Source organism: Mesorhizobium sp. CO1-1-11 (assembly GCF_020164995.1).
In the GTDB taxonomy this organism is placed as follows: domain Bacteria; phylum Pseudomonadota; class Alphaproteobacteria; order Rhizobiales; family Rhizobiaceae; genus Mesorhizobium; species Mesorhizobium australicum.
In genome coordinates this window covers 166,287-215,049 of sequence record NZ_JAIUHE010000013.1, presented here as the reverse complement: position 1 = coordinate 215,049, position 48,763 = coordinate 166,287, and the positions used below count along the sequence as shown (strand labels likewise).

The window sequence follows — 48,763 nt, the reverse complement described above, 5'->3', positions numbered from 1 at the left end:
CCCCCCCTGCCACCGAATTTGCCGGCCATATGCATGAACATGCGCTCGCCGAAATGATGACGGTCGGAATGATTGTGCCCAAAATTGTGCTTGTGCATTGATTGCTCCTTGAGTTCTATCTCACGATATATCTTAATTAGGCACACCCTATCGATGAGTCAAGATATATCTTACGATGTATCTTAGCCAACGGTGGCGTCCACGCGTCAGCGGCAGGAATGGATGGTGTGTGAGTGGGCTACCAGCGGCCCTTGCGCCGATTCCAGCCGTAGAGCAGATCGGCGAAGCGATCGTAGGCAATGCGGGTCGGCGGCAGCATGAGCCGATAGCCGAACAGGCGCGCCAGCCATCCCTCGCCAGGCGTTGTCAGCCAGACCGCGATCGCCACGTCTGCACCGACCAGCAGCCTGCCCTGGGCGTCGGTCGCATGCAGCCGGCGGCGGATGTCCTCCAGCGAGACGCCATGCGACGACAGCGCATCCGGCTCCAGGTTGATGTCGCGGAATTCGATCCGACCGGCCTTGACCGCCTCGACCAGCCGCCGCTTCTGCCGGCCGATGCCGGTATCGCAGACGGGACAGCGCGTGTTGTACCAGACGGTCAGCACGGGCCTGGACATGTGTCAGCCGTGATCGTGCCGGTGGTGCAGATCGGGATAATGCGGATGCTTGTGGCGCAGCGGCGCATGCCGGTGCAAGTGCGAATGCGGCTCCGTCACCGGCCCGTCATGATGATGCTGGTGGTGCTCGTCATGCACATGGCTGTGCTCATGCTCCAGCGCCTCGTGCTCATGCTCGTGATCGTGGCGTTCCGACAGATGCAACCAGAGCCCGACGCCCATCAGCAACCCTGCAATCGCCAGCTTCAGCGTCACGGCATCGCCGAGCATGACGATGGCCAGCAAGGCACCGATGAACGGCGCCAGCGAATAATAGGCTCCGGTGCGCGCCGTTCCGAGATGGCGCAGCGCCAGGATGAACATCACCAGGCTGACGCCGATGCCGAAGAAACCGACAGCCGCCGCCGAGGCGACAATCGGCGCGGCGAGAAGCGAGGCGCCGCCGATCAATGCCAGGCCGACATTGACGGTACCGGCCACGAGCCCCTTCAGCATGGCGATCACCACCGGGTCTGTGGCCGATATCCGGCGCGTGAAATTGTTGTCGAGTCCCCATGCCAGGCACGCCCCCGCGACCAGCAACGCGCCAAGGTTGAAAGTGACGCCATTACCTTGCCACGAAAGCAAAACAGCGCCAGTGAGAATGGCGAAGGCACCGAAAAGCAGGTGCCGGTCGACATTTTCGCGATAGACGAGCCAGGCGATCGCCATCGTTGCCAGCCCTTCGAGGTTGAGCAGCAATGCAGAACTGGATGCCGTGTTGAGGATGAGGCCGAACATCAGCAGGACCGGTCCAACAATGCCGCCCATGCCGATGGCCAGTGCCAGCCATGGAATATCCCCGGCGGCCAGTCGCGCCTCGCCGGCATTGGCTTGCCTGCCGCGCAACAGGCGATAGAGGGCAAGGCCAAGGCCCGCGCCGAGATATAGCAGGCCCGCAAGCATGAACGGATTGACGCTGTCGAGCAGCAGCTTGGACAGGGGCGGCGTCGCGCCGAACAAGACGGCAGAGCCGAGGGCAAGCGGTACGCCGGGCCAAAGATGCGAATGGGAATGGGTCATGGCTCACCCTATCATGGTGGCGCGCCATGTCATCGACCACACCGCCAGGCACGGTTTGCGAGATCGCCCAAGGGAAGTCCGCGCCTCAGTTCCGATGCATGACGGCCCGACGCGTCTGTTGTCGCGAAACAGCGCCCACTCTTCACAGAGGCGCCCGTTGGGCAGGTGGCAAAACCCGTTGCCGGCCTTGTCCTTCTTGATTGTCAGGCGTCCGTCAATCGCCGCGCAATGGACCGATGCGGGATTGACCGTGCCGACCTGTTTGCGCAAGGCGGATACCGTCATCCAAGCGACGAGATGATCTCGCGGTAAGCGAGCTCCGGGAAAGCCTTCATCGTCTGCGACCTGATATTGCCGCCCGCGGCCAGCATCAGCGCGAAACGCGCCAGCACCGCATCGTCGGGCGCCTCGACCACCGCCACCATGTCGAATTCGCCCATGGTCAGGTAGAACGACTTGAACGATCCTCCCATCTCGCCCAGTTGCTTCCTGGCGGCGTCGAGGCGCTTGGGCGAGTCGCGCACGTTCTTAGCGCCGTGCTCGGTCCAGTTCATCAGCATGATGTAGGTCGTCATGGTAGGCCTCTCTCCGGGGCCACGGAGCACGGCACTCAGGCCATGGGCTTGTCGACACGGCCTCGGCCGGGGCTGGCTTCCGGGGTTGTCGCCCGAAAATGCATCCGACGCCGGAGTATCCTCCCACTGCCGACATCCTGCAAGCGCTACCGCGCGGGAACCCAATGCCGAGTGAGCGCGACCTCCCGCCAGCCGACACAACAAAGGCGCTGGCAGGCATCAACCGCAAATCAGCCGGCGGCGTTCAGGTAAAGCCGGTTTAAAAACCCGCCGGATTGCGGCAATCTCCGTCGTGGCCCCCAGGCCGGCAATACCCCATCCGGGCCAACCCAGCCGCAGGAGAGCTTCATGCGCGAGACATCAGAGCTGCCGCCGGAACAGATCGAAATTCCCGCCGCCTGGATCGGCGAGGACATGGCGAAGCATCCTGAAAAATGGCTGGTCGACCTGGAGCCAGAGGACGTCGCGGAGTTGGAAGCTGCCGCCACCGGCTTTCTCGCCGGCTCGCACGATATCAGCAGTCTGACCAAGGCTGATTTCCCCTTGCCCCGGCTTGCCGGCCACCTTGCCGCGCTTCGCGAAAAACTGATTGCCGGAATTGGCTTCGAGGTGCTGCGCGGTCTCCCGGTCGAGAGATATTCCACCGAGATGGCGGCAACGATCTTCCGCGGGGTTGGCGCCCATCTGGGAAGCGCTCGGTCCCAGAATGCCCAGGGCCATATACTCGGCCATGTCCGCGACATCGGCGCCGACGCCAGGGACCCCAGGACACGCATCTACCAGACGTCGGAACGCCAGACATTTCACACCGATTCCGCCGATGTCGTCGGCCTGCTCTGCCTGCGCGATGCCATGCAGGGCGGCGAGTCCCTGCTGGTGAGCACGGTGACGATCTATGCGCAAGAGACGGCCCGATCTGGTCCGCCTGCTGTTCGATCCGATTGCCACCGACCGGCGCGGCGAGATCCCGGAAGGCGAAAAGCCCTACTTCGAAATCCCGGTGCTCAACTGGCATGCCGGACTGCTGACCGGCATCTATCAGCGTCAATACATCGACAGCGCGCAGCGCTTCCCCGATGCCATGCGCCTCACTCCAGCCCATGTCGAGGCGCTGGATCTTTTCGACAGCCTTGCCAATGATGTCAGGCTGAACCTGTCGATGCGGCTCCGGCCTGGCGACATGCAGTTCGTCTACAATCATTCGCTGCTTCACGACCGCATGGGCTTTCGCGATTGGCCGGATCCCGACAAGCGGCGCCATATGCTGCGCCTGTGGCTGTCGGTCCCCGGCGACCGTCCGCTGCCGGACTGCTTCCGGCAGCGCTATGGCTCGATAGAGATCGGCAACCGGGGCGGCATCACCGTCAAGGGCGCGCGGCTGAACGTGCCGTTGCTTTGACGCCCGAAACGAAAAAGGGCGCCGATCGGCGCCCTTAACTGTTCGCGACAAAAATGAACTCAGCTATCGAGGAAGCTGCGCAGCTTGCGCGAGCGGCTCGGGTGCTTGAGCTTGCGCAGCGCCTTGGCTTCGATCTGGCGGATACGCTCGCGGGTGACCGAGAACTGCTGGCCGACCTCTTCCAGCGTGTGGTCGGTGTTCATGCCGATGCCGAAGCGCATGCGCAACACGCGCTCCTCGCGCGGGGTGAGCGAAGCCAGAACGCGCGTGGTGGTCTCGCGCAGATTGGCCTGGATCGCCGCGTCGATCGGCAGGATCGCCATCTTGTCCTCGATGAAATCGCCCAGATGCGAATCCTCCTCGTCGCCCACAGGCGTTTCGAGCGAGATCGGCTCCTTGGCGATCTTCAAGACCTTGCGCACTTTTTCGAGCGGCATGGCGAGCTTCTCGGCCAGTTCCTCCGGCGTCGGCTCGCGGCCGATCTCGTGCAACATCTGGCGCGAGGTGCGCACGATCTTGTTGATCGTCTCGATCATGTGCACCGGAATGCGGATGGTGCGCGCCTGGTCGGCGATCGAACGCGTGATCGCCTGCCTGATCCACCATGTCGCGTAGGTCGAGAACTTGTAGCCGCGGCGGTACTCGAATTTGTCGACGGCCTTCATCAGGCCGATATTGCCTTCCTGGATCAGGTCGAGGAACTGCAGGCCACGATTGGTGTATTTCTTGGCGATGGAGATGACGAGGCGCAGATTGGCCTCGACCATTTCCTTCTTGGCGATCGCGGCTTCGCGCTCGCCCTTCTGCACCTGGTTGACGATCTTTCGGAATTCCAGGATCGAAATGGCCGTTTCCGTGGCCAGATTCTGGATCTCGGCGCGCAAATCCTTGATCGCGTCCTTCTCGTTCTTGGTGAATTCCTTCCAGCCGCGCGAGGTCAGGTTGGCGATCGAGCGCGTCCAGTTGGGGTCGAGTTCCGAGCCCTGATATTCCTTCAGGAATTCCTCGCGGCGCACGCCATAGCTTTCGGCCAGGCGCAACAGCTTGCCCTCGTTCTGCACCAGCCGCTTGTTGATGTCGTAGAGCTGCTCGACCAGCGCCTCGATACGCGCCGTGTTGAGCGACAGCGACTTCACCGCCTTGATCAGCTGGTCCTTCAGCTCCTTCAGCCGGCGGTCCTGGCTGGGCGACAGCGTGCCGGCGGCGGCCAGACGGTTCTCGACCTGCTGGTCCTGCAGCTTCCTGAGCTTCTTGTAAGTGTCGGCGATGACGTCGAGCGTCTCCATCACCTGAGGGCGGAGTTCCGCTTCCATCGCCGCCAGCGACAGGCTCGCCTCGTCCTCGTCTTCCTCGTCATCATCGCCGATGCCGCGCGTGTCGGCGCCGACATTGGTGATGTCGTCTTCGTCATCGCGTCCGCGACGCGACTTTTCCTCGACCTTGGGTGCTTCCTCGACGCGTTCGACCACCGGCGCCTGCTTGGCTTCGGGGCCGGCATAGGTGGCTTCGAGGTCGATGATCTCGCGCAGCAGGATCTTGGATTCGTTGAGCTCGTCGCGCCAGATGATGATGGCCTGGAAGGTCAGCGGGCTTTCGCACAGGCCCGCGATCATCGTCTCGCGCCCGGCCTCGATGCGCTTGGCGATGGCGATTTCGCCTTCGCGCGACAGAAGCTCGACCGAGCCCATCTCGCGCAAATACATGCGCACCGGATCGTCGGTGCGGTCGGTCGGCTCTTTCTTGGTGGTGGTGGCGGCGACCGCGGTGCCGGTCTGCTCGGCCAGCTCGTTGGCGTCTTCCTCGGCATCGGCGGCGGTGTCGCCGGCCTCGGCCTCTTCGCCCTGTTCGTCATCCTCGACGACGTTGATGCCCATGTCGGACAGCATCGCCATCGTGTCCTCGATCTGCTCGGAGGTCACTTCCTCGGAAGGCAGCACCGAATTCAGCTCGTCCATGGTGACATAGCCGCGCTTCTTGGCGGCCTTGATCATCTTCTTGACAGCATCATCGGAAAGGTCGAGCAGAGGCCCATCGGTGGCGCCTTCGCGTTCGGTCTCGACCTCTTCCTTTTCCTTTGTCGCCATAGTCTTTATCTTCTCCTAGCGGCCGGCCATCGGGCCGCGTAAGCTGTCGGACCAGTCAAATCGGATACGCCCGTTTTTCTAAACGCGCCTTACCCGGCCCACAAACTGCATCCACTCTTTTGTTTGGTGCATGCCGTTGCCCCAAAACCGGGTTTCACTCTTGGGCGGCATACATTAAGTCCAGATTAACCCTGATATCTGTGGCAGGCGGGCCGCCTGTCCAGTGACCAAGTACCTTGCATTGCTTGTTTCCCGTCGACGCGGGTGCGGGTTAACGTTTCGAATCGTCCTGATTCCGTCATTCTGTCCGAAGGTCAAGCGCCTCTGGCATGATTCGCATGAAAAAAGCGAATCAATTACCCGACTTAGCGCACCGCGCCCCCAAGGGAAGCGCGGCCGCGCCTTCATTCCTGCACTCAGCTGCACTTAGGCTCGCCCAGCCCTGCCCGACGAAACGCCAAATCCTTCGATCAGCGCTTCCGTCGCTTGTACATCCTGAAACTGCGCCTGAATTTCGATCAGATGGCGGAAATTTTCGTCCGAAGGATCCGCCTCGAGCGCCGCTTCCGCCTGTTTCAGTTCCTTATGTAAGGTGCGCGCGCTGCGCTGCAAGTGCAACGCCTGGTTCAGGGCGTCGCGGGCGTCCTCGAGCGCCGCCGTCTCCAGCGCCGGCCATTGCCGCGCCCGCTTGATCAGGCCGACGGCGCGCTCCCAGATCTCGGCGCAGCCGGCCCGCTCGATCGTCGCCACCACGGCGTGGCGGTCGTTGGCCATGTCATGCGCCATCGCATCGAGGATGGCGGCATGCAGCCGGGTCAGATCGGAATTGGCGAGATCGAGGAACTCGACATGAGCGAAGTTCTCGTCGATCAGCGCCGGATGGTTGATCAAGGCGACGATGATCGTCGCCTCGCGCACCGACATCCCTTCGCTGCCGCGCTTGACCAGCGCCGACTGGCCGAGGCTTTCGGTGATCGCCATGCGGCCGCCACCAGGCTTGGCGAATTGGCCACCGGGTGCGGTTGCCTTGCCCTGCCCCGGTTTCCAGTCCTGGCGGCCTTGGCGCGCATTGCGCTGCGAGCCGAAGAAGCTCAGCACCCGCTCGCGCATTTCCTGCTGGTAGTGGTAGCGCGTGCTTTCGTCGCGGATGCGGCTGCTGAGTTCCCGCAGCGTCTGTCCCAATTCCGCCCGCCGCTCCGGCGTGTCGAAGACACCGCCCGCAGTCTCCCGCATCCACAGGAGGTCGACCAGCGGCCGCGCATCGGCCAGCACGGCGCGGAAGGCATCCGGCCCCTCGGCCTTGACCAGGTCGTCGGGATCCTTGCCTTCCGGCAGCAGCGCGAAGCGCGCCGAGCGTCCGGCCTGTACCGACGGAAGCGCCATGTCGGCGGCCCGCCACGCCGCCTTCAGCCCGGCCTTGTCGCCGTCGAAGCACAGCATCGGCTCCGGCGCCATGCGCCACAACAATTCGAGCTGGTTTTCGGTAAGCGCGGTACCGAGCGGCGCCACGACATTCTCGAAGCCGGCCTGCGCCAGCGCGATCACGTCCATGTAGCCCTCGACGGCGATGACCGTACCGCCTTTCGCCAATGCCTTGCGGGCGCGGGCGAAATTGTAGAGCACATTGCCCTTGTGGAAGAGCTCGGTGTCGGGCGAGTTCATGTATTTGGCGAGCGCATCGGGCGCCAGCGCGCGGCCACCGAAGGCGATGATCTTGCCGCGCGAATCCGGGATCGGAAACATGATGCGGTCGCGGAACCAGTCATAGGAGACCGGGATATCGTCGCCATGGCGCACCAGCCCGCAGGCCTCGATATCGGCCTTCGGCACGCCCTTGGCCGCCAGATGTTCCTTCAGCGCATTGCGGCTGTCGGGCGCGAAGCCGAGCCGGAACGACTGCTGCGTCGCCGGCGTCAGCCCACGGTCGCGCAGATAGGCGCGGGCTTTGGCGCCTTCAGGCCCTTGCAGGCGTTCCTGGAAGAAGACGGTCGCCATTTCCATGACGTCGGTCAGGCTGGCGCGTTCCTTCTCGCGCCGCTCTTCCTGCGCATCGCGAACCGGCATCGGCACGCCGGCCATGTCGGCGATCTTCTCGACCGCCTCGGGAAAGCTCAGTCCCTCGAGTTCGGTGAGGAACTTGAAATGGTCGCCCGAGACCGAGCAGCCGAAACAGTGGTAGCGCCCCTTCCTGTCCTCGCAGTGGAAAGACGGGCTCTTTTCGCCATGAAACGGGCAGCACGCCCAATAATCGCCACGCGAGGCATTGGTCTTCTTGCGATCCCACGCGACGCGCAGGCCGATAACCGATGAAATCGGCACGCGGTCGCGGATCTCGTCGAGAAAGGCGGGTGGAAAGCGCATTAGGGAACTCGTTTCCCCACCATATAATCATGCCCGCGATTTCAGACGACCCCTAATGCGGACGATGCCCGGTTTCCACAGGCCAGATAGAAAGGCGGCCATTGCGGACCGCCTTCTTTTTCAGTCCGGCACCAGTCGGAACTTACTGCGCGGCAAGCGCGCCGAAGATGACGCCGGAGAGGATGCCGACTAGCACATAGTCGTTGCCGACGCGGATCCATTCCTGGCCGCGGCCGGGACGGTGCAGGCCATAGCGGCCATAGTCGCGGATCGGCCGGTGCTGTCTCCAGCCGGAATATTTATGGCCATTGCGCCAGTTGTTCCGCTTCACCACGACCTTCTTCTTGAAGACACGCTTTTTCATATCCCGGTGGTCGCCGGGCCTCTGCCAGTCGACCTTGGTGTAGTTCGACTGCGGCGCGACCGGAGCATTCATCGGCGCTGCCTGGCCGGTGAGTGAGGTGGCCGCCAGCATCGAGAAAGCCAGAGCGGAAAGAACAATGCGTTTCATGGGAAGTCTCCTTGGTTGTCGATGCCAGAGGAATAGCGGCCAGGGGATGAACCGAAACTGAACGCCAGCATTACAATTGTGTAATGAATCTCGCTGTTTAGTCCGAATATTTGAACATAAGCGCAAGCAGCGGCGCCAACACCCTCGCAGGTCCGGCCGACCCACGGCTCAAGCCCGTGCAACCATTTGCGGACCCGTCCATTTTCCGACACCGGCCGTCGCCTCGCGGCGAGCCCTTGAAATCGACAAATTTTTATTATCCGGCTAAAATATTCCGACTATATTCCAAGGCTGCCATGACCATGATTCGTACCCTCGCTTTAACCACCGGTCGCCATGCTGCCCGCCGCGCGCGCCATACCGCCATGCAGGCGCCGCGATGAGCGGCTCGGTCGTCCTCCTGCATCTGGCCGGTGCGGTGGCGCTGATGCTGTTTGCCACCCGCATGGTCAAGACCGGCGTCGAGCGGGCCTATGGCGACGTGCTGCGTCATCGCCTGCGCGCCACCATGCGCAATCCGATCATGGCGGTGCTGGCCGGCACCGGCCTTGCGATCGCGCTGCAAAGCTCCACCGCCGTCACCTTGCTGGTCGGCTCCTTCGCCGGTGCAGGCATCGTCTCGGGCGCCGCCGGTCAGTTGGCCGTGCGTGGCGCCGAGATCGGCTCGGCTCTGGTGGTCAAGCTTCTGACCTTCGACCTCACGCTGTTGGTGCCGCTCTGCCTGATTGCCGGCACGGTGATGTTCATGGCCACGGAGCGGCGCGACTGGCGCCAGACCGGCCGCATCCTGGTCGGCATCGGTCTCCTGATCCTGTCCCTCGAAATGATCGGCCAGGCGTCCGAGCCGCTGCGCAACAGCCAGCTGCTGCCGGTCATCCTCAATTACTTCTCCACCGATTCCATCACCGCGTACCTGCTGGCGGCAATGATCACCTGGCTGTTCCAGTCGAGCATCGCGGCGGTGCTGTTGATGGCGACGCTGGCCGGCCGTGGCTTGATCAGCCCTGAACTCGGCCTTGTCCTCATCCTCGGCGTCAATCTCGGTTCGTCGCTGATCGCGCCGATGCTGACACGCTCGGCCAGTCCCGAAGTGCGTGTCGTGCCGGTCGGCAACCTCTTGATGCGCGGGCTGGGTTCGCTGGTCATGCTGATCCTGTTCATGATCTTCCGGCCGCATGTTGCCTTCCTCGGCCCGACGGCGGCCGATCAGATCGTCAACGCCCATATCCTGTTCAACGTGGTCATCCTGCTCGCCGGCCTGCCGCTGGCCGGTCTGGTCTACCGAGCCTCCGAAAGGATCGTGGCGCTCGGCGCCAAACCGGCGCCGGCCGCTGCGCTCGACGTCGTCGAACTGTCGGCGCTCAACGAAAGCGCGATCGATGTGCCGAGCCAGGCCCTGGCCAACGCCACACGCGAGGTGGTGCGTGTCTGCGAGACGGTCGAGATCATGCTCAAGCGCATCATCGAACTCTACGAGGACGCAGACTCGGACAAGATCAAGGCGCTGGCGGCCCTCGACGACCGTGTCGACCGCAGGCACGCGGCCATAAAGCTCTACCTCGCCAAGGTCACCAGGAATCCGATGACCGAAGACGAGGCGCTGCGCTGCCAGGAGCTGATCGGCGCCTGCGTCAAGCTCGAGCAGGTCGGCGACATCATCGTGCGCAACATGCTGGTGCATGTGAAGAAGAAATTCGACCGCGGGCTGGAATTCACCGACGAAGGCTGGAGCGAATTGTGCGCCTTCCATGGCTCGGTGTTGGCCAATGCCCGGCTCGCCTTCAACGTCCTTGTCTCGCGCGATCCCGAAACCGCGCGCCAGCTCGTGCTGGAAAAGGACCGGCTGCGCGACCGCGAGAAGGAAACCAGCGCCAGCCATTTTATGCGCCTGCGCGAAGGCACCGCCAAAAGCGTCGAAACCAGCTCGATCCACCTCGACACCATCCGCGACCTGAAGCAGATCAACTCGCTGCTGGCCTCGATGGCCTACCCGGTTCTGGAAGAGCGCGGCCTGCTCACGGGATCGCGGCTGAAGGCGAGCTGACCGGCGGAAGCTTCCTGCAATCGCACCGATTTGGAACACGCTTCCATCATTCGGGAAAGAGCGCCAAATTTAGCCTTTGCTTATCCAGCCATCCGTCGGCTAAGCATCCGTTTCCACCGGGAGGAAATCGATGGATACCCATTCGCGCAGTTTCGCCAAGGCGCTTTCCTGGCGCGTGACCGGCACCATCGATACGATGATCATCTCGCTGGTGGTGACCGGAAGCATCAAGCTTGCGGCCGCCATCGGGGTGACGGAGGTCTTCACCAAGTCGCTGCTCTATTATTTTCATGAGCGGGCATGGCTGAAGATTCCTTACGGACGCAAGTCCGTCACCTGATGGGCTTGCGATCGATGGGTCCCGTCAAGAAAACCTAAACCGGCGACAAAAATTTCTGGATTGCCTGCTACGGCCATCCATGGTTTGAGCCCTGCATTCGGGGGTTCCTTTTCATGTCGCTGCCGCTCATCGCCCTGTTCATCGCCGCCTTCGCTTTCGGCACCACCGAATTCGTCATCGCCGGCGTGCTGCCGCAGGTGGCGCAGGGGCTAGGCGTTTCGGTTCCTTCCGCCGGCTACCTCGTCTCCGGCTATGCCTGCGGCATCGCCATCGGCGGGCCGCTGCTGGCGCTTGCCACCAAGAGCCTATCGCGCAAGACCTTGCTGCTTGGCCTCGCCGTCGTCTTCACCCTCGGTCAGGCGGCCTGCGCGCTGGCACCCGACTTCACCTCGATGCTGTTGCTGCGCATTGCCGTGGCTGTCGCGCATGGCGCCTATTTCGGCGTCGCCATGGTGGTCGCCGTCGGCCTTGTGCGCGAGGATCAGCGCGGCATGGCGGTCGCCGTCATCCTGTCGGGTCTCACCGTCTCCAACGTCATCGGCGTGCCGGCCGGCACCGCCATCGGCAACATCTGGGGATGGCGCGCGACCTTCTGGGTGATGTGCGCGCTGGGCGTGGCGGCAACGCTCGCCATGGCCGCCTTGCTGCCGCGTACCACCGGATATCAGGCCAGGTCGGCGAGCCTTGCCAGCGAGGTCCGCGTCCTGGCGCGCCAGCAGGTCTGGACTTCGCTGATCCTGATGCTGATGCTGATGCTCGGCCAGTTCTGCCTGTTCACCTACATCACCCCGACGCTGCTGGAGGTCACCGGGCTCGATGAAAACCTGGTGCCCTGGGTGCTGCTGCTCAACGGCGTCGGCGCCACGCTTGGCGTCTTCCTGGGCGGCAAACTGTCCGACTGGAAACTGATGCCGTCGCTGATCACCATGCTTGCCCTGCAGGCGCTGACGCTGGCCATCATCTATGCCGTCAGCCCCTATCCCGTACCGATGGTCGTCGCGATCATCGTCTGGGGCGGCCTCAACTTCGCCATCGGCACGCCTATCCAGACCCGCATCCTGGCCTGGACGGCCGACGCCTCCAACCTCGCCGCCTCGCTCATCCCGTCCGGCTTCAATATCGGCATCGCGCTGGCCGCATCGCTGGGCGCCGCCATGCTCAATGCCGGCTTCGGCTATCGCAGCCTGTCGCTTGTTGGCGCCTTTGCGATGCTGGTCGCCGTCATTGTGGCTGTCATCTCCCATCTCTGGGAACGGCGCAGCGACATCAGCCCGCCGGTACCGGCGGCGGCCGAATAACATGGCAAGGACTGTCGCCGATTTCGGCCTGACCTGCGGCACCTTGCAGGCGGGCATGCACAACGCGATCACCGATGTGCCTGGCGTGCGCGTCGGTCACCGCACGCTGCACGACGGCGACATCAACACCGGCGTGACCGCGATCCTGCCGCATGGCGGAAACCTCTTCCGCCGCAAGGTGACGGCGGCAAGCCATGTCATCAACGGCTTCGGCAAGACCGTCGGGCTGATGCAGGTCAAGGAACTCGGCACCATCGAGACGCCTATTCTCTTGACCAACACGCTCTCGGTCGGCACCTGCGCCACGGCGCTGATCCGTGACGCCATCCGCCAGAACCCCGATATCGGCCGCACCACCGGAACGGTCAATCCGGTGGTCGGTGAATGCAATGACGGTCCGTTGAACGACATCCAGGCCATGGCGATATCAGAGCAGCATGCCCTTGCCGCGCTGGCGGATGCCCGAGAAGGCGCGTTCGAACAGGGCAATGTCGGCGCCGGAGCAGGAATGAGCTGCTTCGGCTTCAAGGGCGGCGTCGGCTCGGCCTCCAGGAAAATCGCGCTTGCCGGCGGACATCATCTTGGCGTTCTCGTCCTGTCGAATTTCGGCAGGGCCGGCGACCTCGTCCTGCCCGATGGGCGCCGGCCCGACCCCAGGCGGCAGGCCGAGGCCGAACGCGGCTCGATCATCGTCGTTCTGGCGACCGATGTGCCGCTCGAACACCGCCAGCTCGAACGCCTGGCGCGCCGCGCGGGCGCCGGCATCGCCAGGCTCGGCTCCTTCTGGGGCAATGGCAGCGGCGACATCGCCATTGCCTTCAGCACCGGCAACCCGGTCGACCACGATGAAAACCGCGATCTGGTGCCGCTGCTCGCGCTCAACGAAGCACGCATCGACATCCTGTTCCGGGCGGCGGCGGAAGCGACGCAGGAGGCGGTGCTGAACTCCATGCTGTCCGCCGAGGCATTCACCGGCAGGGCCGGCACGCACCGCGCATCGCTCGCCGACTGGCTGCGCGACCAGTCCGAAAAGCGATAGGCGCAGAAAACGCCATCAGATGGCCGCCGGCGTGGAATTCCAAACGGCCTCTTACAAATCGATCCGGAACCGCAGGCTCTCCACCCCGCCATAGGCGGCGTCTTCGACGAAGCGCTCGACGAGTTTGCCGCCATTGGCCAGGATCACCTTGTGCGAGGCCGGATTGCCCGGCTTGGCGGTGATCTCGACATGGGGAAGGCCTACCGCCCTCGCCTCGTCCAGCATCAGCCGCAGCGCTTCGGTGGCGTAGCCGCGCTGCCGCTTCCAGGGCACGACGGCGTAGCCGATATGACCAAGCACGTGCGAAGGCAGTTCCGGCGTGCCCTTCTGCCAGCGAAAGCCGATCGAGCCCGCCGCCTCGCCGTCCCAGATCCAGCGGCGGAAGCCCGGCAGGCGTGGCACCTGTGTCCCGTCGGGCAAGGCGATGGGCGGCCCCTTTGCCTCGGGATCGTCGAGGCTGGCCAGGAACGCCACCGGGTCTTCCTCTATTGCCGCAAGCTGCTCGCGCGTCGCGTCCAGGAGCCGCACATTGTCCGGCGACCAGCCGCGTTCGAGCGCCGCCTTGTAGCTCGGCAGATGTTCAAGCGCTGGTTTGACGATCTCGACCATGATCGATGCCTCCTGAAAAACGCGGCAGGCATAGCCTTGGACAGCAGGGGGCTCAAGCCGCCTGGAAGCGGATCTCCCCCTTGTTCAGGAAGCAGGTCTTGCTGAACAGCGACAGGTCGAGCGGATTGGGCAGCCTGATATCGCCGATATCGGGGACCGGTTTTTTCGACAATTCGTACGAACGGTCGACCTGCGCGATGAAGACCAGGATAAGCCCCTTGTCGCGCGCGAATGATCGCAGCCTGCGTATCTGGATCATCAGATCCGGATTTTCCCGCTTCTGGTCGAGCAATTGCAGGTAGTCGATCACCACCAGCGTGCCGGCCCCGGCCGAGGCCAGCCGCGCCACCATGTAGTCGGCCGAGATGGCATCGGAACTGTCGAATTCGAACCGACCCTCGAATTGCCGTGGCTCGACCCCGATCGCGCGGAAGCGGTCGAGAATGTCCGGCTCCGTATATTCCAGCGTGAAGAACACGCTGCGCCGGCCGCGCCTCATGGCTTCGACCGCCAGTTCCAGGCTCATCAGCGTCTTGCCGTGGCCCGGCCGCGCGCCGACCAGCAAGAGGTCGCCGGGCGCCAGTTGTGCAAACAATCTGCCTGCGGGCCCAGGTTTCGCGGCCTTCGCCGCAAGCAGGCTCCAGCTCGCAAAACCTTCTTGTGCCGCAATACGGTCGAGCGCCTGGTGGAGCGGTATTTTCACCTCGCGGGACAACAGCCTGGCTTGACGCTTCAGATGATAGACAGGCCAAAACAGCCTCATCGCAAAACCTCTTGGTGCGAGCAGTTTTTGCAACCCCTCCTTATGCCTGGTGCTCGAACAGTCGGCGATTGGATGGCCCCGCATGAACGATGCTTTCCCGGCGGAGGGAGGAGGCGTGGGCCGCGCCAGAATCAGATCATAGCCCAACCGAGCCGGCTCGAAAATCGGGCGTTCGTAGATATGGAGGCTCCCGCCGCAAGCTTTGACCCAGCATGTCCGCTTATGGATGGTTGCGCGTCGGCCTGGTCTTTTTGCGCCTACTTTCCGGTGCTAAACAAGATGTGTTTCGCCTGATGGCGCGCCGCGTTTTATGGTCGCCCTCGGGTGATTCCGTGGGGATCACAAACGGCTTCGACAGGAGAATGGATCCGGTGCGGTTGAGATCTGTCCCTTTGGGTGTCGTTACGTTCCTCGGTTTCCTCGTCGTCGTCATGGCCTTGATGGCTTCGGCCCGGTCCTTTGCTGCGCCATCCGCCATTCCGGCCTGGCTGCAGGCCCATGTCGGCGATGGCGATGGTCAGATCTCACAAGTGGTGCTGGAGCGGGCACGCGCGCTTTACCTGAAAAAGGTCGCGCAGGGCGTCGTCCGGAACCCCTGCTACTTCGCCATGGACGCCACCCGTCCCGGCGATTTGGGCAATGGCGTGCTCGGGCGCCGCTACTATGTCGTATGCGAAGCCAGCCAGTCGTTTCGCGCGATTTCGTCTGGCCACGGCGGCGGCCGCAACCTGAAAGGCACTGTGGACTTCTCCAATGGCAGGCGCTGCGCCAGGAATTTCGGCAATGCCATGGATTCGGAACTGACCGCCGGCGGTCCCTACATGACCCGCGAGGCGAAAACCTCGTTCAAGGGCTATTATCGCATCGGCGCCAAACAGGACGTGGCTTTCCAGCGCACCTTCATCCAGTTCGACGGCGAAGGCGAAGCCGCCAACGCAAGGCAGCGCGTGATCGGCGGCCACGCGGCGCAGGTGCTGCGCGGCATGTGCCTGCGCAAGAGCCCGAACAGTTCCTATGCCGACCATGACGGCTTCGTGCCGTTCGGCAAGCTGGTGGACTATGCCGGCGGCCGCAGCAATGGCTGCACCAGCTGGTCGCCGGCCGATGCCAGGCAGCTCATCTCGATGGTGAAGGATAACCCGACCACGCTCTATATCTATCCGGAATCACGCGACATCGCCGCCGTGGCAAACGGCCATTCCGCTTCCGGCACCTACTGGAACGCATCCTGCCTGAAAGAGATCGGTACGCCGAAATTCTGGCCGCGAAAAACCCTCGAGCCGGTCATTGCCCAGTACAAGAAGGACCATCCGGCGGCGCCGCCGCAGCCACTGCCGATGTGCAAGGAGCCGTGAGATGGACCCACGGCACCCTGCTCCGGCTCAGTGCAGGAAATCGAGCACGGCCTGCATGAACTCGGTGGGGTATTCCACGTTCGACAGGTGAACCGCGGGCAGCACGACAAGCTTCGCCCCGGGCACGGCTGCCGCGATCAGTTCGCTGTGGCTGGCCGCCGTCACCGTGTCGTGCTGGCCGGCGATTACCAATGTCGGCCGGTCGATCAGGGCCACCGTGCGGCGAAGGTCGGCGTCGCGAACCGCGGCGAACAGACCCGCCAGGCCCAGACGGTCGATCTCAAGCAACATGGCGCGGAATTTCTCGATGACGGGCTCGTTGGCCGCCACCATGCCGGCCGGGAACCAGTTGTTGAGGAACACTTCGGCGGTTTCCGACATGTCCGGCGCCTGTCGCACGACGGCGATCCGCTCGTCGAAATAACTTGCCGGCGAGAGGTGAGATGAAGTGTTGCTCAGGATCAGCCGGTCGATCCGCTCGGGCGCGTGGATGCCGAGCCACTGCCCAACGAAACCGCCCAGCGACAGGCCGAGGAAATGCACCCGGCCAAGGCCGAGCGCATCGATGAGTTCGATCACGTCGCGGCCAAGCCGGTCGAGCGAATAGGCGCCGATCGGCACGCTCGATCCGCCATGGCCGCGAAAATCGTAGCGCAGAACGCGGAAATGCCTGGACAGTTCGCCGATCTGGCCATCCCACATGTGCAGCGTCGTGGCGATAGAGTTGGACAGCACCAGCACCGGTTGCCCAGCGTCACCGTCGAGCCGGTAGGCGATGCGCGTGCCGTCGCCGACAGTCACGAAATTCAGCTCACTCATGATCAGGATCCTTTTGGAACGTTGAATGAGGCAAAGCGTAGCTGTGGCTGGGATTTGGTGATATTACAAAGATAGGACAATCTCTGTAATCAAAGCTGACATGGCCGAATTCACCTTGCACGACCTCCAGTGCTTCGACGCGGTGATCCGCAGCGGCGGCTTTCAGCCGGCCGCGGCCCTGCTCCATCGCTCGCATCCGGCGGTGTTCGCCGCTGTCGCCAGGCTCGAACGACAGCTTGATCTCGTCCTCCTGGATCGCGGCGGCTATCGCGTACGGGCGACGGAAGCGGGGCTGTCGTTCCATCGACGGGCGCAATCGCTGCTGCGCGAACTGGAAGGCCTGAGCATCCACGCCGCCCAGCTGTCGATGGGTGAGGAAAGCGATATCCACGTCGTGATCGGCGACCTCTGCCCGCGCCCGCACGTACTGGGCATGCTCGGACGGTTCTTCGCCCAGTGCCCCGGCACGCGGCTGCATCTCCATTTCGAAGCCGTCGGCGGCCCGTGGGAACGCCTTTTTGACGACAAAGCCGATCTCATCCTGCACTGGATCGACAAGGGCGACGTACGGGTGGAATGGATCGATATCAGCAAGGTGTCGTTCATTCCCGTCGTGGCGCCGGGCTTTCTGCCGGAGCGCGTCGAACAACCGGTCACACTGGAGAAGATGCAGGCATTCACCCAGTGCGTGATGCGCGACACCGCCCTGCATTCGCCACGACAGGATTACTTCGTAGCCGAGGGGGCGCCGCAATGCCTGGTCCCCGATCAGGCCATGAAGAAGGAACTCATCCTGCAAGGGCTCGGCTGGGGCCACCTGCCTCACTTCCTGATCGCGGAAGAGCTGCGCGACGGCCAGCTGTTGTCCATAGCCGGCAGTCATCTGCCGGGCCGCACCGACGAATTGGTGGTGGCGCGCCGCCGCGACCGGCCGCACGGCCCGATCGCCAATCGCTTGTGGGTCCATATCCAGCGGGAAGCACCCGCATTGCGCCGCGCGTTGGAGCCTCGGGTCTAACAGCAAGCCGCGGCTTGGCGTCGAGTGGCCGTGTTGGAAGACGACGATGCGAGGGTAAAAAACCCTACTGCAACAACCCCTTGACGATGCCGCTGGCCTTGCCGAAATCCATCTGGCCGGCATATTTCTGCTTCAGCGCCGCGATCACCTTGCCCATGTCCTTCTGGCTGGCCGCACCGGTCGCCGCGATCGCCTCGCGCGCCGCCGCCGTAACCGCCGCCTCGTCGAGCTGCGTCGGCAGGAAGCCGCGGATGATCTCCATCTCGCCGCGTTCCTGCGCGGCCAGTTCCGGGCGCTTGCCGTCCTCGAATGCCTTGGCCGATTCCTCGCGCTGCTTCACCATCTTGGCCAGGATCTGCAGGATCTCCTCATCGCTGGCGGGTTCCTTGCCGGCACCGCGATTGGCGATGTCGCGGTCGTGGATGGCGGCCTGGATCAGCCGCAATGTCGGCAGCCGGTGCTTGTCCTGCGCCTTCATCGCGGTCTTCAGGGATTCGGCGATTTTCGCGCGCATTGCTCTCTCTCCTTCGGTCGGCGCGGACAATAGCGCCGGGGACAGGCCAACGCAAACCCTGATATGCCAGGGCAAGCCTATGATATTCCTCAATGAAATAAATCGCGGGCGCCTTTCGCATGATCATTGACCGCCCTGTCCCCTTCCCCTATGTACTGGGCCTTGCATGAACTGAAGCTTGAGTGCGTGGAGGCCGCGATTCGCCGCTTCGCGCCGTTTGCCGCGCCAACGCCCGCCGGGGTATGGAAGCGCGCGGCTTGATAGGAGTGCCGCCATGGCCGAGATGACGCCCGCCTGGGCCACTGAAAAGCCGACCGCCCTTCTGGTGCTGGCCGACGGCACCGTCATCGAGGGTCGCGGCCTCGGCGCCACCGGCTCGGCGGTCGCCGAGGTCTGCTTCAACACGGCACTTACCGGCTACCAGGAAATCCTCACCGACCCGTCCTATGCCGGCCAGATCGTCACCTTCACCTTCCCGCATATCGGCAATATCGGCACCAATGGCGAGGACATCGAAGACCTCAATCCGGCCGCTCGTGCCGGCGCCGTCGGTGCCGTGTTCAAGGCCGACGTCACCAACCCGTCCAATTACCGCGCCGCCGGCCATCTCGACCAGTGGCTGAAGAAGCGGGGCATCGTCGCGCTCTCGGGCATCGATACCCGCGCGCTCACCGCGCGGATCCGCGAAAAGGGCATGCCCAATGCCGTCATCGCGCACGCGCCCGACGGCGTCTTCGACCTCGACGACCTGAAGCGGCGCGCCGCCGCATGGTCGGGCCTGATCGGGCTCGATCTCGCCAAGGAGGTCACGTCGGGCCAGTCTTCTGTCTGGCGCGAGACGCCTTGGGTGTGGAACGAAGGCTTTGGCGAACAGGCCGAGCCTTCGCTGCACGTCGTCGCCATCGACTACGGCGTCAAGCGCAACATATTGCGGCTGCTCGCCGGTCTGGGCGCCAAGGTGACGGTGGTTCCGGCCAGCACCGGTTCGGAAGAAATCCTCGCCATGCGGCCCGACGGCATTTTCCTCTCCAACGGCCCCGGCGACCCGGAAGCCACCGGCGACTATGCCGTGCCGGTCATCCAGGACCTGCTCAAGACCGACATTCCGGTGTTCGGCATTTGCCTCGGCCACCAGATGCTGGCGCTGGCGCTGGGCGGCAAGACCGCCAAGATGCACCAGGGCCATCACGGCGCCAACCATCCGGTCAAGGATCACACCACCGGCAAGGTCGAAATCGTTTCGATGAACCACGGCTTTGCCGTCGATGCCGACTCGCTGCCCGCGGGTGTCGAGGAAACCCATGTCTCGCTGTTCGACGGCTCGAATTGCGGCATCGCGTTGACCGGCCGCCCGGTATTCTCGGTCCAGCACCACCCCGAGGCCTCCCCCGGCCCGCAGGACTCGCACTACCTGTTCCGCCGCTTCGTCAACCTCATCCGCGAAAAGCGCGGCGAGGAATTGCTGGCGGAAAGGGCCTGAGACGCGTCGCGCCACCCCTCACTTGCCTCCCGCTCATAGCTGGGCTCCATCTTCCACGACATCGTTCGTGACAGTCATGACCGTCGCCGGCCTAGTCACCTTGGTGACGAAGACGATGACCGCCAGCACCAGGAAGCATGCACCGACCAGATAGGGCGCGCCGCCGAAGGTGACGGGCGCGCTGGGGCCGGTGAACCAGGAAAAGATCGCGGTATAGAGCAGCGGCGTGACGATCGAGGTGATCGAGAAGATCGAGGTCATCGCGCCTTGCAATTCGCCTTGTGCCGAAGGGGGAACCTTGGCTGCGGCGAGGCTTCTCAGCGGGGGATCGGCCAGCGCTTCCAGGCAGCCGACGACGATCACCGCGTAGACCATCCAGCCTTGCGAGGCGAAGGCATAGCCGAAGGCGCTGGCCGCGGTGAACGTCAGGCCGATGACCGCCGTCCTCCACTCGCCGAGCCTGGGGATGACGCGCGGCAGCACCGTGCCCATGATGATGGCGCCGCACAGGCCGAAAGCGCCGAGCGAGAAGCCGATCTTCTGCTCGCTCCAGCCGTAGCGGTAGTTGGAGACGAACGACCACACCGCCGGATACATCATGTGACCGAGCGTCATCAGGAAAAAGACCAGCCCAATCCAGCCGATGCCCTGATATTGGCGCATCTGCAGAAGCGTGCCGACCGGGTTGGCGCGTTTCCACTCGAAGCGGCGGCGGTGCTTTTCATCGAGCGTTTCGGGTAGGAAGAACATTGCGATGAGGAAGTTCACGAAGGCGAGCCCGGCGGCGAAAAAGAACGGCACGCGCGGCCCGAACGTACCGAGCAATCCGCCCAGCACCGGCCCGATGACGAAGCCGACGCCGAAGGCGATGCCGAGCAGGCCGAAATTCTTCGCCCGGTTCTCGTCGTTCGAAATATCGGCGATGAAGGCCGACGTCGTCGAATAGCTGGCGCCCGAAATGCCGGCCAGGACGCGGCCGATGAACAGCATCGGATAGGACCAGGCGATGGCGCAGATCAAATTGTCGATGGAGAAGGTCAGCACCGAGGCGAGCAGGATCGGCCGTCGCCCGAACCGGTCGCTCAGGCCGCCCATGATGGGCGCGAAGAAGAACTGCATGGCCGCATAGACGAAGAACAGCCAGCCGCCCTCGATCGCCGCTTCGCTGATGCCGACGCCGGTCAATTCCCTGAGAAAGGCCGGCAGCACCGGCATGATCATGCCGAAGCCGATGATATCGAGCAGCAGCGTGGTGAAAACCAGCGCAAGGCCCCGCTTGGCGGTTTTGGGATCGATCATGATGGGTCGAGCTCCTCTGGCCGCCTTGGGGGCGCGGGCGGACGCACCTTATAGGCGAGCCCGCGGAAAGGAACAGTGCGGGAACAGGCAGGAAGCTTTGATCCTGACACTCCCTGACGGCGCGTTGGCCGCCAGGTCCATGTCCGAAAAACGGCTGCTTAGAGCGGGCCGCTCATCGTGTTGCAGTCCGAAAGCTTGCCGCTCTTGTATCCGCGTGTCAGCCAGGTCTGCCGCTGCTGCGAGGTGCCGTGGTTGAAGCTTTCCGGCACGACATAGCCCTGCATCTTCTTCTGCAGCGTATCGTCGCCAATCTGCTTGGCCGCGTTCAGCGCGCTTTCGAAGTCGCCCTGCTCCAATATGCCCTTCTGCCCGGTGTAATGCGCCCACACGCCGGCGAAGCAGTCGGCCTGCAACTCGATGCGCACCGACAGCTGGTTGGCATCGGCTTCGCTCATGCCTTGCCGCATCTGGTTGAACTTCCCCATGATGCCGGTGAGGTTCTGCACGTGGTGGCCGACCTCATGCGCGATGACATAGGCGCGGGCGAACTCGCCGGAAGCGCCGAACTGCTGGTCGAGCTGCTGGAAGAAGGTCATGTCGAGATAGACCTTGTGGTCGCCCGGACAATAGAACGGTCCCGCCGCCGCCGAGGCAAAGCCGCAGGCGGAGCGGACCTGGCCGGAAAACAGCACCAGCTTCGGGTCCTCGTAGGTCAGGCCTTGCGACTTGAAGATGCCGGTCCAGGTGTCTTCCGTCTCGGCGAGCACGGTCGCCACGAACTGCTTCATCTCGTCATTGGCTGGCGTTGCGGCGCTGTCCTGGCCGCCGCTGTTGTCCGATATCTGGCCACCGCCGCCCGGCAGCAGGCCGCCGTCGCCACCGCCCAGGATCGTTGAGGGATCAAAGCCGAAATACCATCCTGCCAGCACCACCAGGATGACGAGGAATATGCTACCGCCGCCACCGGCGCGGCCACCGATCGGAATGCGGAACTGGCCGCCACCACCACCGATCCCGCCGCCGCCGCCATCGCTGCGGTCGTCCTCGATATTGTCACTCTGACGACGGCCTCTCCAGAGCATGGCAACTCCTCGTGCTGCAAACTTCCCCATTGCCCCGGCAGGGCCGGCTCAATCCAACAAACAAGTATCGCAATGGTTGCTCCAAGTCACAGCATTTTTGCGGCCAGGCAGCGCCGCATGGCCGCTCCACCGCACTGGCCGGGAGCGCCGCAAGGCCTGGCCCGGCACCGTAAGCGCTGGCTTGATGACCATCGCCTTTAGCAGGCGGTCGAAGCGGTCTTTGGTTTCGTCAGGTATTGCAGCTCCTTGTTGCCGTAACGCTCATTGTACGTGATAGTTGCCGCTTGGGGAAATTGGGGCGGCGCTTTCTACGATGTTTAGCGGCGATTGGATGAGGCGCACCGCGTCTGCGATGATGTTGTTGGTTATCGCCGGCACTGCCGTGAATACCGTGCTTTACATAGAACAGCAGGCTCAGCTAAATCGAGACACCTATCACAAACAGAATGAACAGACAGAGCGCGACCAAGCCGAGGCCGCCTCCGAGATAGCAGGCAAATGCGACGTCATTTTGCCTCCGTTGGATACGCTCGGAGAATGCCTCACGAACGAGATGAAGGCCTATCTGAAGAATGCCGACACAGGCAAGGATGCCGAGGCTCAGGTAGACATGGTCTATTGGGCTAGGGCCGTATTCTGGCTTTCGGCGGGCACTGCCGTCCTCAGCATTCTTGGCCTCATGGTCCTCGTTGTTTCGTTGCGCCAAACTCGCGAGGCGATCAGCATCGACAGAGAGGTGGGCCACGCTCAGGTCCGTGCATATCTCAGTATCGATGTTCCGGATCAATCCATCAAGATCGATGAAGATACGGTCCCGGTCGTCAAGTTTGATGTTGTTAACCGGGGCGCGTCCCCTGCCAGAAAGGTTCGCTATATAGCGGCGGTCGTTAGGCTGTCTCATCCACTCCCGGACGATTTTGGGCGGCTTGTTGTGCCGCATCGCGGGCAAACAATCCCGCTCATAACTGTGCCGCCCAACCAGAAAATCGGCGGGGAAGCCATTGGCGACTTCAAAATGCACATTGTTGATTTTCGGAAGTTGCTGGAGGACGACGCTGCCGAGAGGGTCTATTTGATGGGAACGATCTTCTACGAGGACACGTTCCGGCAGCCGCGCGAAACAGATTTCTGCCTGTTCGCAAACCGCTCTGAAACTGTTGATGTGAAGGGCATCATAGGCGTCTTCCATGTCGCCTCCGGTTGGAGCGCATCTCACGTCCTGAATGACGCCACATAGGAACATCCCGAAAAGCAAGCCCGTAGGCATAGCGGCGCAAGCTAGCACAAGCTTTTCCTTTCAGTCGGAATTTGCGAGGTTTGACGCCTTCGGATAGGAAAGGAAGACGAAATGGAAGTCGAGTATCAGGACGACGACATAGCAGTCATCTCGCGCAACCCGTTGCGGGGCACGCTGACGCTGATGGCATATGATGAAGACGGTGACCCTTCCGACATTGACTTGACGCTGGACAAGGACACCGCCGAGGCTCTGGTGAGCGCCCTGATGCAATTCCTGATGGCCGGCGAAGGCGGCGACATGCCCAATTTGCAGATCGGCCGGAAATCAAATGAGGCGCAGGCACGACTTGGTGCTTTAGCGACACAGGACGAATCCGCTACCCACTAGCGCGAGCAAGCGCATTAGGCTCACCCTCCGAATCGGAGAGGGCGTAAAAAAATTACATGCTCGAACGGGATACATCCCCAGGCGATCGAATGTCCCTGAAAAACAAAGCGTTCAGGCGGGCGCCACTCGATGGTCATCCGCATCGGTCCAGAGCTGCTGCCGCCTACTCTTTCTGCTTGGTACCGGCGCTCTTGCCATCGGAGCTTTTCGAGCGTTCCTCGAAACGATCGGCGCCTTTCTTCAGCGGATGTCCCGTTTCGGCCTCGGTCTTGCGCTCGTCCCTGGCGGCCGCCTGTTCCAATCCTGTGGCTGCCTGCTTGCCTTTTGCGGTCGGTGCCTGCTCGATGCCCATTGCTTCCTCCCTGGCGCGCGATAGGCGCGCAATGAGAGGGGAACGCGCATAAGCGCCGGCAGTTCCAGCGGCTAACATGGTCGAAAACGCGGCAATGAAGCGCTTCAGCGCGCCGTCATCGCCTTGCGGAACGCTTCCAGCGTCTCGGCGCTGACATGGTGTTCGATGCCCTCGGCATCGATGCGCGCCGTCTCGGCGCTGACGCCGAGCGAGCGCAGAAAGGCCTCGACGGTCTGGTGGCGGATACGGCTTTCCTCGGCGACCTTGCGGCCGGCATCGGTCAGGAACACGCCGCGATAGGGCTTTCGCGACACCAGGCCGTCGGCGCATAGCCGCGTCAGCATCTTGGCCACCGTCGGTTGGGCGACGCCGAGGCGCGCGGCGATGTCGACCTGGCGCGCCTCGTTGCCGTCCTCGATCAGGTCGGCGATCAGCTCGACATAATCCTCGACAAGCGCGCTGCGGCGCGCTTCGCGCGTCTGCCGGAACCCTTCCGAATGGACATCGGCATCGAGCAACGGCTCACGCGGGACCGGTCTGTTCTTCAGCGCCAATGCGCGCTCCTCCTCGGGAGTTTGCCGTCCCTGCTTTATAGCACGGGCTCTGATTCTTCAGGCCGTTTATTTGCATTCCAAGAGAGGCGCAACCGGCGTCTCCGAGGTGCCGCCCTCGCACGTATCGCGCGACACGCTAAAAAGCACCGACAATGAAATATAGCTTATTGCATAATGTTGAGCCATGGCATACCTTGAGGGCATCCTCCGGAAGTCGCGGAAAGCCTTTTCATGTCAGAAGCAGACGTCACAACCTCCCGGTCCGCATGGCGGTTCGCCAGACGGGATGAAGACGATCAGCCCAGCCTGCGCGAGGTCAACTCCTCCATCGCGGTGCCGACATCAGGCGTCTGGTTCCGCCGCTTGTTCGCCTTCATGGGTCCCGGCTACATGGTCTCGGTCGGCTACATGGACCCGGGCAACTGGGCGACCGACCTCGCCGGCGGCGCCCAGTTCGGCTACACGCTTTTGTTCATCATCATGCTGTCCAACCTGATGGCGATCCTGCTGCAGGCGCTGGCCGCGCGCCTTGGCATCGCCACCGGCCGCGACCTCGCCCAGGCCTGCCGCGCCTACTATCCGCGCCCCGTCAATCTCGTGCTGTGGATCGCCTGCGAACTCGCCATCATCGCCTGCGACCTCGCCGAGGTGATCGGCACCGCGATCGCGCTGCAGCTTTTGTTCGGCATCCCGCTGATCGGCGGCGCCATGCTCACCGCGCTCGACGCTTTCCTGGTTCTGCTCCTGATGAACAAGGGGTTCCGCTATCTCGAAGCCTTCGTCGTCGCGCTGCTGATCATCATCTTCAGCTGCTTTGCCATCCAGATCTTCGTTGCCGCTCCGCCGGCCGGCACGATCCTGCATTCGATGTTCGTGCCGTCCTCCGAAATCGTCACCAATCCGGCGATGCTCTACATCGCCATCGGCATCATCGGCGCAACGGTCATGCCGCACAATCTCTACCTGCATTCCTCGATCGTGCAGACCCGCGCCTATGAGCGCACGGAGGCCGGAAAACGCGATGCCATCAAATGGGCGACGACGGACTCCACCATCGCCCTGATGCTGGCGCTGTTCGTCAACGCCGCCATCCTGATCGTCGCGGCCGTCGCCTTCCACGAAACCGGCCACCAGGATGTCGCCGAGATCGACCAGGCTTTCAAGCTGCTGTCGCCGCTGCTTGGCCTCGGCATCGCCTCGATCCTGTTTGCCGTGGCACTGCTGGCGTCGGGCTTGAATTCGACGGTGACGGCAACGCTCGCCGGCCAGATCATCATGGAAGGTTTTCTGCGCCTGCGCATCCCCAACTGGGCGCGGCGCCTGCTGACCCGCGGCCTCGCCATCATACCGGTGGTGGTCGTCACCGCGCTCTATGGCGAGAAGGGCACTGGCCAGTTGCTGGTCTTCAGCCAGGTGGTGTTGTCCATGCAGCTGCCTTTCGCGGTCGTCCCGCTGGTGCAGTTCGTGTCCGACAAGAAGAAGATGGGCAATCTCGCCATCCCGCGCGGCGTCGCCGCACTGGCCTGGGTGGTCGCGGCAATCATCCTGGTGCTCAATTTCAAGCTGCTCTACGACACCATGTTCGGGGTTGGCTGAAGTTCCGTTTAATCACGGGACAAACCGCCGGATCGCGCTATCTTCCCGATGCCATGAGCGACCTCGAAGACATCAGGACATTCTACGCGCGGCTGATGGCGGTCAACGCCGCCTCATCGGACCCGCGCCTGGAAGAGGTGTTCGCCAGCGTACCGCGCGAGGCCTTCCTCGGCCCCGGCCCATGGACGGTCATCACCGGCAACGGCACGGTCACCACGCCAAGCGCCGATCCGGCCCACATCTGCCAGAACGTTCTGGTGGCGCTCGATACCGACAAGGGCATCAACAATGGCGAGCCCTTCCTGCACGCCATGTGGATCGGAAAACTCGCGCCAAAGCCTGGTGAGGCCATCACGCATATCGGCGCCGGCAGCGGTTACTACACAGCTTTGCTGGCCAAACTGGTTTCGCCATGCGGCACCGTCACCGCCTTCGAGATCGACGAAAACCTGGCCGGGTTGGCGCGCAAGAATCTCGAAACCTACGGCAATGCGACCATTGTCCATGGCGATGCCGTGACGTCGCCGCTGCCGCCGTCCGACATCATCTATGTCAATGCCGGTGTCGTCGCCCCTCCCGCCGGATGGCTGAAAGCGTTGCGCCCCGGCGGCCGCATGATCTTCCCCTGGCGTCCCGCCGAGCGCGTCCCGCTGGCGATGCTGGTGACCCGCACCGAAAAGGGCTTTGCCTGCGATCCGTTCATGCGTGCCTGGTTCATCCCATGCTTCGGCGCCTCGCTCGCGGATCTTGCGGCGAAGATCCCGACACGCGAGCAGGCCACGCGCAGCCGCTCGATCTGGCTGGTCGAGGACAGGCAGCCGGACCGCACCGCCACGGCGATCTTCGAGCATGTCTGGTTCTCGTCGAAAGCCGTGAGCGTCCGCGGCTGACCTATCGAGGGCGGACCAAATCTCGCGGCCTTTGTCGGGACGGGCGCGGTTGCTCCGTCCTTGGGTTGAAGTCCGGCCGCGATGGCGTGGCCGCAAGCAAGGGAGAGCACAATGAGAAAGATCATCGCCGCGACCTTCGTCAGCCTCGATGGCGTCATGCAGGCGCCGGGAGGGCCGGAAGAGGATCCGGTCGGTGGCTTCGAATTCGGCGGCTGGACGTTCCACTATTTTGACGAGGTGGGAGGCGCGGCAATGGAGGAATTGTTCTCCAAACCCTTCGCCCTGCTGCTCGGCCGCAGAACCTACGACATCTTCGCCGCGTACTGGCCCTACCAGAAAGATCCGATCGCGGATGCGTTCAACCCCGCGACCAAGTATGTGGCGACCCATCGGCCGGATACTTTGACCTGGCAGAACACGCACGCGCTTGGGCCCGATATCATCACGGCTTTGCGTCGCCTCAAGCAGGAAGATGGACCTGACCTGCTCATCCAGGGATCTGGCGATCTCATTCAGACCCTGCTCGCCAACGGGCTGATCGACGAGATCCGGCTGATGATCTTCCCGCTGTTGCTGGGCAAGGGCAAGCGGCTGTTCGGCGAGGCCGCGATGCCGGCCGCTTTCAAGCTTGTCAAATCGCAGACTTCGACCACCGGCGTCATCATCGCGACCTATGAGCGCGCGGGCGAAATCAAGGTCGGCTCCTTTGTCACGGGCGAGCCATCCCCGGCCGAACTCGAGCGGCGCAAGAACTGGAAGTAAATTCGGGCATCAGGCAGCCTGCGATCGCCGCGCCAGCCCATCGCGTATATGGCGTGCGAATTCCTGCGCCGCCGTGCTGACGCCATGCCTCGGCAGGTGCAGGTTGATGGCAAAATTCGGCAGCGGCGGCAGGCCGCTGTCGAACGGCAATATGTCGAGATCGGCTGGCACGGTGGAAGCGAGCCATGTGGTGACGGCGAGGTCGGAACGCACCGTCGCCGTCGTCGCGTCGATGTTGCCGTTCTCGAACACGCTGCGCCATTCCAGCCCATGCTCGTTGAGTGCCGCCAGCACCACCGGCCGGAAGGCGCAGGTGTCGGCAACGATCGAGACGGGCAATGGCCGCTTGGCGCGAGCCACCCCACCCCTTGCGCCGACCCAGACCAGCCGGTCGATGGCCAGGCATTCGCCCGAGGTCGGGCCGACCCGCTCCTCGATTACCGCGAGGTCGATGGTTCCGGCCGCCAGTGCCGCCGCCAGTTCCGGCGAGGAGGCGCAGACCAGCGATATCTCGACCTGCGGATAGGCCTCGGCATAGGCCTTCAGGACGGGAGCCAGCAAGGTGCCGACAAGGTCGTAGGGAACGCCGAGCCGCACCTGTCCGGCGACAGCGCTCCCCACCATCTCGGTCCAGATCTCGTCATTGAGGCTGAGCAGGCGCCTTGCCTTGTCGAACAGCCGCTCGCCGGAATGGGTCAGCCGCAGACCGCGCCGGTCGCGCTCGAACAGCCCGCAGCCGAGCGTGTCTTCCAGCCGCTTGACCTGCTGGCTGACCGCGCCCTGAGTCAGGTGCAGCGCGTTGGCCGCCGCCGTCATGCTGGCCTTGTCGGCGACGGTGACGAAGGTGCGCATGAGACTGGTATCGAGATTGCGGATCATCATCGGCATTATAAATGCTAATGATCATCATCGCAAACATTGCATTTACTGATGTCACGCTCAGTCTACCATGAAGCCTTTGACAAAGGATGCTCCATGCTCCAGCCGATCCTGCCGCTCATCCTGTTTGCCTTCGTGGCTACCGCCACGCCCGGCATCGCCACGACCTTGTCGACCGCTTCCGGAGCGCAGTTCGGTTTTCGCCGTTCGGTACCGCTGATGATCGGCAGCGCCGCCGGCCTCGCTACCGTGACGGGGGCGGCCGCCGCCGGCCTCGCCAGCCTGCTGCTTGCGGTGCCTTCGCTGCAACTGGCGATGAAGGTGATCGGCTCGCTTTATCTTCTGTGGCTGGCGATCAAGATCGGTCGCGCAGGGCCACCCAACCTTGACGTCACCATGGCCAAACCGAACAGCTTCCTGGGCGGCGCCGGCATCCAGTGGATGAATCCCAAGGGCTGGGCGATGGGCCTGGGCGCGGCGGCTTCGTTCGCCGCCCTCGCCGACGGACCCGGACAACTCGCACTGCTGCTCGGCTCGACCTTTGGCCTCACCGCTGCCATCTCGCTGTCCGTCTGGTGCATCGCCGGCATGGTGCTGGCCAGGCTGCTCAAAACCGAGTGGCAATGGCGCGCGCTCAACATCGTGCTGGCGCTGGTGCTCGCCGCCTCGATCATCCCGATGTGGCGGACAGCCTGACGGCCGGCCGCCACGTCAGCCTAAGCCGCGTAGCGCGGGGCCGGCTTGTCGGCGTGCAGGCTGCCATAGAAGGCCTGGCGGGCGCCTAGGAATGTGTCCAGCTTTCCCGTGTCGGCAAGCGCCGGCACGGTGACGGCCTCGCCCCTGGCCAGGCCGACAAGGGCAGCGTCGACCATATCGTCGGCGGTCATGACGATCTCCTTCGGCAGCTGGTCGATATCACCGCCGGAAAGCTCCCAGAAATCGGTCCGGGTCGCGCCCGGCAGCACCACCTGCACCGTCACTCCGGTGCCCGCGACCTCGCGATGCAGGGCTTCGGTGAAGTTGACGACATAGGCCTTGGTGCCGCTGTAGATGCCGCCGAACGAGGTGTCGAAGGCCAGGACCGAGGCGATGTTGACGATCCCGCCCCGGTTGCGCGCCAGGAGCCCAGGCAGCACGGCACGCGTCAGCCGGGTCAGAGCCACGACATTGACCTTGATCATGCGCTCGGCCGCGTCGGCATCGGCGGTTGCCACCACTGCCTGACCGCCAAGGCCGGCATTGTTGACCAGCAGCGTCACGGTTTCGTCGGCTGATATCGACTGCTCGACACGGCGCACATCGCCGTCGTCGGACAGATCGGCGCTGATCACGCTCACGTTGCGGCCGTGGTCATGGCGCAACTTCCCGGCCAGCGCCTGCAGCCGGTCGGCACGGCGCGCCACCAGCACCAGGTCGTAGCCCTGCCCCGCCAGTCGATCCGCATAGACGGCGCCGATCCCCGATGAAGCGCCGGTGACGACCGCCGTGCCCTTGTTGTCATTCTTGCTCATTGTCACGTTCCTTGTGTTCGCTGGCTCGGCCCCGGTGGATAAATATCGGCCGGCAAGGCTGCTATTCGAATTAGTGGTATATGCCACTTTCCGCGAAATAGGTATATGCCACCATCTTGTCAACGGCGGCGGCGAAAACTATTTCTGCGGCAGGCTGGCGCACCTGCCAGACAATTCCAGCAAGTGCCCAGCGGTTTTGCGTCCGGAATTGCGTGACAAGAGAGAGCATTGGAGGCGATGCGTTTCGCCGGAGATGCTCCACAAGGAGCGACCATGAGTGAAGCTGACGGATTTAGCCGTTGCAACAATGCCACCTTGCGGCGCACCGCACGCAGGCTCGGCCGGTTCTACGACGACGCGCTGGCGCCTTCCGGCCTGAAGGGCACGCAGTTCGGCCTGCTGTTCCAGATCAGTGTCGGCAGCGAGCCGGCGATGGGAGCCATTGCCGAGGCGCTGATCATGGATCTGTCGGCGCTCGGCCACACGCTGAAGCCCCTGGTCCGCGACGGCTATGTCGAAACCTTCCCCGACAAGGACGATCGCCGCGTCAAGCGCGTACGGCTGACGCAATCAGGACAGGCCAAGCTCGACGAGGCGATCAAGCTATGGAGCGTCGCCCAGCGGCAATTCGAGGCCATGATCGGCGCGGAGCAGGCCGCGAAACTGCGGGCCACACTCGATGAAGTGGCTGCGTTGAAGCTGGAATTGCCCGCGGCCACTCCTTCCAGCTGAAGAAGCGGCCGCGAAAAACAAGGATGCAAGCCTCGGAGCCGGCCTTATTCCGCCGGCATGGTGACGGCCCGGGCAAACACCCGCCCCGCCAGCACGATGCCGAGCCCGACGATCGGAAACACCGCCGCGACCAGGCCGAGATCGGCGGGCGCGCCGTAGCGCAGCACGCCACCACCGACCACCGCGCCCACCGCCACGCCGAGATAGAGCGCCGAACCATTGAGCGACAGCACGATCGGGGCGGCGTCCGGCGCCAACTTGATGATGCGGCTGGCCTGCGCCGGCGGGAACGCCCAGCCGACGATGCCCCACGGCACCATCATCGCCATCAGCGCCGGTCCGGCAATGTGCTGCGGCAGGAAGGTCGGGATGACCGACAGCATGATCAGCATGGCGGCACTCAACGCCAGCGACCAGCCGACGGTGCGCGTGGCGCCGAAACGGTCGGCCGCCTGGCCGCCGGCAATGTTGCCGATGACCGCGCCGACGCCGAAGGCGAGCAGCATGCCGGGCAGCGCGATCTCGCTCAGCCCGCCGCCCTCGATGGCAAGCGGCGCGACATAGGCAAAGACGGTGAAGGCACCGACCAGCGCCAGCAATGTCGTCACCAGGATCGGCATCACGCCGGGACGCATGGCGGCCGCCAGCCGGCGCTTCAGCGGCAGCCTGGTGCCGATGATGCCGCGCGGCAGGCGGTACCACAGGATGGCGCCGGACAGCGCGCCAAGGCCGGCAATGGCATAGAAGGTGCCGCGCCAGCCGGCGATGGCCGCGACAAGCGCGCCAAGCGGCGCCCCGACAGCGACGGCCACCGTGGTGCCGCCGACGACGACGGCGATGGCGCGGGCGCGGTGATGGTCATCCACCAGCGCCACCGCCGTGCCTTGCGCGGTCGCCGCGAACAGGCCCGACGACAGCGCCATGATGATGCGTGCGACGAGCAGCACTTCGAAGGATGAGCTCAAGGCGGCGACGACATTGCCGACGACGAAGAACACCAGCGTCCACAGGATCACGCGGCGCCGGTCCCATTCGCCGGTCAGCGTCGCCAGGATCGGCGTGCCCACGGCATAGGCGAGCGCGAAAGCGGTGATCAGCGAGCCGGCGAGCGGCACGGAGATGCCGGCATCCCTGGCGATATCGGGCAGGAGGCTGGAGATGACGAAGCCTTCGGTCGAGATCGCAAACGATCCGAGCGCAAGCCAGAAAATTCTCTTGTCCATGGGAAAGCGTCCTTAGTTCAAAAGTTATTGAACAATTGGACATAAAGGGGCATCATGTCAATGAAGCCAGGCAAAAATAGCATAACCATGCTGACAGCCCTGTGTCAGGACGGCCATGAACTGGAGAAACAGTGTGTATGGACCGGGCAGGATCGACGCGTTGAAATCGGCCCGAACTGTGCTTAGGTTCCAGCCATGACCTTGCCACACCCCAATACGGACCAGATCAGCCTGCCCATTGTGCTCGGCGTGCTCGGCGACCCGACGCGGCTTGCGATCGTGCGCTATCTCGCCAGCAAGGAAGGCGTGCCGCTGAACTGCAGCCGCTTCCTCGATCTCGGCTCCAAGACCAATCTGAGCTACCACCTCGCCAAACTGCGTGAGGCCGGTGTCACCCGCGCCGAAGTGGTCGGCACCAACCGCATGATCACGCTGCGCCGCGCCGATCTCGACGCCCGCTTCCCCGGCCTGCTCGACAGCGTCATCGCGGCTGCCGCGGACGACGCCGCCCTGCCGGCCGTCGGCGGCCACGACATCGAAGTGTCGGCCTGACGCATTTCCTTTCCCTCGCGAAGCGGGAGGAACTCATGTCCCTGTCAGGGTCGCCCTTTCGACCAGTCCTTCGCCAGCCTGTGGAGCCCCCTCGAAAATGCGTTAGCCCGCTACGACATCGTTACATTGGGCGGCGCCGGCCAGCCGGATCGCTTCGAGACGATCGCCGTCGAGTACACCACGAGGCGGCGGGCCGGTCCGCCGTCATGATTAGCCTCAATTTCCGGCTTACATGGCGGCGCGTCGTCCCTTATAGAATCGGCCTAACGTGTGGCAAGATGGCCGCGGCATGGAATTTCGAGTATCGGCGCACGGCCAGATGATGAGGCGCACAGTTACGCTCCGAACAGGTTTGCATGCGCTGGTTGCGGTTCCGCTGCTGATGGCGGCGTGGCCGGCTGTTGTCCCGGCCCATGCGGAAGAAGGTCCCTTTATCTCCGTTGTCACCGGGCTCGCCCCCGACGACCTGCTCAATGTGCGCGCCAAGCCGTCGGCGATCGGCAAGACCGAGGCCCGCTTGGCGGCCGGTGCGAGCGTACGGAACCTCGGCTGCAACGACATTGACGGCCATCCCTGGTGCAAGGTCGAGTCTGACAATCCCAAAGCCACCGGCTGGGCTCCCGCGCGCTACCTCGTTCCCCTCAATCCGGCGACCGTGCCCGACGAGGCCGCGGATGCGCCCGCCATGGCCACCGAAGCCGCCGCGACGCCCGATGCACCCGACCTGACCGCTCGGCTGGGTGACGCGAACCAACCGGCCAGCCCCGAAGCCACGCCGAAATCCGCGGCGGAGATCGCCATGCAGGATGCCTATGGCCTGGCGCTGGCTGCGGCTGAAAACGGACCCGCGGCCGAAGAGCCAACCGGGGCCACGGCCGGCGATGCCGGCCTGCAAATTCCCTGCGCCCGCTACGTTGGACAGCCCATGGCGCCTTGCGCGGCGAGCGTGACGCACAAGGGCACGGACAAGGCCGACGTCACCGTGACCTGGCCCGATGGCGGCAGCCGCGTCATCTCCTTCACTGCCGGCCTGCCGGCAAGCTCGGACGCCGGCAGCGAGTTCCGCTTCACCCGGGAAGGCAAACTCAACATGATCCGCATCGGCGTGTCGGAGCGGTTCGAGATCACGGACACGGTGGTGCTGGGGGATTAGGCACGCTCAAGGGGCCGGCGCGAGGGAATGAGGCGCTTGTTTGCTTAGCACGCGTACCCGCATTTTCGGGGTTACATCGGGCAAAACTCTTCCCTATAAGGCCCTCCTAGCCTGATACCAGAATCGCGAGCACAACCGGCCGGGTCTTCCCGTCCCGGTTTTTTGTGCAAGCCCGCTGCCGAACGGAATTCATAGACATGCCCAGACGCACCGACATCAAGTCGATCCTGATCATCGGGGCCGGCCCCATAGTCATCGGCCAGGCCTGCGAATTCGACTATTCCGGCACCCAGGCCTGCAAGGCGCTGAAGGAAGAGGGATTTCGCGTCATCCTGGTCAATTCCAACCCGGCCACCATCATGACCGACCCGGAACTGGCCGACGCCACCTATATCGAGCCGATCACCCCAGAAGTGGTCGCCAAGATCATCGCCAAGGAGCGGCCCGACGCGCTGCTGCCGACCATGGGCGGCCAGACCGCGCTCAACACCGCTTTGTCGCTGCGCCGCATGGGCGTGCTGGAGCGCTATCAAGTAGAGATGATCGGCGCCGACGCGCATGCCATCGACAAGGCCGAGGACCGCGCGCTGTTTCGCGAGGCGATGAAGACGATCGGATTGGAAACACCGAAGTCGATGCTGGCCAACGCCACCGACGTCAAGAACGCCGACCGCAAGACGCATGAGGCCGAGCGCGCCGCGCTGAAGGCCGAGAAGCCGGACAATCTCGACGCCGAACTCGACGCGCTGGAAACCCGCTGGAACCTCGGCGAAGGCGACCGCAAGCAGCGCTATATCAGCCACGGCATGGCGATCGCGGCCCAGGCGCTCGACCATGTCGGCCTGCCGGCCATCATCCGCCCGTCCTTCACCATGGGCGGCACCGGCGGTGGCATCGCCTACAACAGGGCCGAATTCTACGACATCGTCCAGTCCGGCCTCGACGCCTCGCCGACCACCGAAGTGCTGATCGAGGAGAGCGTGCTCGGCTGGAAGGAGTATGAGATGGAGGTCGTCCGCGACAGAGCGGACAATTGCATCATCGTCTGCTCGATCGAGAACATCGACCCGATGGGCGTGCACACGGGCGACTCGATCACCGTCGCCCCGGCGCTGACCTTGACCGACAAGGAATACCAGATGATGCGCAACGCCTCGATCGCGGTGCTGCGCGAGATCGGCGTCGAGACCGGCGGCTCCAACGTGCAGTTCGCCGTCAACCCGGCCGATGGCCGTCTCGTCGTCATCGAGATGAACCCGCGCGTCTCGCGCTCGTCCGCGCTCGCCTCCAAGGCGACCGGCTTCCCGATCGCCAAGATCGCCGCCAAGCTTGCCGTCGGCTACACGCTGGACGAGCTGGAGAACGACATCACCGGCGGCGCCACGCCCGCCTCGTTCGAGCCGAGCATCGACTATGTCGTGACCAAGATCCCGCGCTTTGCGTTTGAAAAGTTCCCCGGCGCCGAGCCGGTGCTGACCACCGCCATGAAATCGGTCGGCGAAGTCATGGCCATCGGCCGCACCTTCCAGGAGTCTTTGCAGAAGGCGCTGCGCGGTCTCGAGACCGGCCTCACCGGCCTGGACGAGATCGAGATCCCCGGCCTCGGCGCGACCAACAGCGCCGATGACCGCAACGCCATCCGCGCCGCCTTGGGCACGCCTACGCCCGACCGGCTGCGCATGGTGGCGCAGGCGATCCGCATGGGCACCTCGCTGGAAGACGTGCACGCCATGTGCAAGATCGACCCGTGGTTTCTCGAACAGATCGCCGGTATCGTCGCCATGGAAGCCCGCATCCGCGAGCACGGCATTCCAGGCGACGCCGTCAATCTGCGCATGCTGAAGGCGATGGGCTTCTCCGACGCGCGCCTCGCCTCGCTGACGAAGACCGACGCCGAAGTCGTTCAGAAGACTCGCGAAAAGCTCGACGTTCATCCGGTTTACAAGCGCATCGACACCTGCGCCGCCGAATTCGCCTCGCCCACCGCCTACATGTACTCGACCTATGAAGTGCCCTTCGCCGGCGCGCTCGCCAACGAGGCGCAGGTCTCGGCACGCAAGAAGGTCGTCATCCTCGGCGGCGGCCCGAACCGCATCGGCCAGGGCATCGAGTTCGACTATTGCTGCTGCCATGCCGCGTTCGCGCTGCGCGACGCCGGCTATGAAGCGATCATGATCAACTGCAACCCCGAGACCGTGTCGACCGACTACGACACCTCGGACCGGCTCTATTTCGAGCCGCTGACGGCGGAGGACGTGCTGGAGATCCTGCGCGCCGAGCAGGCCTCGGGTGAACTGGTCGGCGTCATTGTCCAGTTCGGCGGCCAGACGCCGCTGAAGCTGGCCGACGCGCTGGAGAAGGCAGGCATTCCGATCCTCGGCACCTCGCCCGACATGATCGATCTGGCCGAAGACCGCGATCGCTTCCAGAAACTCCTGCACAAGCTGAACCTCAGCCAGCCGAAGAACGGCATCGCCTATTCGGTCGAGCAGGCCCGCCTCGTCGCCGGCGAGCTCGGCTTTCCGCTGGTGGTACGCCCCTCCTATGTGCTCGGCGGCCGCGCCATGCAGATCATCCATGACGAGGGCATGCTGCAGTCCTATTTGCTCGACACCGTGCCCGGCCTGGTGCCGGAGGACATCAAGCAGAAATACCCCAACGACAAGACCGGCCAGATCAACACGCTGCTGGGCAAGAACCCGCTGCTGTTCGACACCTACCTCTCCGGCGCCATTGAGGTCGATGTCGACTGCCTCTGCGACGGCAAGGCGACCTTCGTGTCAGGCATTCTCGAACACATCGAGGAAGCCGGCATCCATTCGGGCGACAGTGCCTGCTCGCTGCCGGTTCACTCGCTGCCCTCGGACCTCGTCGACGAGCTGGAACGCCAGACGGCGGCCCTTGCCCGCGCGCTCAATGTCGGCGGGCTGATGAACGTGCAATACGCGATCAAGGACGGCACGGTCTATGTGCTGGAGGTCAACCCGCGCGCGTCGCGCACCGTGCCTTTCGTCGCCAAGACCATCGGCCGTCCGATCGCCAAAATCGCCGCCCGCATCATGGCCGGCGAGACGCTGGAAGACGCCTTCGCCCATTACGGCGCCATGCCCGACCCCAGGAACCCCGGCCACATCGCGGTCAAGGAAGCCGTCTTCCCCTTCGCCCGCTTCCCCGGCGTCGACATATTGCTCGGCCCGGAAATGCGCTCCACGGGCGAGGTCATGGGCCTCGACCGCGATTTCGCGCTGGCCTTCGCCAAGAGCCAGCTCGGCGCCGGCGTCGACCTGCCCCGCTCCGGCACACTGTTCGTCTCGGTCCGCGACGAGGACAAGAAAGGCATCCTGCCGGCGGTCAAGCGCCTCGCCGGCCTCGGCTTCAAGGTGCTGGCGACCTCAGGCACGCAGCGCTTCCTCGCCGAAAACGGCGTTGTCGCCGAGAAGATCAACAAGGTCCTGGAAGGCCGCCCCCACATCGAAGACGCCATCCGCAACCGCCAGGTCCAGATCGTCTTCAACACGACCGACGGCCAGAAGGCGGTGTCGGACTCGAAGTCACTGCGCAGGGCAACGCTGATGCAGAAGGTGCCGTATTACACGACGCTGTCGGGGGCTGCGGCCGTGGCCGAGGCGATCGCCGCGCTGAAGGCGGGGAGTTTGGAGGTCAGGCCGCTGCAGGAGTATTTTGCCTGAGGTGATTGGCTCTCTTCTCCCCGTTCAACGGGGAGAAGGTGCCGGCAGGCGGATGAGGGGCAGCGCTTACATCTCAAATTAGACTGCCAAGCGGCCCTATTTTATCGACTCCAGCGACAGGCCACCGTTCGCCTGTTTCGTCCAGACGTACATCGCGACGTCAGGCTCGCGCCGATCGCCTTTCGCGAAGTACCCCGCCGCATTTCGTCGCCCATGAGTGCCCAATCCCCGGTCATAGGACCGGCCACAGCCATGGGAATATCCGGGCATTCGGCGGCTGCCAGTCGGGGCAACGCGGCAAAGACGGCGAACATCGCCACTCCACCCATGCGGGCAACCCACAGAGGTCTCAGGTGCTTTTTGGAGCCTAGCTCGCGACATCGGCGACAACAACTTTCGTAGCCTTGTTCTTAGCTCGTTCCAGTTTGTTCAGCGCCTTTCGCATTCTGGCGACCGCTTCCTTGGCTTTGTCTCCTTCGATCGTGTCCCGCTTGATCACTTCATTTTCAACCATCAGCGAGAGGTTCTCGTTGCCGACTTTGATGTCAGGAAACAGTCTCCGGATTTCCCGACGCACCACTGAGATGACCGCATCCGACCGTATGATCGCAGATACAGTAAACTTATTGAACAACTGGGCCTGCTGGTGAAATGCGTCCATCGCGTCGGTCGTCAGCCCTTCCTTGGCGTATAGGAAAAGGCACTGCAAATGATCCTCGTTCTTCGGACTTACATCCGCCAGTACTATACGGCAAACTTCTTCATGGCTGATCTGGTTTGCCACATAGATACGGACCAGCCGCCATTCGACCGCGTTGGTCAGGATTACCCAGTGAATGCCTTGGTGAGCCCCGTAGTCAATAACCTGCCTCAGGTGGTTATCGGCCAAGCTGCTGCCTGCTGATTTCACTTCGACAAGCAATCGCAATTTTCCTGCGATCTTGATGGCAAGATCGCAGTATGTCGCCTTGATCTGGTGTTCCGACGTCAGTTCGTCATATTTGTCATAGCCAAAAACATCAGCGAGAATGTCCTTGACCAAGGTAACCGTATCAGCCTCTGCGACATCGGATTTTTGCTGAGCCAACGCAATCCGCTGGTACTTCTTCAGATTAGACGCAACGCGTTCGACAAATTTCTTTGGTAATATATTCAATGACTCACCCTCCCTATCCCCGACGGGAATTGAGGACGAGTTTACTTGAAAGACAAGTGAAAAATTACGCTATGTGCTCAGGTTCAGGGCATCCGAGGCGCGAAAGGCCAAGCAATTGGCTTTTTCGTCCGCTATGCGGCCTGCCCTCACCCCACCGCCACGCACTCAATCTCGATATCGAACTCCATCGGCCATGACGCCACCGGCACGAAACTCCGCGCCGGCGGGTTCACGCTGAAATACCGGGCATACACCCTGTTTATCGCGTTGTAGAAGCCGGAATTGACGGCGTAGATGCGCACCATCACGACGTTTTCCAGCGAGGTTCCGGCCGCTTCCAGGCAGTGTTTCAGCGCCTTCAGCGACGCCTCGGTCTGGACCTCGATGTCGCCGCGCACCATCTCGCCGGTCACCATGTCCACCGGCGGCGTCGCCGAGATGAACACGAAACCGTTGGCCCGCACCGCCGTCGAACAGGGCAGGCCCAGCGCCCGCACCTTGTCCGACATGACGGGCACTTCGATGACTTCTTTCTTCATGGGTGTCCTCCCTGGGTTGGCAGGGAGCTTAGCGGGCTGCCGGGCGAACGCCAGCGGCGGGATATGGTCCAGGCGTCACTCCTGCCCAAGATTGCCCTCATCCCTGCCCCGGATAAGGCGTGCCGTCCTTGTGCAGGAAGCGCCCGTCCGAACTCGGGCTCATCATGTCGATGTCCGAGCAGGTGATGACATCGTCCTGAGAGCGCGAGCCGACTTCCAGGTAGCGCGCCGTGACCGGCGAGCGGTTGATCATGTGATGGCCATTGCCGCTGTTCTTGGCGAAGGCAGCACTATCGCCGGCCTTGAGCAGCGTCTCGCCACCATCCTCGACCAGCACCAGTTCGCCTTCCAAGACATAGACGAGCTCGTCCTCGTGGCTGTGCCAGTGACGCTGGCTCGACCAGCCGCCGGGTGGCAATGTCACCAGGTTGACGCCGAAATCGGTAAGCCCGCCGGCATCGCCGAGGCGCCGGCGCGTACGGTCGGCACACGGGGCGTCGAAGGGTGCGGGGTAGCCCGAGCCCTTGCGCACTGGCACGGATGCGAGGTCGATCTTGGGCATGGGATGCTCCCGAGGTGAGGCGGCAGTCTAGCGCATGGCCGGTGGAGGCACAGGGCCTTCTTGCGGCTGCTGGTTTGCCAGAGGTAGAGCGCCTGACACCCCAACTTCGTCATCCTAGGGCGAAGCAGCCGCGGAGCGGCGTCGCGGAGACCCCAGGATCCATGCCGCGACATTAATCGGGGACGCAGCGGAACAGAATTACGAACTGTAGCGACGCTTTGAAGTCCGGCATGGATCCCTTGGGCTGCGGAGCAGCTCCAGGGGTCTGCGCCGCGTCGCTGCGCTCCTTGCTCCGCCCGTGGATGACGAAATGAAGGAGGTCTCCACCAACCAGAAGGATGGCCTGTCCTTGACCGAACAACTCGCCCAGCCCCTAATGCACCGCGCCGAGCTCCTTCACGTGCTTCTCGTGCATCTTCAGCGTCGGCAGCGTCTTCTTGGCGAATTCCTTCAGCGCGGGGCCGTCGCCCGATTTCGCATAGGTGCTGAACAGGGCGACCGCCTGCTTGTGGGCCTCAGTCTGCATCATGACGTATTTCTCATCGAACGCCTTGCCGCTGGCGGCTTTCAGCTGGTCCAGCATCTGCTGGTCCTTGGGCTGCAGCGCGGGTCCGGCGGGCTTGATCGAGGCGGTGGTCTGCCCCTTGCTCAGCGCCTGCTTGAAGTCCTCGCCGGCCTTGGTGTGGTCCTTGATCATCTGGCCGGCGAAGGCCTTGACGTCCGCCGAGGCGGATTTCTGTTCGGCCAGCTTGCTCGACTGGATCTCGAATTCATTGGCACTGGGCACGGTGGCGACAAAGGTCGGGGTGTCGACCTTGCTGTCGGGCAACATGGGCGCGACCGCGTTCGAATTGGTGCCGTTCGTCTGGGCAAGGGCGGCGGGCGCGACGGCGGTCAGCGCGACGGCGGCCATGGTCAGGAGCATTTTCATCTGGCGTCTCCGATCGGAATGGTTCCCTCGAGGAGTCCAACGCCGCAGATGCGGCGAGGTTGCCAGCCGTGTCCCTTCTCGTCGCGCCGTAGAAGGGAAAGCAGCCTTGCGACCGCGGCAGGATCTACGGACGACGAGGCCCCAGCAGAAAGGCTGTCATCGTCGCGCTCACGCACGCCACCGCCAACAAGGGGACGAAGCCCGAAGAGCCGGGGCTTCGGTGCATTGGAACAAGGCTTTCCGGAGCCGGAGCATTTTGAACCAACCCGTCCAGGTCGGACCTGCTCCCCCGGCGAACGGAATAGGCGCGCGTCAACTCCGCACCGAGCAGAAAGATTTCCGATGAATAATAGACCCAGAGCAGTATGACGAGCAGCCCTCCGGCCGCACCATAGGACGACGCGATCGCACTCGTGCCGATATACCAGCCGATAAGCGACTTTCCCAACGTGAACAGAGCGGCGGTCACCACGGCACCGATCCCGACATCCCGCCATTGCAAGGCACGGTCCGGCAGCACTTTGTAGATCGCGGCAAACATCACGGAGATCAGGGAAAAGGAAATCAGGGTGTTGATGGCGCTCAGAACAAATTCGCCGAACGGCAGATAAGCGCTGATCACGCTGCCCAGAGCCGAGACCGCCGCGCTCGCCGCCAGGGACACCAGCAACATGAAGCCGAGGGCGGCGACCAGACCGAGACTTGCCGCACGCGCGCGCAAGAGACGCGACAGCGAATCCCCTTTCGCTTCAACTTTCCATATTGCATTCAGGGCCTGCTGCATCTCGCCGAACACCGCGGAGGCGGTGACGAGCAGAGTGGCCACGCCGATGAGGGCCGCCAGGGTCCCCGATGATTTGCTGGATGCCCCTTCGAGCGCCGTCTGAAGCAGCGCCGCGCTTTCGCGGCCCATCAGCCCCGATATCTGAGCAGACAAGGCCAACTGTGCCGCGTCATGACCAAAAGCGATGCCAGCTATCGCGACGACGATTATCAGAACCGGGGCCAGCGACGTGGCGGCATAAAACGCCATCGCCGCGCCATGGCTAAGGGCATTGTCGTTGACAAAGCCAACCACGCTTTCTCGCACCAAGTCCCATACGTCTTTAACTGCAGGGCGCACGTCTAATCCGTGAAGCGGGTCGCAAACCGTCTCCTATCAATGCAGCGGATCTTCCGATGTTCCGGCCGACTTGAGTGAGAGTTCCAGCAGCCACGTGATGCGCGGATCAAGGACACGGATCAAACGCAAGGCATTCGCCCGACGAGCCCGCCTACCTCATCGAACAGACCGACGGCGACCATGTGCTGAAGTGCCACTCGGAACTGAAGCGTGCGGACCGAGCGGCTTCAGTGGCAGCACGCCTCGCCATATTGCAGCTGCTCGCCGAAATTCGGCCGGCCCTCCGGCGTGAAATCCATCAGGTTCCACAGGATCTCACAGGTGCCGATGGCGCGCGGGTCCTGGCCGGGCTCGGTCGGCGCGAAGCCGAGTTCCGACGACCAGAAATGCCTGATGCCGTCAGCGTCGCGGTGGAACACCGACAGCAGCGGAATCTGCGCGCCGTCGGCATCCTCGGCATTGTAGTCGCGCTTGAAGCTGTTGTTGGCCGACGACACCAGCCGCATGTTGCGCCAGCCGCGATCGCGGCCGAGCGTGACGAGGTTTTCCAGCGCCGTCTTGGCCACCACGGCGAAGTTGAAGCCGGCCGCTTCGAGATGGCCGACCGCGCCGTCGAACTGGTCGAGCAGGGCGGTGCAGGACGGGCATGGCTGGTCGGGCCGGGCGAGCTTTGCCGTGCCGCCGCTGGTCGCGACGTCGCGCGTCTCCCGCGGATGGCGCGGGAACATCATGTTGTAGAGGATCAGCGTGTTCTTGCCGGCCGCGAACAGCTCCGACAGTTTTATCCTGGCGGGCTTGCCGGCTTCATCGAGCCCGTCGAATACATAATCCTGCGGCACCAGCCCGCCCGGCGGCAGCGCGCGACGTGCCTCGGCCACGGCTTCCATGGCCCGGCGCAGCTCGATTTCCTTGTTCAGCAGCTTTTCGCGCGCGGTGCGGTATCTGGCGGATTCGTTGGGAAAGGTGATCATGATCGGCTCCTTGGTTCCGCGCGCCGGCGTCCCGGCGCGGTTGCTCTGCGACCCAAGGACGTTTGGCCGGAACCGGTCCCGACATTTCGCATCGGGACAGGCCCGGCCTTGCCACATCCCCGTTATCGGCTACAGCTGCGAGTGGAGAGAAGAATGCACGAAGCCGACGAGATCGACCTGCGCTGCCCGCAAGTGGTGGCCGACAATGCCGCCAAGGGCCTGCGGCTGCGCAAGCAGTTCGGCCGTGGCGGCACCGAGATCGGCGTGGCGCGGGCGACGGAGCTGAAGAACCGTGAGAAGCTGGCGCCTTCCACCATCCGCCGCATGGTCAGCTACTTTGCCCGCCACGAGGTCGACAAGCGCGGCAAGAATTACGGCAATGAGGAAAACCCTTCGGCCGGCACCATCGCCTGGCTCTTATGGGGCGGCGACGAGGGCCGCGCCTGGGCGCTGGAGATCAAGCAGAAGATCGGCAGCGCGCCCGATATCTGAACGCCGACCGCCCCTCACCCCTTGACCCCACCGGCGGTGAGGCCGGAGACGATCTTGCGCTGGAAGACCAGCACCAGCATCACCAGCGGCACCGTGACGATCACCGAGGCGGCCATGATGTTGCCCCACGGGATTTCGAACTGCGAATTGCCCGAAAGCAGCGCGATCGCCACCGGCACGGTCCGCCGCGCGTCGTTGGAGGTGAAGGTCAGCGCAAACAGGAACTCGTTCCAGGCGCCGATGAAGGCCAGCAGCCCGGTGGTCGCCAGCGCCGGCCACATCAGCGGCAGGAAGATGCGCGTGATGATGATCCACGGCGTCGCGCCATCGAGGATCGCCGCCTCCTCGACCTCCACCGGCAGGTCGCGCACGAAAGCGGTGAGCACCCAGACGGTGAACGGCAGCGTGAAGATCATGTAGGAGAAGATCAGCGCGAGGAGGGAATTGTAGAGGCCGAACAGCCGCACCAGCTCGAACAGCCCGGCCAGCACCGCCACCTGCGGGAACATCGAGACCGACAGGATGGCGAACAGCAATGCCGAGCGGCCGCGAAAACGGATACGCGCCAGCGCGTAGGCCGCGGTGACGCCGAGGAACAGCGACAGCGCCACCACCGCACCCGAAACCACGAGCGAGTTCAGCAGGTTGCGCAGGAAGGCGCCTTCGGCCAGCACGTTGCGGTAATTGCCGAGGCTGGGCGCCTTCGGCCACAGGTCGGCCTGGAACAGCTCGGTCCCCGATTTGAGGCTGGTGACGATGGCGTAATAGAACGGGAACACCGCGATCAGCACGATTGCTCCGACCAGCAGATAAAAACCTATGCGCTTCAGCAGCCACATCTCAGCGGCCTCCGTCCAGGCTTAGCCGGCCGATGCGGATGGTGAGCATGGTGAGCAGAGCGAGGATGAGGAAGAGCAGGGTCGAGGCGGCCGAGCCATAGGCGAACTTGTCGAACTCGAACAGGTTCTCGCGGGCGAACACCGACATCGACTTGGTGTGCGCATTGTTGGGCGTCAGCACGTAGATCAGGTCGAAGATCCGTAGCGCATCGAGCGCGCGGAAGATCACCGCCACCATCACCGCCGGGCGGATCAGCGGCAAGGTCACCCGCCAGAAGATCTGCCAGGGATTGGCGCCGTCCAGCCTGGCGACCTCGATGATCTCGCGCGGCAGCATCTGCAGCGCGGCCAGGATCAGCAGCGCCATGAAGGGCGTCGTCTTCCAGATGTCGACGATCAGCACCGCCGCCATCGCCGTATCCGCGCTGGCGGTCCAGGCGATCTTGTGGTCGATCAGCCCGAGGTTGACGAGCACGACATTGATGATGCCGAACTGGTCGTTCAGCATCCACTGCCACATCTTCGCCGAGACGATGGTCGGGATCGCCCAGGGGATGAGGATCGCCGCCCTGACGATGCCGCGGCCGGGGAATTCGGCGTTGAGCACCAGGGCGACGACCATGCCGAGGATCGTCTCGCAGGTCACCGAAACCGCCGCGAACCGCACGGTGTTCCACACGGCGCCCCACCAGACCGGGTCGAGAAGCAGCCCGTCGTAGATGACGCGCCCGCTCGGCATGCGCAGCACCGAGACGTAATTGGCCAAGCCGACCCATTGCCGGGCGTCGAGGTCTGACAGCGAGGCGTCGGTGAAGCTGAAATAGACCGTGCGCGCCAGCGGCCAGCCGGCAGCGGCGGCGAGCACCACAAGCATCGGCGCCAGAAACAGCCATGCCGAGCGCACACGCTGGCGCGTCAGGCTCGAACCAGAGCGCGCATCGGCCGGGTGCGCGCTCACCAGCCCTTGCCTTTCAGCCGGGTCAGCGTCGCTTCGAGGTCGGCCAGATTGTCGGCGGCACTGCCCTCGCCGGACAAGGTCTTGTGGACGGCGTTCCAGAACTGGCTCGACGCCTCGTTGTACTTGTTCCTGGTCACCGCCGAGGGCCGAGGCCCGGCATTGAGGAAGACCTCTTTCCAGTGTGGAATGATGGGCTGTTGCCGGGCGATGTCGGCATCATCATAGAGCGCCTGGATGGTCGGCAGGTTGGCGGTCTTGAGCGTGCGGTATTTCTGCATTGCCGGCGAGGCGATGAACTTGACCAGCTCGATCGCGGCATCCGGGTGCTTGGAATATTTCGAGACCGCGAGGTTCCAGCCGCCGAGCGTCGCGGCCGGCCGGGCGCCCTCGCCCGTGCCCGCCGGCAGCGGTGCGACATCGAACTTGCCCTTGATCGGCGACCCCTGGCTGTTGCCCAGCGCATAGGCATAGGGCCAGTTGCGCATGAAGACCGCATTGCCGGTCTGCCACACGCCGCGCGCCTCCTCTTCCTGGTAGGCGAGCACGCCGGGCGGGGCGATGGTGCCGATCCAGGCCTTGGCCATGTCGAGCGCGGCCGCCGCCTGGGGGTTGTTGATTGAAATCGCGCCATCCGGCTCGACGATATGGCCGCCGCCATTCGACACCACCCATTCGAACGCGTCGCAGGTCAGCCCCTCATAGGCGTTGCCCTGGAAGACGAAACCCCAGATATCCCTGTTGCCCGACGCCCGCTCCTTGTCCATCACCAGCCTGGCGGTGTCACCCAGCTCCTTCCAGGTGGCCGGCACCTTGGCGCCGTATTTGTCGAGCAGGTCCTTGCGGTAATAGAGCGCCGGCGCATCGGTGAAGATCGGCAGCGCCACCAGCCTGCCGTCGACGGTCTGCGACTGGATGATCGACGGAAAATGCCTGGCCACGACATCCCTGGTCGCTTGGGTCAGGTCGACGAACTGGCTGGCGAGCTGCGGCGCCCAGATGACATCGGTCTGGTAGACGTCGACGTCGCTGTTGCCGGCGGCGAGCCACAGCCTGTACTGGCCGAACTGGTCGGTCCCCGACGACGGCATGGCGACGATGGTGACCGTGTCGCCGCTCTCCTTCTCATAGCGGTCGAGGATCTCGCGCAGCACCTTGAGGCCGTTGCCGGTGTCGCCCGACACGATCGACAGCTCGACCGCGCGCGCCGGACCCGCCGCGAGCACGACAACGACGCTCAACGCCAGCCATGCGTGGAAAAGCTTCATCGCGGCGGATCTCCCTTGGCAGCCGGCGGCGCACGGCACCGGCAGCCGGTCAGACCCCACCGTTCATTGAATGCGGAGCAGCGCCTTGGGTTCCCGAACAGCCATCGCCGCCAGTCAGCCTTCCCAGGCGACGGGCCTCATGCCCAGCCGCTCGTAGAGCCGCACGGCGGCGGGGTTCTCGAGCGTATTGGTCTTGAGGTCGACATGGGCGGCGCCCCGGTCGCGAAAAATAGCGAAGGCGTGCCACATCAGCGCTTCGCCGACACCCTTGCCGCGCGCTTCTGGATGAACGGCCAGATCCTTGACGAACGCCGAGCTCCAGCACAGTGCAGCCGCCGCCAGCCTGCCCTTGGCGTCGATGACGAGGAAACACAGCGCCGGGTCGAATTGGGGATCTTCGGATATGCGCGGCCACCATTCGTCGAAGGGGCCGTCCGTGCCGTCGTCGAACACTTCGCCCAGCAACGCATGCAGGGGCAGCGCGTCGCCGCGCTCGAACGAGCGCATGACGAAGCCGTCCGGCCAATGCGGTGGAACGAGTGTCTCGTCGAGGATCTTGCGCAGCCGGATGTCGTTCGGAGCCGGCGGGCGCGGTTCGGGCATCGCGCTCAGGCGTCGGGCTGAAGGCGCCCGCGCTTGCGGTCGACGCCGAGGCCGGTCGCCTCGAGCAGGCCCTTGCGCTTGGCGTCGAAATAATAGCCGGTCTGGTAGAGCCAGTCGGCCTTCTTGGCGTTGCCGTTGGACACCAGCCAGGCGCCGCGCAGATATTTGACCGCGTATTTGAGGTTGGTCTCGGCGTCGAACAGGCCCTTGGCCGGCCCATCATAGCCCATGCCGCGCGCCGTCGCGTGCTTGATCTGCATCAGCCCCCAATGGCCATTGTTGTAGGCCTTGGGATTGTAGGTGCTTTCGCGGTTGACGACATGGCGCACCAGATCCACCGGCACCTGGTAGAAGGCGGCGTATTTGACGATCAGCCGGTCGACGTCGCCGCGCATGCCGGTCGCATGCTGCTCCGGCTCGACCGGCTCCGAAGGGAACTGCACCAGGGCGGCAGGGTTCTGCGGCACGACATAGGCCACCTGCTGCACGCCAGGCAGTTTCTGGCCGCCCTTGGCAACCGCCGGCACGATGAGCCCGGCGGTCGTATAGGTCTCCGCCGACTGGATCGGTCGGCCGGCTTTCGCCGGGGCCGGCGCCTGCCAGGCATTGGCGGCCATCACGGCGGGCACGGCAGGCGCGGTTGGGGTCGCCCCGGCAAAGGCCGCGGTCGCCGCGGCCGGCTGGGCGACGGCATCGAGGGCCGGTGTACCCGCGCTTGGAGTCGACTCGGCGGTCTGGACGGGGCTGATTCCGGAGGATTGCGGCAGCACCGAAACCGTTTCCGGCAAGGGGATGGTGAAGCCGGCATCGCTGCCGGCAACGGTCGCGGTTTCGGTCAGCGACGGCGCGGCCTTCATCTGCGAGGTCGAGGTGCAGCCGCTGATGCCGGCAGCCGCCACGATCACGCCGATGGCGATAAGGGTTTGTTTTGCTGGCAAGCCGCGTTCGGTGTCCGGTTTGTCGGGTGTTAAGATTTTCCTTACACCAGCGATTCCTGGGTAGCAATCGGGGCCATCTGGTGGTTTTCGGGTGGCGGGATGCAGGCAGCGATGCCATATTGTTCCTGATATGTACCGGCAGGAATCCCGGATTTCGCCGCTTTGCGGAAAGGAGCGCAGCATGGAAACGACATCTTCGATCACGGCCGGCCACGCAGTGTTAGAAACAGTGATCGGTTTCATGGGCATCGCCTGGAGCGAAAAGGGCCTGATCCGGCTTTGCCTGCCCGAACGCAGCCGCGAAGCGGTGGAGCGGCGGCTGATGCGCCATGCCGGTATTTCCGCCTCCACGGCCCGGCCGTCATGGGTGGTCGAACTGATCGCCTCGATCAAGGCTTACGCCGCGGGCGAGGACGTCGATTTCACCGGCTTTCCCGTCGACCTCGACGGCATCGACGATTTCCGCCTCGCCATCTACGACGCGGCACGAAAACTCGGCTACGGCGAAACCACTACCTATGGCGAACTCGCCAAGCGCGCCGGCCATGCCGGCCTGCCGCGTGAAACCGGGGCCGCCTTGGGTGCCAATCCGGTG

48 protein-coding genes and 1 pseudogene (1 of these 49 running past the window's edge) are annotated in these 48,763 nt (G+C 63.8%); 20 read left to right on the top strand and 29 right to left on the bottom strand.

From position 1 onward, the window contains the following. Positions 1 to 238: 238 nt before the first annotated feature. Genes LB554_RS17665 through LB554_RS17650 form a run of 4 tightly spaced genes read right to left on the bottom strand, consistent with a single transcriptional unit; the run spans position 239 to position 2,256 of the window. Positions 239 to 619: a thiol-disulfide oxidoreductase DCC family protein gene (locus LB554_RS17665; protein WP_224585895.1), complete on the bottom strand. Its 381-nt coding sequence runs from the start codon at positions 617 to 619 to the stop codon at positions 239 to 241. Between the two features lie 3 nt (positions 620 to 622). Further along, a complete protein-coding gene (locus LB554_RS17660) occupies positions 623 to 1,681 on the bottom strand; it encodes a DMT family transporter (RefSeq protein ID WP_224585893.1) in 1,059 nt (352 codons plus the stop codon). A gap of 3 nt (positions 1,682 to 1,684) precedes the next feature. After that, positions 1,685 to 1,966, bottom strand: coding sequence for a DUF333 domain-containing protein (locus LB554_RS17655; RefSeq protein ID WP_224585891.1), 282 nt, complete (start codon positions 1,964 to 1,966; stop codon positions 1,685 to 1,687). Continuing rightward, positions 1,963 to 2,256, bottom strand: coding sequence for a GYD domain-containing protein (locus tag LB554_RS17650; protein ID WP_015316219.1), 294 nt, complete (start codon positions 2,254 to 2,256; stop codon positions 1,963 to 1,965). Before LB554_RS17650 ends, LB554_RS17655 begins: the two co-directional genes overlap by 4 nt. A 348-nt stretch (positions 2,257 to 2,604) precedes the next feature. On the opposite strand from LB554_RS17650, the pseudogene LB554_RS29625 reads away from it, so the two are divergent. After that, positions 2,605 to 3,655, top strand: a pseudogene (locus LB554_RS29625) (TauD/TfdA family dioxygenase). 59 nt (positions 3,656 to 3,714) lie between these two features. On the opposite strand, the gene rpoD reads toward LB554_RS29625, so the two are convergent. The 3 genes from rpoD to LB554_RS17625 all read right to left on the bottom strand — a co-directional run bounded on the left by rpoD (position 3,715) and on the right by LB554_RS17625 (position 8,611). Then, entirely contained in the window at positions 3,715 to 5,739 is a 2,025-nt protein-coding gene (gene rpoD, locus LB554_RS17635) for an RNA polymerase sigma factor RpoD (protein ID WP_140713786.1), read from the bottom strand. A 426-nt stretch (positions 5,740 to 6,165) separates the two neighbouring features. Next, a complete protein-coding gene (gene dnaG, locus LB554_RS17630; RefSeq protein ID WP_140617794.1) occupies positions 6,166 to 8,100 on the bottom strand; it encodes a DNA primase in 1,935 nt (644 codons plus the stop codon). A gap of 142 nt (positions 8,101 to 8,242) precedes the next feature. Beyond that, positions 8,243 to 8,611 carry an RcnB family protein gene (locus LB554_RS17625; RefSeq protein ID WP_224585886.1) on the bottom strand — a complete coding sequence of 123 codons (369 nt, stop codon included), beginning with the start codon at positions 8,609 to 8,611 and terminating at the stop codon, positions 8,243 to 8,245. 379 nt (positions 8,612 to 8,990) lie between these two features. Here LB554_RS17625 and LB554_RS17620 point away from each other — a divergent pair, with 379 nt between their 5' ends. The 4 genes from LB554_RS17620 to LB554_RS17605 all read left to right on the top strand — a co-directional run bounded on the left by LB554_RS17620 (position 8,991) and on the right by LB554_RS17605 (position 13,332). Next, positions 8,991 to 10,655 (top strand): Na/Pi cotransporter family protein, encoded by a 1,665-nt coding sequence (locus tag LB554_RS17620; protein WP_224585884.1) that lies wholly within the window; start codon positions 8,991 to 8,993, stop codon positions 10,653 to 10,655. Positions 10,656 to 10,785: 130 nt separating this feature from the next. Further along, positions 10,786 to 10,995: a DUF2061 domain-containing protein gene (locus LB554_RS17615; protein WP_015316213.1), complete on the top strand. Its 210-nt coding sequence runs from the start codon at positions 10,786 to 10,788 to the stop codon at positions 10,993 to 10,995. Between the two features lie 113 nt (positions 10,996 to 11,108). Further along, positions 11,109 to 12,293: an MFS transporter gene (locus tag LB554_RS17610; RefSeq protein ID WP_224585882.1), complete on the top strand. Its 1,185-nt coding sequence runs from the start codon at positions 11,109 to 11,111 to the stop codon at positions 12,291 to 12,293. 1 nt (position 12,294) lies between these two features. Next, the gene (locus tag LB554_RS17605; protein WP_224585881.1) at positions 12,295 to 13,332 is read left to right on the top strand and encodes a P1 family peptidase; all 1,038 of its coding nucleotides are present in this window, start codon (positions 12,295 to 12,297) and stop codon (positions 13,330 to 13,332) included. Between the two features lie 51 nt (positions 13,333 to 13,383). Here the strand turns inward: LB554_RS17605 and LB554_RS17600 are convergent, their stop codons facing one another. Beyond that, complete coding sequence (locus LB554_RS17600) at positions 13,384 to 13,941, bottom strand: GNAT family N-acetyltransferase (protein WP_224585879.1); 558 nt, start codon at positions 13,939 to 13,941, stop codon at positions 13,384 to 13,386. Positions 13,942 to 13,993: 52 nt separating this feature from the next. Continuing rightward, the gene (locus LB554_RS17595) at positions 13,994 to 14,704 is read right to left on the bottom strand and encodes a DNA helicase (RefSeq protein ID WP_224585877.1); all 711 of its coding nucleotides are present in this window, start codon (positions 14,702 to 14,704) and stop codon (positions 13,994 to 13,996) included. Positions 14,705 to 15,075: 371 nt separating this feature from the next. On the opposite strand from LB554_RS17595, the gene LB554_RS17590 reads away from it, so the two are divergent. Then, positions 15,076 to 16,059, top strand: coding sequence for a murein L,D-transpeptidase catalytic domain family protein (locus LB554_RS17590; RefSeq protein WP_224585875.1), 984 nt, complete (start codon positions 15,076 to 15,078; stop codon positions 16,057 to 16,059). Positions 16,060 to 16,086: 27 nt separating this feature from the next. On the opposite strand, the gene LB554_RS17585 is transcribed toward LB554_RS17590, so the two are convergent. After that, on the bottom strand, positions 16,087 to 16,878 hold the full coding sequence (locus LB554_RS17585) for an alpha/beta fold hydrolase (protein ID WP_224585872.1): 792 nt from the start codon (positions 16,876 to 16,878) through the stop codon (positions 16,087 to 16,089). A 100-nt stretch (positions 16,879 to 16,978) separates the two neighbouring features. On the opposite strand from LB554_RS17585, the gene LB554_RS17580 reads away from it, so the two are divergent. Beyond that, entirely contained in the window at positions 16,979 to 17,896 is a 918-nt protein-coding gene (locus LB554_RS17580; RefSeq protein ID WP_224585870.1) for a LysR family transcriptional regulator, read from the top strand. Between the two features lie 64 nt (positions 17,897 to 17,960). On the opposite strand, the gene LB554_RS17575 is transcribed toward LB554_RS17580, so the two are convergent. Next, the gene (locus LB554_RS17575; protein WP_140789556.1) at positions 17,961 to 18,410 is read right to left on the bottom strand and encodes a GatB/YqeY domain-containing protein; all 450 of its coding nucleotides are present in this window, start codon (positions 18,408 to 18,410) and stop codon (positions 17,961 to 17,963) included. A 274-nt stretch (positions 18,411 to 18,684) separates the two neighbouring features. Here LB554_RS17575 and carA point away from each other — a divergent pair, with 274 nt between their 5' ends. Next, positions 18,685 to 19,890 (top strand): glutamine-hydrolyzing carbamoyl-phosphate synthase small subunit, encoded by a 1,206-nt coding sequence (gene carA / locus LB554_RS17570; RefSeq protein ID WP_224585868.1) that lies wholly within the window; start codon positions 18,685 to 18,687, stop codon positions 19,888 to 19,890. A gap of 33 nt (positions 19,891 to 19,923) precedes the next feature. Here the strand turns inward: carA and LB554_RS17565 are convergent, their stop codons facing one another. Together LB554_RS17565 and LB554_RS17560 are read right to left on the bottom strand one after the other, a co-directional pair. Then, a complete protein-coding gene (locus LB554_RS17565) occupies positions 19,924 to 21,189 on the bottom strand; it encodes a TCR/Tet family MFS transporter (RefSeq protein WP_224585867.1) in 1,266 nt (421 codons plus the stop codon). Positions 21,190 to 21,347: 158 nt separating this feature from the next. After that, positions 21,348 to 22,271 (bottom strand): neutral zinc metallopeptidase, encoded by a 924-nt coding sequence (locus LB554_RS17560; RefSeq protein WP_140721869.1) that lies wholly within the window; start codon positions 22,269 to 22,271, stop codon positions 21,348 to 21,350. A gap of 331 nt (positions 22,272 to 22,602) precedes the next feature. Between LB554_RS17560 and LB554_RS17555 the strand changes: the two genes are divergently transcribed. Both LB554_RS17555 and LB554_RS17550 read left to right on the top strand, forming a co-directional pair. After that, positions 22,603 to 23,508, top strand: coding sequence for a hypothetical protein (locus tag LB554_RS17555; protein ID WP_224585865.1), 906 nt, complete (start codon positions 22,603 to 22,605; stop codon positions 23,506 to 23,508). Positions 23,509 to 23,619: 111 nt separating this feature from the next. Then, positions 23,620 to 23,898: a hypothetical protein gene (locus LB554_RS17550; RefSeq protein WP_224585863.1), complete on the top strand. Its 279-nt coding sequence runs from the start codon at positions 23,620 to 23,622 to the stop codon at positions 23,896 to 23,898. 163 nt (positions 23,899 to 24,061) lie between these two features. Here LB554_RS17550 and LB554_RS17545 read toward each other — a convergent pair whose 3' ends face one another. Next, the gene (locus tag LB554_RS17545) at positions 24,062 to 24,250 is read right to left on the bottom strand and encodes a hypothetical protein (RefSeq protein WP_140823264.1); all 189 of its coding nucleotides are present in this window, start codon (positions 24,248 to 24,250) and stop codon (positions 24,062 to 24,064) included. A gap of 104 nt (positions 24,251 to 24,354) precedes the next feature. After that, entirely contained in the window at positions 24,355 to 24,804 is a 450-nt protein-coding gene (mntR, locus tag LB554_RS17540) for a manganese-binding transcriptional regulator MntR (RefSeq protein ID WP_015316200.1), read from the bottom strand. A gap of 231 nt (positions 24,805 to 25,035) precedes the next feature. Here mntR and LB554_RS17535 point away from each other — a divergent pair, with 231 nt between their 5' ends. From LB554_RS17535 to LB554_RS17525, 3 genes are all read left to right on the top strand, one after another. Then, on the top strand, positions 25,036 to 26,400 hold the full coding sequence (locus LB554_RS17535) for an Nramp family divalent metal transporter (protein WP_140789565.1): 1,365 nt from the start codon (positions 25,036 to 25,038) through the stop codon (positions 26,398 to 26,400). A 53-nt stretch (positions 26,401 to 26,453) separates the two neighbouring features. Beyond that, entirely contained in the window at positions 26,454 to 27,290 is an 837-nt protein-coding gene (locus LB554_RS17530) for a protein-L-isoaspartate O-methyltransferase family protein (protein ID WP_224585860.1), read from the top strand. A 111-nt stretch (positions 27,291 to 27,401) separates the two neighbouring features. Beyond that, a complete protein-coding gene (locus LB554_RS17525) occupies positions 27,402 to 28,052 on the top strand; it encodes a dihydrofolate reductase family protein (protein WP_140665015.1) in 651 nt (216 codons plus the stop codon). A gap of 9 nt (positions 28,053 to 28,061) precedes the next feature. On the opposite strand, the gene LB554_RS17520 is transcribed toward LB554_RS17525, so the two are convergent. Continuing rightward, complete coding sequence (locus LB554_RS17520; RefSeq protein WP_224585909.1) at positions 28,062 to 28,931, bottom strand: LysR substrate-binding domain-containing protein; 870 nt, start codon at positions 28,929 to 28,931, stop codon at positions 28,062 to 28,064. Positions 28,932 to 29,027: 96 nt separating this feature from the next. Between LB554_RS17520 and LB554_RS17515 the strand changes: the two genes are divergently transcribed. Next, the gene (locus LB554_RS17515) at positions 29,028 to 29,627 is read left to right on the top strand and encodes a LysE family translocator (protein ID WP_140713756.1); all 600 of its coding nucleotides are present in this window, start codon (positions 29,028 to 29,030) and stop codon (positions 29,625 to 29,627) included. Positions 29,628 to 29,647: 20 nt separating this feature from the next. Here LB554_RS17515 and LB554_RS17510 read toward each other — a convergent pair whose 3' ends face one another. Beyond that, complete coding sequence (locus LB554_RS17510; protein ID WP_140665010.1) at positions 29,648 to 30,442, bottom strand: SDR family NAD(P)-dependent oxidoreductase; 795 nt, start codon at positions 30,440 to 30,442, stop codon at positions 29,648 to 29,650. Positions 30,443 to 30,715: 273 nt separating this feature from the next. On the opposite strand from LB554_RS17510, the gene LB554_RS17505 reads away from it, so the two are divergent. Continuing rightward, positions 30,716 to 31,174 carry a MarR family winged helix-turn-helix transcriptional regulator gene (locus LB554_RS17505; RefSeq protein ID WP_224585858.1) on the top strand — a complete coding sequence of 153 codons (459 nt, stop codon included), beginning with the start codon at positions 30,716 to 30,718 and terminating at the stop codon, positions 31,172 to 31,174. 44 nt (positions 31,175 to 31,218) lie between these two features. Here the strand turns inward: LB554_RS17505 and LB554_RS17500 are convergent, their stop codons facing one another. Next, entirely contained in the window at positions 31,219 to 32,397 is a 1,179-nt protein-coding gene (locus LB554_RS17500) for an MFS transporter (protein ID WP_015316192.1), read from the bottom strand. 195 nt (positions 32,398 to 32,592) lie between these two features. Here LB554_RS17500 and LB554_RS17495 point away from each other — a divergent pair, with 195 nt between their 5' ends. The 3 genes from LB554_RS17495 to carB all read left to right on the top strand — a co-directional run bounded on the left by LB554_RS17495 (position 32,593) and on the right by carB (position 37,791). After that, a complete protein-coding gene (locus LB554_RS17495; protein ID WP_140617775.1) occupies positions 32,593 to 32,949 on the top strand; it encodes an ArsR/SmtB family transcription factor in 357 nt (118 codons plus the stop codon). 319 nt (positions 32,950 to 33,268) lie between these two features. Next, a complete protein-coding gene (locus tag LB554_RS17490) occupies positions 33,269 to 34,102 on the top strand; it encodes an SH3 domain-containing protein (RefSeq protein WP_224585908.1) in 834 nt (277 codons plus the stop codon). 197 nt (positions 34,103 to 34,299) lie between these two features. Beyond that, the gene (carB, locus tag LB554_RS17485) at positions 34,300 to 37,791 is read left to right on the top strand and encodes a carbamoyl-phosphate synthase large subunit (RefSeq protein ID WP_224585856.1); all 3,492 of its coding nucleotides are present in this window, start codon (positions 34,300 to 34,302) and stop codon (positions 37,789 to 37,791) included. Between the two features lie 367 nt (positions 37,792 to 38,158). Here the strand turns inward: carB and LB554_RS17480 are convergent, their stop codons facing one another. The 6 genes from LB554_RS17480 to LB554_RS17455 all read right to left on the bottom strand — a co-directional run bounded on the left by LB554_RS17480 (position 38,159) and on the right by LB554_RS17455 (position 43,073). Further along, entirely contained in the window at positions 38,159 to 38,947 is a 789-nt protein-coding gene (locus LB554_RS17480; protein ID WP_224585852.1) for a type I restriction enzyme HsdR N-terminal domain-containing protein, read from the bottom strand. A gap of 146 nt (positions 38,948 to 39,093) precedes the next feature. Next, the gene (locus LB554_RS17475; protein ID WP_140721848.1) at positions 39,094 to 39,486 is read right to left on the bottom strand and encodes a RidA family protein; all 393 of its coding nucleotides are present in this window, start codon (positions 39,484 to 39,486) and stop codon (positions 39,094 to 39,096) included. 97 nt (positions 39,487 to 39,583) lie between these two features. Further along, a complete protein-coding gene (locus LB554_RS17470) occupies positions 39,584 to 40,048 on the bottom strand; it encodes a cupin domain-containing protein (protein ID WP_224585850.1) in 465 nt (154 codons plus the stop codon). 373 nt (positions 40,049 to 40,421) lie between these two features. Beyond that, entirely contained in the window at positions 40,422 to 40,979 is a 558-nt protein-coding gene (locus tag LB554_RS17465) for a DUF4142 domain-containing protein (RefSeq protein WP_224585847.1), read from the bottom strand. A gap of 124 nt (positions 40,980 to 41,103) precedes the next feature. Further along, positions 41,104 to 42,057 carry a YihY/virulence factor BrkB family protein gene (locus tag LB554_RS17460; RefSeq protein ID WP_411962635.1) on the bottom strand — a complete coding sequence of 318 codons (954 nt, stop codon included), beginning with the start codon at positions 42,055 to 42,057 and terminating at the stop codon, positions 41,104 to 41,106. Positions 42,058 to 42,329: 272 nt separating this feature from the next. Then, positions 42,330 to 43,073 (bottom strand): DUF899 family protein, encoded by a 744-nt coding sequence (locus tag LB554_RS17455; RefSeq protein WP_224585844.1) that lies wholly within the window; start codon positions 43,071 to 43,073, stop codon positions 42,330 to 42,332. Between the two features lie 153 nt (positions 43,074 to 43,226). Here LB554_RS17455 and LB554_RS17450 point away from each other — a divergent pair, with 153 nt between their 5' ends. Further along, entirely contained in the window at positions 43,227 to 43,565 is a 339-nt protein-coding gene (locus LB554_RS17450) for a hypothetical protein (protein WP_224585842.1), read from the top strand. A 14-nt stretch (positions 43,566 to 43,579) separates the two neighbouring features. On the opposite strand, the gene LB554_RS17445 is transcribed toward LB554_RS17450, so the two are convergent. From LB554_RS17445 to LB554_RS17425, 5 genes are all read right to left on the bottom strand, one after another. Further along, positions 43,580 to 44,404 (bottom strand): carbohydrate ABC transporter permease, encoded by an 825-nt coding sequence (locus tag LB554_RS17445; protein WP_224585840.1) that lies wholly within the window; start codon positions 44,402 to 44,404, stop codon positions 43,580 to 43,582. 1 nt (position 44,405) lies between these two features. Continuing rightward, positions 44,406 to 45,278, bottom strand: a complete 873-nt coding sequence (locus LB554_RS17440; RefSeq protein WP_224585906.1) for a carbohydrate ABC transporter permease — start codon at positions 45,276 to 45,278, stop codon at positions 44,406 to 44,408. Between the two features lie 80 nt (positions 45,279 to 45,358). Continuing rightward, positions 45,359 to 46,627, bottom strand: coding sequence for an ABC transporter substrate-binding protein (locus LB554_RS17435; protein ID WP_224585838.1), 1,269 nt, complete (start codon positions 46,625 to 46,627; stop codon positions 45,359 to 45,361). 114 nt (positions 46,628 to 46,741) lie between these two features. Further along, entirely contained in the window at positions 46,742 to 47,230 is a 489-nt protein-coding gene (locus LB554_RS17430; RefSeq protein WP_140617760.1) for a GNAT family N-acetyltransferase, read from the bottom strand. A 5-nt stretch (positions 47,231 to 47,235) separates the two neighbouring features. Continuing rightward, positions 47,236 to 48,168, bottom strand: coding sequence for a lytic transglycosylase domain-containing protein (locus LB554_RS17425; RefSeq protein ID WP_140617759.1), 933 nt, complete (start codon positions 48,166 to 48,168; stop codon positions 47,236 to 47,238). Between the two features lie 181 nt (positions 48,169 to 48,349). On the opposite strand from LB554_RS17425, the gene LB554_RS17420 reads away from it, so the two are divergent. Further along, positions 48,350 to 48,763 carry the 5' portion of a methylated-DNA--[protein]-cysteine S-methyltransferase gene (locus LB554_RS17420; RefSeq protein WP_224585836.1) on the top strand. Its footprint extends 156 nt past the window's final position, so the window shows 414 of its 570 coding nt (coding positions 1-414); it begins with the start codon at positions 48,350 to 48,352; its stop codon lies beyond the right edge, outside the window.

What these genes read in the sequence shown, in the direction of transcription:
- LB554_RS17665 (WP_224585895.1), bottom strand. Translation starts at nt 619, where the DNA reads ATGTCCAGGCCCGTGCTGACCGTCTGGTACAACACGCGCTGTCCCGTC.
- LB554_RS17660 (WP_224585893.1), bottom strand. Translation starts at nt 1,681, where the DNA reads ATGACCCATTCCCATTCGCATCTTTGGCCCGGCGTACCGCTTGCCCTC.
- LB554_RS17655 (WP_224585891.1), bottom strand. Translation starts at nt 1,966, where the DNA reads ATGACGGTATCCGCCTTGCGCAAACAGGTCGGCACGGTCAATCCCGCA.
- LB554_RS17650 (WP_015316219.1), bottom strand. Translation starts at nt 2,256, where the DNA reads ATGACGACCTACATCATGCTGATGAACTGGACCGAGCACGGCGCTAAG.
- rpoD (WP_140713786.1), bottom strand. Translation starts at nt 5,739, where the DNA reads ATGGCGACAAAGGAAAAGGAAGAGGTCGAGACCGAACGCGAAGGCGCC.
- dnaG (WP_140617794.1), bottom strand. Translation starts at nt 8,100, where the DNA reads ATGCGCTTTCCACCCGCCTTTCTCGACGAGATCCGCGACCGCGTGCCG.
- LB554_RS17625 (WP_224585886.1), bottom strand. Translation starts at nt 8,611, where the DNA reads ATGAAACGCATTGTTCTTTCCGCTCTGGCTTTCTCGATGCTGGCGGCC.
- LB554_RS17620 (WP_224585884.1), top strand. Translation starts at nt 8,991, where the DNA reads ATGAGCGGCTCGGTCGTCCTCCTGCATCTGGCCGGTGCGGTGGCGCTG.
- LB554_RS17615 (WP_015316213.1), top strand. Translation starts at nt 10,786, where the DNA reads ATGGATACCCATTCGCGCAGTTTCGCCAAGGCGCTTTCCTGGCGCGTG.
- LB554_RS17610 (WP_224585882.1), top strand. Translation starts at nt 11,109, where the DNA reads ATGTCGCTGCCGCTCATCGCCCTGTTCATCGCCGCCTTCGCTTTCGGC.
- LB554_RS17605 (WP_224585881.1), top strand. Translation starts at nt 12,295, where the DNA reads ATGGCAAGGACTGTCGCCGATTTCGGCCTGACCTGCGGCACCTTGCAG.
- LB554_RS17600 (WP_224585879.1), bottom strand. Translation starts at nt 13,941, where the DNA reads ATGGTCGAGATCGTCAAACCAGCGCTTGAACATCTGCCGAGCTACAAG.
- LB554_RS17595 (WP_224585877.1), bottom strand. Translation starts at nt 14,704, where the DNA reads ATGAGGCTGTTTTGGCCTGTCTATCATCTGAAGCGTCAAGCCAGGCTG.
- LB554_RS17585 (WP_224585872.1), bottom strand. Translation starts at nt 16,878, where the DNA reads ATGAGTGAGCTGAATTTCGTGACTGTCGGCGACGGCACGCGCATCGCC.
- LB554_RS17580 (WP_224585870.1), top strand. Translation starts at nt 16,979, where the DNA reads ATGGCCGAATTCACCTTGCACGACCTCCAGTGCTTCGACGCGGTGATC.
- LB554_RS17575 (WP_140789556.1), bottom strand. Translation starts at nt 18,410, where the DNA reads ATGCGCGCGAAAATCGCCGAATCCCTGAAGACCGCGATGAAGGCGCAG.
- carA (WP_224585868.1), top strand. Translation starts at nt 18,685, where the DNA reads ATGGCCGAGATGACGCCCGCCTGGGCCACTGAAAAGCCGACCGCCCTT.
- LB554_RS17565 (WP_224585867.1), bottom strand. Translation starts at nt 21,189, where the DNA reads ATGATCGATCCCAAAACCGCCAAGCGGGGCCTTGCGCTGGTTTTCACC.
- LB554_RS17560 (WP_140721869.1), bottom strand. Translation starts at nt 22,271, where the DNA reads ATGCTCTGGAGAGGCCGTCGTCAGAGTGACAATATCGAGGACGACCGC.
- LB554_RS17555 (WP_224585865.1), top strand. Translation starts at nt 22,603, where the DNA reads ATGAGGCGCACCGCGTCTGCGATGATGTTGTTGGTTATCGCCGGCACT.
- LB554_RS17550 (WP_224585863.1), top strand. Translation starts at nt 23,620, where the DNA reads ATGGAAGTCGAGTATCAGGACGACGACATAGCAGTCATCTCGCGCAAC.
- LB554_RS17545 (WP_140823264.1), bottom strand. Translation starts at nt 24,250, where the DNA reads ATGGGCATCGAGCAGGCACCGACCGCAAAAGGCAAGCAGGCAGCCACA.
- LB554_RS17535 (WP_140789565.1), top strand. Translation starts at nt 25,036, where the DNA reads ATGTCAGAAGCAGACGTCACAACCTCCCGGTCCGCATGGCGGTTCGCC.
- LB554_RS17530 (WP_224585860.1), top strand. Translation starts at nt 26,454, where the DNA reads ATGAGCGACCTCGAAGACATCAGGACATTCTACGCGCGGCTGATGGCG.
- LB554_RS17525 (WP_140665015.1), top strand. Translation starts at nt 27,402, where the DNA reads ATGAGAAAGATCATCGCCGCGACCTTCGTCAGCCTCGATGGCGTCATG.
- LB554_RS17520 (WP_224585909.1), bottom strand. Translation starts at nt 28,931, where the DNA reads ATGATCCGCAATCTCGATACCAGTCTCATGCGCACCTTCGTCACCGTC.
- LB554_RS17515 (WP_140713756.1), top strand. Translation starts at nt 29,028, where the DNA reads ATGCTCCAGCCGATCCTGCCGCTCATCCTGTTTGCCTTCGTGGCTACC.
- LB554_RS17510 (WP_140665010.1), bottom strand. Translation starts at nt 30,442, where the DNA reads ATGAGCAAGAATGACAACAAGGGCACGGCGGTCGTCACCGGCGCTTCA.
- LB554_RS17505 (WP_224585858.1), top strand. Translation starts at nt 30,716, where the DNA reads ATGAGTGAAGCTGACGGATTTAGCCGTTGCAACAATGCCACCTTGCGG.
- LB554_RS17500 (WP_015316192.1), bottom strand. Translation starts at nt 32,397, where the DNA reads ATGGACAAGAGAATTTTCTGGCTTGCGCTCGGATCGTTTGCGATCTCG.
- LB554_RS17495 (WP_140617775.1), top strand. Translation starts at nt 32,593, where the DNA reads ATGACCTTGCCACACCCCAATACGGACCAGATCAGCCTGCCCATTGTG.
- LB554_RS17490 (WP_224585908.1), top strand. Translation starts at nt 33,269, where the DNA reads ATGATGAGGCGCACAGTTACGCTCCGAACAGGTTTGCATGCGCTGGTT.
- carB (WP_224585856.1), top strand. Translation starts at nt 34,300, where the DNA reads ATGCCCAGACGCACCGACATCAAGTCGATCCTGATCATCGGGGCCGGC.
- LB554_RS17475 (WP_140721848.1), bottom strand. Translation starts at nt 39,486, where the DNA reads ATGAAGAAAGAAGTCATCGAAGTGCCCGTCATGTCGGACAAGGTGCGG.
- LB554_RS17470 (WP_224585850.1), bottom strand. Translation starts at nt 40,048, where the DNA reads ATGCCCAAGATCGACCTCGCATCCGTGCCAGTGCGCAAGGGCTCGGGC.
- LB554_RS17465 (WP_224585847.1), bottom strand. Translation starts at nt 40,979, where the DNA reads ATGAAAATGCTCCTGACCATGGCCGCCGTCGCGCTGACCGCCGTCGCG.
- LB554_RS17455 (WP_224585844.1), bottom strand. Translation starts at nt 43,073, where the DNA reads ATGATCACCTTTCCCAACGAATCCGCCAGATACCGCACCGCGCGCGAA.
- LB554_RS17450 (WP_224585842.1), top strand. Translation starts at nt 43,227, where the DNA reads ATGCACGAAGCCGACGAGATCGACCTGCGCTGCCCGCAAGTGGTGGCC.
- LB554_RS17445 (WP_224585840.1), bottom strand. Translation starts at nt 44,404, where the DNA reads ATGTGGCTGCTGAAGCGCATAGGTTTTTATCTGCTGGTCGGAGCAATC.
- LB554_RS17440 (WP_224585906.1), bottom strand. Translation starts at nt 45,278, where the DNA reads ATGCTTGTGGTGCTCGCCGCCGCTGCCGGCTGGCCGCTGGCGCGCACG.
- LB554_RS17435 (WP_224585838.1), bottom strand. Translation starts at nt 46,627, where the DNA reads ATGAAGCTTTTCCACGCATGGCTGGCGTTGAGCGTCGTTGTCGTGCTC.
- LB554_RS17430 (WP_140617760.1), bottom strand. Translation starts at nt 47,230, where the DNA reads ATGCCCGAACCGCGCCCGCCGGCTCCGAACGACATCCGGCTGCGCAAG.